This is a genomic window from Halalkalibacter krulwichiae, from assembly GCF_002109385.1.
In the GTDB taxonomy this organism is placed as follows: domain Bacteria; phylum Bacillota; class Bacilli; order Bacillales; family Bacillaceae_D; genus Halalkalibacter; species Halalkalibacter krulwichiae.
Genome location: NZ_CP020814.1, coordinates 3,402,567 through 3,460,237 on the forward strand (window position 1 = coordinate 3,402,567; position 57,671 = coordinate 3,460,237).

Here is a 57,671-nt window from a genome sequence, read left to right on the forward strand (position 1 = left end):
AGGCGTGACATCGTTTACATAAGAAAATTGTCCGATATTTTTGTATTTTTGGTAGCGCTGTTCAATTAGCTCCTCTTCTGTTAATTCAGAAAGTGAAACAATTGACTGTTGTAATACTGAATCGATATATTCTGATTGTTGTGCAACATCACGGTGAGCTCCACCTTTTACTTCATGAACAATCTCATCAATGACTCCTAACTCTTTTAAATCAGGAGCTGTAATTTTCATCGTTTCAGCTGCTCTTTGGGCTTGAGATGCATCCTTCCACAATAAAGCTGCCGCCCCTCAGGTGATATAACGGAATAAGTTGAGTTCTCTAACATATGGATATGGTTGCCTACTCCTAATGCTAAAGCTCCTCCACTACCGCCTTCACCGATTACAATGCAAACAACAGGTACAGTTAAACCAGCCATTTCTAAAAGATTTTTAGCAATAGCCTCACTTTGACCACGTTCTTCTGCAGCTTTTCCAGGGTATGCACCTTTAGTATCGATAAAACAAATAATAGGTCTGGAGAATTTCTCTGCTTGTTTCATTAAACGTAACGCTTTACGATAGCCTTCTGGATGAGGCATACCAAAGTTACGTCGAATGTTTTCTTTTGTATCTTTTCCACGCTGATGCCCGATTACTGTTACAGGACGCCCTTTGTATTTAGCAATTCCACCAACTATCGCTTCATCATCTCCATAATAGCGATCACCATGCATTTCTAGAAAATCAGTAAATAAATGCTCGATATAATCGAGAGTTGTTGGACGCTCATTATGTCTAGCGATTTGAACACGTTCCCATGGTTGAAGGTTGCCATAAATGTCTTTCTCTAGTTGTTGTAAGCGCTTCTCAAGCTTCATAATTTCGTCTGTTAAATCAATTTCTTTTTCCTCAGTAAACGTACGAAGCTCCGAGATTTTCGTTTTCAATTCTAAAATTGGCTTTTCAAACCCTAATTCGCTTGCCATTTCCTACTACACCTCCTCTATGAAGAATGGATATCTAATATTTTCGTTAACGTCTCTTTCATCTCAAGACGTGATAACACCTGGTCTAATTGACCGTGTTTCAATAAAAATTCAGCTGTCTGAAAGTCTTCCGGTAAGTCTTGACGAATGGTTTGTTCAATAATTCGTCGACCAGCAAAACCAATTAGTGCTTTTGGTTCTGCGAAGTTATAATCACCGAGAGAGGCAAAACTAGCTGAAACCCCCCCGTAGTCGGATGGGTCATAATTGAAATGAATAAACCGCCTTGTCGATTCAGCTTTTGAAGAGCGGCACTTGTTTTAGCCATTTGCATCAAACTTAAAACACCTTCTTGCATTCTTGCGCCACCAGAAGCAGAAAATAAAATAAAAGGCAAATGCATTTCAATGGCATATTCTACAGCTCTTGTAATCTTCTCGCCTACTACTGAACCCATACTTCCCATTCGGAATCGTGAATCCATTACAGCGATTACTGCACCAAATCCATTAATTGTCCCTTTTCCTGTTACAATCGCTTCGTTTAAATTGGTCTTTTCTCTATCCGCTTCCAACTTTTCTTCATAAGTAGGAAAGTTAAGCGGATTTTGACTAATCATCTCTTTATCAAATTCTACAAAAGAGTTCGCATCAAATAAGCTCTGAATACGCTCGGGAGCCGTCATTCGAAAATGGTGTCCACACGAGTCACAAACTTGTAAGTTCTTTTGCAATTCCTTTGTATACATTATTGTCCGACAAGAAGGACATTTGGTCATTAACCCTTCAGGAACCTCTTGTTTTGCTCTTTCTGAAGGAATCGTTGCATAGCGCTTCTTCTTTTTCAAAAAATCCTTAAGCATATTCCCACCTCACTCGCTTAAGCTTAATTATTTCAATTTATGGCTAGCATAATAAAAATAGTACAAGCTAAAATCGACTATTCTCTAAATGTAATGTCATAGCTGCAACAGCCTGTGTACGGTCACGCTTTTTCAACGCTTGATAAATTTCTTCATGTTCACTTAAAGAAGCTGACATTCTTCCTGCTCTTTGGAGCGATCGCTCAATCGCAACTTTATTGTATTCTACAAGTGATACCCATAGATTTAATAAGAGCTGGTTCTCGCAAGCTTTTACGATCGTCTTATGAAACAGATAATCTTCCTCAACCGGCAAATCACCATGTGACCATTCTTCTTTCGCTCTTTCTAACAGGTGCTGAAGCTCTTCAATCGATTCATCTGAAACTCGGTCACAAGCTAACTTTAATGCCTCAAGCTCTACTATTCGTCTTGTTTCAGTTAAATCCTTCCTAGCACCTTCATCTTTTAATAAAAATGATAAAAGAATCTCCACTAGCCGATAGCTTCCAAACGGCTTAATAAAGGTTCCCTCTCCACGACGTGTTTCAATTAAATCAAGTAATTCCAAAGCACGTAACGCTTCACGGACAGAAGAGCGACCGACATCTAGACGGTCGCTCAATTCTCTTTCCGAAGGTAATTTATCTCCGCTTGTTAGCTGATCTTCATTAATAATATTGTTAATTTGCTTAATTACTTCAAGATAGACTTTCGGTTGTACTGATGACATCAGCCACCCTCACCTCAGTTACAATAGTTCTAATAACATAACAGCTTAACAAGAATGTGAAATTACTTATCGTCCCCAATAATTGCCAGTTGACGCGTTTTTTCTGCAATCTTTTCTGGATCTACCTTTTTACGAGCAACTCCAGTCTCCATTGCTGTCTTTGCCACTGCAGCAGCTACAGCCGGAGCTACACGAGGATCAAACGGAGCTGGTATAACATAATCAGCCGTCAATTCTTTATCCGTCACCAAATCTGCGATCGCATGTACAGCAGCCACTTTCATTTCTTCGTTAATGTGTGTCGCTCTTACATCTAAAGCTCCACGGAAGATTCCAGGGAACGCCAAAACGTTATTAACTTGGTTTGGAAAATCTGAACGTCCTGTCCCAATGACTTTAGCACCTGCAGCCTTTGCTTCTTCAGGCATAACTTCAGGCACCGGATTAGCCATCGCAAAAATGATTGGATCTGGGTTCATGCTTTCAATCATTTCTTTTGTTAGAGCTCCGGCAACTGATACTCCAATAAAAACATCCGCGCCTTTAATTACGTCAGCTAAGTTACCTTCAAGTTGATCACGATTAGAGAATTTAGCAACTTCTGCCTTCATATCATTCATTCCATAAGTACGACCTTCAAAGATTGCACCTTTTGAATCGCACATAATGGCGTCTCTTACACCCATGCGCTGCATTAATTTAAGAATGGCAATCCCAGCTGAACCGGCTCCATTTGCAACCACTTTAATTTCAGACATCTTTTTGCCCGTTAACTTTAAAGCATTTATTAAACCAGCAAGTGTCACAATGGCTGTACCATGCTGATCATCATGAAACACAGGAATATTTGTTTCTTTCTTCAAACGCTCTTCAATCTCAAAGCAAGCAGGTGCTGCTATATCCTCAAGATTCACACCACCAAAAGTCGGTTCAAGCAGTTTAACAGTCTCAACCATTTGATCTACATCTGTTGTTTTTAAGCAAATTGGAAACGCATCAACACCAGCAAATGATTTAAATAATACAGCCTTACCTTCCATTACAGGTAAAGAAGCCTCGGGACCAATGTTTCCAAGTCCAAGTACGGCTGTACCATTACTAACAACCGCTACCATATTGCCTTTCATTGTATATTCATAGACTGTTTCAATGTCTTCAAAAATTTCTTTACAAGGCTCTGCTACTCCAGGAGAATACGCTAGACTTAAATCCTTTGCATTACGAACAGCGACCTTTGCTTTAGACTCAAGTTTCCCTTGATTAATACGATGCATATGTAAAGCTTCTTCCCTAGTTGTTGCCACAACGACACTCTCCTTTATAGATATCTATAATTGTTCTGCTTCCCACTGGTCTGACCACTTCTAAAACAATCTTTATTATATAGAAAATTCCTTCATAAGCCAAGAGTAAATTAATATAAACTCATTTGGGCAGTGGCTCCGTTCGGCGCGCCGAGTTTGATCCAAAAGGTAAAAACCAACCTTTTGGGCACCGGCTTCTCTCGCTGCACGTTTCTCTGAGAAAACCACTCAGAGAAACTTAAAACCTTGCAGCGGCTCCGCTCGGTGCGCCGAGTTTGATCCAAAAGGTAAAAACCAACCTTTTGGATCAAACTCTTAATATTACATTCTCATCACCTAATAGGTTTTTCATACCTGTTAGAAATGATGGGGTTGGGTTTATCTTGTATTCTTGTGGGAGGTGTTTCGTTTGTTTCGTTCTTTCATAATACAGAATGACTGGGGTTGGTCCAGTATGAGTCATTAAATAATGCTTTACCTTTTCAAGCACATCTAGTTTTTCTTGTTCTGGAACGATACGTAAGTAAAGGGTCTGTCGTTCTTTTTTTCCTGCGAGGCTACTTACTGGACCTGCTTTCTCGACAATAAATTGCGTTTTTTCTTTCGATTGATCAAAGCGTCCTTCAAATAATAGAAGCTCGCCTTCTTCAAAGGTTGATGACACCTGCTTCCACACACGTGGAAATAAGACTAACTCACATTCTCCGGATTCATCAGAGAGCGTACCAAAAGCCATTCCATCGCCCTTTTTTGTCTTTATTTTCTTAACTTGAATGATTAAGCCAGCTATTCTTGAAGAACTGGTTGTAGTCAGTGCGTTTTGAATGGTTTTACGCCCTACCTTTTCTAGCTGCGCTTTCCACATCTCTATTGGATGTCCGGATAAATAAAAACCGAGCGCTTCTTTTTCAAAATCCAGCTTTTCTTGAATTTGTAGTGGCTCAACTTCTCTATAACTTGGCGGCTGTATGTCTAACGTAAATAAGCCTTCTGTTTCATCTTGAAAGGAATTGACTTCTTGCGCAAAACCGATTGCTTCTTCTACTGCATAAAGCATTGTCGCACGATCTACCCCGAATTCATCCATTGCTCCAGCCTTTATTAAGTTCTCGATCGCCTTTTTGTTAACCACTTTTGAATTGATTCGTACAACAAAACGAAACAAATCATTAAAAGCCTCTTTTTTATTTTCTTCAACAATCAAACGTGCTGCTGGTAAACCAACATGTGAGATTGGTAATAGACCAAAACGAATAGAATTCTCTTCAATGGCAAAAAGAATATCACTTTTTGATACCGATGGACCTAATACCTCATATCCAGCATCCTTACATTCCTGCAAATGATGAGCAAGCTTATCATGTTGATTCCAAACGGAAGATAACAAAGCAGTATAAAAAGCAAGTGGATAATTCACTTTTAAGTAAGCCAGATAATAACTGATCATACTGTACGCTACAGCATGACTGCGGTTGAATCCATAATCAGCAAATCTTTCAATTAACTCATATATTTCTTCCGCAATGGAAGTCGAATATCCTTTTTCTTTTGCTCCTTTTATAAAAGCTGCACGTTGTTGGTCTAATTCGTCTTTCTTTTTCTTGCTAATTGCTCGACGAAGCAAGTCTGCTTCCGCTAAAGAAAACCCTGCCATTACAGAAGCTATTTCCATAATTTGTTCTTGGTAAATAAGCACACCATACGTTCGGCTTAAAATCGGCTCTAAATCAGGATGGACAAATGAAACTTGGCGTATACCATGTTTCCCACTTACATAGTCTGGAATGTATTTCATCGGACCAGGACGGTACAGTGCGTTCACAGCTACAATATCTTCAAATTCTGTTGGTCTTAGTTGCTTAAGAGCTTGTCGCATCCCAGCTGATTCAAGTTGAAATACACCTGTTGTCTCTCCTTTAGCCAATAATTGAAAGGTCTTTTCATCATCAAAAGGAATCGTTGTGACATCCAGTTTCTTAGCTGTTTGTTTTTCAATTAGAGTCGTGATTGTTTCAAGAAGTGTTAAGTTACGTAACCCAAGAAAGTCAAATTTCAATAGGCCTAGTTTTTCAACAATGTCCATAGTTGCTTGAGTTAATGAAATTTGTGCATGTCCTGCTTGCAATGCCATAACTTGCGTTAATGGATCTCTGCTTATAACTACTCCTGCCGCATGGGTGGAGGCATGCCGGGGCAACCCTTCCAATTCCTTTGCAATTTGCCATAAATGTTTAAGTTCCTCAGATTGATCGATCATTTCTTTTAGAGCATCATTTTCATAGATTGCTCTCGTTAAGGACATACCAGGAGAAGCAGGTATTTGTTTGACTAATTGTTCAATAACGTAACTGTCTGTCCCAAGAACTTTCCCAACATCTCGAATGACAGCTCTTGCTGCAAGAGTGCCGAAAGTGATAATTTGTGCAACATTGCCCTTTCCATACTTATTTTGTACATAAGCAATAACTTCATCTCGGCGGTGGTCAGGGAAATCAATATCAATATCAGGCATTGAAATTCGTTCATGGTTGAGAAAACGTTCAAATAATAAATCATATTGAATCGGATCAACATTTGTAATCTGTAAGACATAGGCAACGAGAGATCCTGCAGCCGACCCTCTCCCGGGACCCGTTAATATATTTTGTTCTCTTGCATAGGTCATAAAATCCCATACAATCAAAAAATAATCACTGAAGCCCATACGTTCTATAACAGCCAATTCTTTATCTAATCTTGCCCTTAATGGATCTGTTATGGATTTATAGCGTAACTTTAAACCTTTTAAACAGAGTTCTCGCAAAAATTCATTAGAACTCTTTCCTTGATTATTCGGATAAACCGGAAGTTTTGGTTTATCCAATTCAAGGTGAACAGAACATAAGTTAGCAAGGGTTTGTGTCATACTCAAAGCTTCTTTTTGACCGTTAAATAATTGTTCCATTTCCGTTGGACTCAGCATATAAAAAGACTTTTCTTTTCCAGTGAGCAATCTTTCCTCTGCTTTTACTCCGTCACGAATGGCTCGAATAACCGCAAAAGCCTTTTGGTCTTCTGGTTTTAGAAAGAAACATGGTTGTGATGCTATTGTCTTCATGCCTGTTTGTTCTGAGAATTTCTTAACCGCTTGTCCCTTCCAAGAATCGCCGTCTGTATCTGGCTGTACTTCAAGAAACCAATCGTCCATTTTTGTTTGCCCACGCCATAATTCCAACCAATCGAACGCTTTTGTAAATTCACCTTCTGCTAAATATCCATCTATTGGACCCTGTTCGACAGGAATAATAATAAGTATATCTTCAAAAAAGCGAATAGCTTCATGACTTGTCAAAAACAATTGCTTTTCCTGTTTATGACCAAGAACAGTAGCCAACTTTAATAGATTTTTAAAACCGTTTTGATTTTTAGCATACAGTCGCAAAGAAGCTAATTCGCTTATTCCTAGGTTTCGATTTCGTTCAATCGTTATTTCAAGTCCAAATATCGGCTTAATCTTATTTTTTTGACAAGCCTCGTAAAACGGAACAGCTCCATACATAACATGCCTATCACATAAAGCGAGAGCGTTGTAACCGAGCTCTTTCGCTCTTGAAACAAGCCTCTCAATTCGATTGGTTGATGATAGAAGACTGTATTCACTGTACACATGATTTAAGACAATCTCCATTTCAACTCTCCTCATCTTTCATCTTTTGTCTCTTTAGTATAGTACATATTAGTGACTAATGAATATGAGAGTGCCTTTTCTCATTTTTTATGTGCATATTTCTCCTAGCCTTGTCCTATATATGTAAGAGACATGTTGCATTTATTTATCTTCCAATAGAAAGGTGGTTTCATATGCTAAGCCGCGAACTATTAGCTACATTAATTGTTGATTTTTTTGTTGCATTCGGTGTAATCATTGGCGGAGCGATCATTGGCGGAATTGGTGCATTTTTAATTGGAAAACCACCATTATCGGTGATTCATGATTTAGCAGGAAGCTTAAAGATATGGGCAATTGTTGCAGCGATTGGTGGAACTTTTGATGCGATTACTAATATTGAACGAGGACTTTTTTATGGGACTCATGATGATATCTTTAAAACTGGTTTTATGATCTTAGCCGCCTTATGTGGTGCTCATTCTGGTACAGTTTTAATCCAATGGCTCGTCGGGGAAACACTATCATCATGAGAATTCCTCCTCTTTATGAACGTCGAACGGTACAACGCTTTTTCGCTGGAATCATACTAGGAATTTTAATTGGCTGGTTCTTTTTTATTTATCAATATGGTCAAGTATATGAAGGATTAATCTTTCGTTTGTCTGAACAAGAGGCTGTCATCGATCAACTTGAAAAGGATATTGAACAATTGCTAAGTGAACAGCGAAAATTAAATGAAGAGAATCAAAAAAAGTTAACGATTCAGGAGATCGAAATTCAATACAGCAATGATCGCAAACTGAGGTTAAATCAACTTACCCTTCTCGATTTAAAACAACAAGCTTTACAAGAATTGCAATACGTAAAGCGAAAAGACATCGAAACCGTTTCTAATATGAAAGATTTAATGATTAGCTCTTTAGAAAACAAAGTATTTTCTGTCGGAGAAAGGCGTTATCAGCTTAAAGTTGAAGAAGTTTACCTCTATACAACATTAACCATACATGTAAAGATTGTTCCCTCAGGTTAAAAACCACAATTTTTCGAACTTTATTCATCAAATATCTATTTTTTTCTAACTTTATTGTATAATAAAGTAAAACCCTCAATAGTTAGGAGGAAACTAATCATGGATGTTACCGGAAAAGAAATGGTGATTAATCGCAAAGAAATGGCTCTAAAAAAAGTCGAAAAGATCAAAAATGGCTTATCGGCTTTTGCTGAATCAGAAGAAGTCATCGAATTCGTTCGGAAAGAGTTAAGAAAAGATGGCGTTGAAGTGCACGAAGATATTACCGAGATTGGCTGTTGGTTTATTCCGGCTAACCAATGAAACTAGGGACTCTTCCTATTTGAGGGAAAGAAGATTTCGTTACACAAAATCTTCTTTCCCTCTTTTAGTTATTTACTTACCGCTACTAACTTTGCTACAACCTCGTCCGCTTCCTCCCATGAATACACGGTTGCCCCCGAAGCCATTGGATGACCTCCGCCATTATGTTCGGCAGCAATCCCATTAATAACAGGACCCTTTGAGCGTAACCTTACTCGTATTTGATCTTGCTCTTCAACAAAAAACACCCATGTTCTTAATCCTTCCACATCTGAAAAGGCATTAACAAGTTGAGACGATTCGTTTGACGTGACAGAAAACTTTTCTAAGTCCTCTCTAGTTAAACGCATCACCCCTACCCCCTCTACAATGGTGAAATTTTGCAAAACATATCCTTGTAAACGCGACATTTTCAAATCTTTCTTATGTAATTTTGTATAGAATTCTGTTTGATTAAAACCTTGTTCTACTAATATAGCTGTCCTTCTATGAGTTCCGGCCGTCGTATTGTTATACAAAAAACGACCTGTATCTCCAACTATGCCAGCATACAGGAGCAATGCAGCGTCTGAACTCAACGTATACCCTTCTTCTTGTCCTTGGATGTAAAACTCTACGATCATTTCACTTGTTGAACTAAATGCTGTATCAACCCAGACAAGATCTCCATAAGGCTCCTCATTCGGATGGTGGTCAATTTTAATTACGTATTTTGCTTGATTGATTCGCTTATCATCTATTCGAGCTGTATTGGCCGTGTCACATACGATAACTAAGGCGTCGTTATACAACTTATCATCAACCTTATCCATCATCCCTAAAAACGCCAGAGATGGCTCGTTCTCCCCTACAGCTAAAATATGTTTATCAGGATAGCGCTCTTTGATCAGCTTCACTAGACCTAATTGAGAACCAAGTGCATCTGGGTCTGGGCGCTCATGCCGATGAACAATAATCGTATCATATTGTCTAATTTGTTCTTGAATTTCTTTTATCATCTTCTCATACTCCTTTTTGTTCACTGATCCTCCACTAGCAAAATCCCTCTAATCGAGATACAATAACGAAAGGGATTAAAAGGAGGATTTATTTGTATGGACAAGTTATTAACAATAATTATTGTTATTTCTGCCGTTTTCTTTATGTATAATAAGTTTAAATCATGGCGTGCGGAAGAATCTTTATTAAAGCGTATCTACCAAACAAAATCATCCTTTGCTCTTGGTTGCTTCTTAACAGCCTTCGCAGCAAATTTAATGATTTTTCCAAGAAGTCAGATTGATTTCGTTGTTGGCATCGTTTTTGCTATTTTGGGTTTAGCTAATATTATTTTCGGTTTTCGGGCTTCCCGCCATTATATCTCACAATTAGATAATTAATCTTAACTTGAGGCAATATCAAAAGGTACACTTCAAACTCTCCATCTAAGTTGCAATGGCTTCACTCGTTACACGCCTGCTATGAGAAATCCACTCCTAGCAGGCTTGAACTACTGGTAACGGCTTCGCTCATTGCAGAGGCAATATCAAAAGGTACACCTTAACCTTTTGATATTGCCACTTTTCATTTTACTCTATTAATTGGGCTACCATTAAGGCTTTGCCGACTATGTTGCCTTCATGGTAGAGTTCGACATCGATCTTCCCATGCTTTCGTCCGATTTCTAATACTTTAGGCAGGATCGTCATAACGCTGTCAATTTGAACAGGTTTAATAAAATAGAGCGTGATATTTTCAACGACTAGATCACCTTTTTTATATTTCCGCATTACTCTACTCCCAACCTCAGTTACCAACGTTGTAATAACCCCATATGAGATCGTTCCAAGTTGATTAGTCATTTGCGGTGTAACTTCACACTCGTATGTCAGTTCGTCACCTGTGACTTCTTGGACACGACTTGTAACAATATCTTCAATCGTTTCTCCGATATGCGGTTGTCGTTGTACCATTTGCAACGCTTTTAGTACATCTTGACGGCTAATGACACCAAGTAACTTTCTCTGGTTATCAATTACAGGAAGCAACTCAATCCCTTCCCAAACCATTACATGCGCAACTGCAGCTACCGATGTACGCTCATTAACCGTGATTGGATTTTTTGTCATTACTTTTTCAATGGGTGTTTGTTTCGTAGCACTTAGTACATCCTTCGCTGCCACCATCCCTTGGATCTTCATGTTAGCATCGATAACTGGATAACGACTATGTCCTGTACGGTCATTTAAATCATGCCACTTTTCAACTGTATTTTGGGTTGTCATATAGAACGTATCTTGTAAAGGTATTAATATATCGTCAACTAATACAATTTCCTTTTTAATTAGTTGGTCATAGATTGCTCGGTTTATCATTGCAGCAACAGTAAACGTATCATAACTTGTTGAGATTATTGGTAGTTGCAGTTCATCTGCTAGAGCAATCACTTCATCACTCGTATTAAATCCCCCTGTAATTAAAACTGCAGCCCCGCCTCAAGCCCAACTTTATGAACTTGGACACGGTTACCAACGATTAATAAGTTTCCTGCTTCTACATAGCGCATCATAGCATCAAGCTTCATTGCTCCGATAACAAAACGGTTTAATGTTTTATATAAACCTTCACGCCCACCTAGAACTTGTCCATCAACAATGTTAACGACCTCTGCATATGTAAGTTTTTCGATGTTTTCCTTTTTCTTCTTTTCTATACGAATTGTCCCTACACGTTCTATCGTACTAACAAGCCCTTGATTCTCCGCTTCCTTGATCGCCCTATAGGCCGTTCCTTCACTCACTGTCAGCGCCTTTGCAATCGAACGAACGGAAATCTTTTCTCCTACTTCTAAATTTGTTATGTATTCTAAAATTTGCTCATGCTTAGTAGCCATGATAGTCACCACACTTTCAAACTGTTTCACCGAATTTTCGAAACTGTACTAATACTTATTATACGTGTGAATGTGGCGACTATCAAGAACTGCATCATTACCCTCTTACTTTTGCTCTTACCTGTCTGTATTTTTTTACCAATACAGCTTCACGTCTCTGCTGATTTTTATGATATAACAGATGTAATCCGTTTCCACTAATGACGAGAACTGCGAGTCCTGTCCACGCCCAAGAAAAGACTTGATCAATCATTGAACCATTAAACGGTAAGTACTCTAGTCCATAAATCAACATCGTCATTGATAAGAGAAAAGAGATAAACAATCTTTGTTTCATAGACATCCCTCCGCAACTAATCCTTATACAGCATATGTAACGAAATAAATAAAAAGAACAAGCCTTGGTTCAAGCAACCTACATTTGTAGGATGAATATAAAAAACCAACCAGTATTCCTAGTTGGTTTTAGTCTTGTAATCTACTTGTCCTTAAACTGATTAAAATTCAATTTCATCCCCTATTGACAAATAAAGACCTTTCTTCCCTGAGAGATTCTCAGTAAACTCTACTGGATCTTGCTCAATGACAGGGAATGTATTGTAATGAATCGGAACAACTTTCTTTGCTTGAAGCCATTCAGCAGCAGTAGATGCATCCTCAGGTCCCATTGTGAAGTTGTCACCAATTGGCAAGAAAGCAAGATCTATTGCATTTCGTTCACCAATTAATTTCATATCGCTAAACAACGCTGTATCTCCGGCATGGAAAATCGTCTTCCCTTCAGCTGAAAATAAGATACCCGCTGGCATACCTGTATAGACGATCTTTTGTTCTTCTTCTACAGTATAGGACGAACCGTGAAATGCTTGTGTTAACTTAACCTTCCCGAAATCAAATTGATGAGCACCGCCAATATGCATTGGATGCGTACGTACACCTTGCCAACTTAAATATGTAGCTAATTCAAATGGTGCGATAACAAGAGCATCGTTTCGTTTCGCTATTGCTACTGTGTCACCTACATGATCATTATGACCATGAGTTAATAGAATTACATCTACTTTTAGTTCCTCTTCCTTTAAATCTGTTTGTCCGTTTCCTGTTAGAAAGGGATCAACAATAATTCGAGTTCCCTCTGTCTCAATTAGAACAACTGAATGTCCATGATAACTAACTTTCATCGTATACACTCCTTTTACAAAATTAACCCTTTACAGTAATTTAAACAACACTTCGAAAAAGTCCTGCTACTATTTTAAAGAAATATGAGTATTATACTGTTCCGGCTCTTTCTCCTCTTCACTTTCTTAATTCTCCATATGATGATACATTAAGAACTAACCTTGCGATTGAAAGGAGTAATTATGTCACAACAACGTATCGAAACGATTCAAAAATGGCTCAAAGACCAAAATGCCGAGTTTGCTTTTATTCAGAGTAAAGCCAATTTATTTTATTTAACTGGATTTCGCTGTGAACCTCACGAACGTTTAATTTCCTTATTTGTATTTCAAGACAAAGAACCTTTTCTTGTTTGTCCAAATATGGAGAAACCACTAATTTCTCAGGCTGGTTGGGCTTATCCCATCATTGGATATAGTGATCACGAAAATCCTTGGGAGCTAATCAATAAGTATCTTTCAACCTATTCATTCGAACAAAATATAGCAGCAATTGAAAAAGAGGCACTCTCTGTGGCTAGACATGAGCAGCTACAAAACCTATTCCCTACTTTCACCTTTGTAAACTGCGAACAAGGGATAATGGAAATGAGATTAATCAAGAATGAAGACGAAATTGCTATCTTACGAGAAGCAGCTAAGCTTGCTGACTTTGGAGTTGAAGTTGGTATAAACGCCGTAAAAAAAGGACGTACAGAAATGGAGATTCTTGCTTTGATCGAGTATGAGTTGAAGAAAAAAGGAATCGCTGAAATGTCGTTCGGGACTTTAGTATTAAGTGGAGAGAATACGGCTAACCCACACGGCCACCCAAATACGAAACAAATCAAAGAAGGTGATTTTGTCTTATTTGATTTAGGGGTTGTGGTAGAAGGATACTGTTCAGACATAACTAGAACTATTATCCTTGGTCAGCCAACCGAACAACAAGAGCAAATTTATTCTACCGTATTAAAAGCCCAGGAAGAAACGTTACATATTTGTAGAGAAGGAACGATCTTAGGTGATTTAGACCGAAAAGCCAGATCGATTATTTCTAACGCTGGTTACGGGGAGTACTTTCCTCACCGGATTGGCCACGGTCTAGGATCTGAAGTTCATGAACTTCCTTCATTAAATGAAACAAATAATGATCGCTTACAAGTAGGGATGACCTTTACGATTGAACCTGGAATCTATTTACCTGGCGTCGGCGGAGTCCGTATTGAAGATGATGTCCTCATTACTAAACAAGGACATGAATGCTTAACAAAGTTTCCAAAGGAGTTGCAAATCATTCATAGTTAAAGGGAAACAACAAGAGGGCGTCTCAAAAGGAAGCAATGTGCTTAGCCATTGCTACTTCTTAAAGTACTTTTGAGACAACCTCCTCTATTTATGATCTTGCCAAACCCATGTAAATAATTTTCCTTCGCCATTCATAAAACGGATATCAATTCGCTCTAGATTAGGGTACTGTGACTCTTTTAATCGTTTTACATAATTGGTAACGTCTTCTTGTTCATCTAATTTTAAAATATCAAGTACTTGTTCCATCTTTTTCTTTGCTTCTTTACCTTTTACCACATGATTGCCGTGTTCAAATTCATACTGACTTGGACTATCAAATTCCCATTGATATTCGATTCCTTTTTCAACTACTGTAATTCGTATCGAAAAAAGACTCATCAATTCTGTACCAGCAGCACTGACTGGTCCTGCAAAAACTCCGAACAATAAAAATGCAACAACTGATAACGAATACCATCTATTCATGTACATCACCTCAGTTTTAACATGTACAGAAAATGGTAATTTATTCATCCTAGTTTCTTATCGATAGCGATTAATGACATCCACCCCACCTGTTACTTCTAATACCGTCCCGGTTACCATATCTGCATTTTCTTCACATAGAAAGAGAATAGCTCTAGCGATATCTTCCCCTGTTCCACTCCTACCTATTGGCGTCTCACTATCATGATTCAATCTTGCTTCTTTGATCGTCGCTTCCTTCATTTCTCCCAAAATATTACCAGGACAAACCATATTAGCCGTTATTCCATATTCGGCTTCCTCTATTGAAACCGTCTTCATCAAAGAAACAAGTCCAACTTTAGCTGCAGCATAAGCAGAACGATAGATCCAACCCGGAGCACTATTTGCCCCTTGAAAGCCATATGTAACAATTCTACCAAATCGCTGTTTACGCATAATGGGAACTATTTTTCTTAACAAGTGATACACTGCGCTTAAATTTCCTTCTATCATGCTATACCATTCGTCTAGTTCATAGTCGACTAACTTCTTCCTCTCAAACACATAAGGACCCGCATTATTTATTAATAAATCGATTCTATTGTAACGGTCCATTGCTTCCTCAACTGCGCAATTAATATCTTCCTTTTTTGTTACATCCGCTTGTACAAAATGCAACTTGTGAGCATACTGTTTCCAGCGATTTCGCAATTGCTTCACTGCTTCCTCATCACTACGAAAGGTGACTGTTACGGAATAACCATTCGCTAATAGAGCTTCTGTTACTTGCACCCCAAGTCCCTTTGTACCTGCTGTAATGAACGCATGCCGCATCAAAACTTCCCCTCACCTTTAACCTCTCTTAGATCATACTATGTTTTAAGGGGAAAAGTAAAAAGGATCGCTTGAATGAAAGAGCAAAAGCTCCCCAAGGTAAAAACCATCCTTGGGGAGCTTTTGCTCTATTTTTTCATTTTGTCATATTGGTGTGCCATTTCGTCTTGGTGGCGTTGTTCGTCATGGGTGCCATGACTGTATGAATCCATCACTTGCTGATGTACAGTCATTTCCCCTTCTACGTCATACGTTGCGTTTGTTAATTTATGTTCCTTCATCTCGTTGTGCCCCCTTCTAAGTATTAACTACCTTAGTTAGTATTGGCACAACTTTGTTTATTATGTGATGAAAGATCTATTTTTGAACTGCTGCATGTAAGCACTGTTCAGCTTTCGTTAATGCGATTTTTACTTGTTCGAACCCTGTACCTCCAGCACTATTTCGACGGGCGACAACAGTTTTTGGTAGTAAGACTTCATAAATGTTTTCTTCAAACAGCTCGCTCGCTTCTTGATAGTCTGAAAAAGGTAGATCTAGTAAGAAAACTCCTTTTTGAATGGCTACAAGGACAAGCTTTCCTACTACTTCATGCGCCTGACGGAAAGGCATTCCTTTTGTCGCTAAATAGTCTGCTAATTCAGTAGCATTTGAAAAGTCTTGGTGTACAGCTTTTTCCATCTTATCTGTGTTAACAGTCATTGTTTCAATCATACCCGCAAAGATGTTCAATGAACCTTTTACCGTCTCGACCGTATCGAACATGCCTTCTTTGTCTTCTTGCATATCTTTATTGTAGGCAAGTGGTAATCCTTTTAACGTCGTTAATAACGAGAATAAGTTCCCATAAACTCGTCCTGTTTTCCCACGAATAAGCTCAGCCATATCTGGGTTTTTCTTTTGTGGCATGATGCTTGAACCTGTTGCAAACGAATCATCCATCTCAATAAATTGAAATTCTTGAGTCGACCAAAGAATCAATTCTTCACACAAACGAGATAAATGCATCATCAAGACAGAAGACGCACTTAAAAATTCCACAATAAAATCACGGTCACTTACCGCATCAAGGCTGTTATGATAAATATCGTCAAAGCCTAAAAGTTCTGCAGCATAAGCACGATCAATTGGAAACGTCGTCCCTGCCAAAGCTCCTGCACCTAATGGTGAAATGTTTAATCGTTTCATACTATCTTCTAGACGGCCATAATCACGCTCCAGCATCCAGAAATAAGCAAGCAAATGATGAGCAAATGAAACTGGTTGAGCGCGCTGAAGATGAGTATATCCAGGAATCAATGTTTCAACATGATTCGTAGCCTGGTTATACAATGCTTCTTGCAGCTTTTTCACAGCAACCATGATTTCTTTTGTATTATTACGTAAATAAAGGTGCATGTCTGTTGCTACTTGGTCATTACGACTACGTCCAGTATGAAGCTTTCCTCCAACTGGCCCAATCTCGTCAATAAGCATTTTTTCAAGGTTCAAATGAATATCTTCTTCTGAAACAGAGAATTCAAGCTCACCTTTTTTTGCCTTTTCACGAAGAATAGTTAAGCCAGCTTTAATTTGCTCGACTTCATCTGCTGGAAGAATACCGCATTTCCCGAGCATAGATACATGCGCAAGGCTTCCTTCGATATCTTCGTCGACAAGAGCTTGGTCAAAGCCGATCGATGCACCGAATGCATCGACCCACTCTTCCGCTGTTTTAGTAAAACGTCCACCCCAGAGCTTAGACACTATTGTGTAACCTCCTTCTTCTCTTTGCTCACCATGCTGTTTACTTTCGTTGATAATCCCCAAAGTGAGATAAAGCCAACTGCTGCACTGTGATCAAATTCATCATCCGTTGAATACGTAGCAAGTTTTTCATTGTATAGAGAGTAAGGCGATTTACGTCCTTCTACAATCGCGTGACCTTTAAATAATTTCACACGTACAACTCCCGTTACTGTCTTTTGCGTTTCCGTTAAAAAGGCTTGAAGTGCTTTTGTAATTGGCGAGAACCATAGACCATCGTAAATAACTTCAGACAGCTTCTTAGAAATCACAGGTTTAAAGTGTGCCACTTCTTTCGTCAATGTGATATCTTCTAATTCCTTATGAGCTTTAATTAAAGTCATCGCTCCTGGACACTCATATACTTCACGAGACTTAATCCCAACAAGACGGTTTTCAACATGATCAATTCTTCCAACTCCATGCTTACCAGCAACTTGGTTTAGCTCTAGAATTAATTGATCAAGTTGATAAGATTTACCGTTTAGAGTAACAGGAACACCTTGCTCAAACCCAATTTCAATAATTTCAGCTTCATCTGGCGTATTCTCAATTGCTGCCGTTAATTCATATGCACCTTCTGGAGGAGTCGCCCATGGATCTTCTAGAATTCCACATTCGTTTGCACGTCCCCATAAGTTTTGGTCAACTGAATAAGGATTATCCAAATCAACTGGAATTGGGATATTATTGGCTTTTGCATATTCAATCTCTTCGTCACGTGACCAACCCCATTCACGAACTGGAGCTAGCACTTTCAAATTAGGATTTAAAGCTTGAATAGATACTTCAAAGCGCACTTGGTCATTTCCCTTACCTGTACAACCATGTGCAACTGCAACCGCTCCTGTTTCTTCAGCAATCTCCACAAGTTTCTTTGAAATTAGTGGACGAGATAATGCTGATACTAGTGGGTATTTTTCTTCATACATAGTATGTGCTTGCAATGTAGGAAGAACAAAGTCCTCAGCAAATTCTTTTTTTGCATCGATTGAGTAAGATTCAATCGCACCTACATCTAATGCTTTCTGTTTAACAAAATCCAAATCTTTTCCTTCGCCAACATCTAAACCTACAGCAATGACATCATAACCTTTATCTGCTAACCATTTAATTGCAACTGATGTATCTAACCCGCCTGAATATGCTAAAACTACTTTCTCTTTACTCATCTCTCATAACCTCCACTGAATATTAATACTCTAAATATTATTTTTATACATAGTTATTCAAAAAAATGAGTGCTTCTTATCTCTGCACCGTTTTGCATAAAACCAAATACAATTCTTATTAATATTCATAACTTTAACAGGGGTGCTTCGTTTTGGCAAGTAGTTTTTTGTGTTTTTTTTATAGTTTTTATTTTCATTTCCTTAAACTTTCGTTATGATCAACATTGAGGTGACTAGTATGAGTGTAGAATATATTTTTGATTCACGTCTGGGACTGTCGATACCAAAAGTAGAAGGTACATGGAGCGACTTAAGCATAGATATTCAACAGCAAGTATTAGCAAAATGGGAGGCGATTAGAGGAACTATCCCCGACCGAATTAAAGAAATAGAAAAAGAAATTGAAATCATTCACGAACAGTTAACAGAAGAGGAAGACTTTGAACGATCCTGTGAACTTAACTTAGAAATGGCTGAACTCGCATCAACAATTAATGAATTATGGATTTGGTTTCGGGTATCGCCTACAGTGACATAGTAAGCTACACACCATTTAGGCGTGCCTGTTTTACATTATTAATAAACGCGCTACAAATAAAAAAAGATTGGCGATATCACCAATCTTGCAAAATCAGATTTTTTATTATCTTAAAAAAATGTGGCAATTGCTTCGAAGGCATCTAAAAAAGGTGAAAACCACCCTTTTTTATTTATCTTAAAAAACATGGCAATCGCTCCGCTGATTGCTTCGAAGGCATCTAAAAAAGGTGAAAACCACCCTTTTTTAGATGCCTTCTTCTATTAATCGTCTTTTTTGGTAGAAGTGTTGGCCTATTTCTATTACTTGTTGGGAGAAGCGGTAATTTAAACCTGCTGAAACGGCCATTCCGACAAGTGGAACACCTTGGATAAGCTTTTTCCTTAGCATCGTAATGACGAAACTTTTTACTAACTGATTCGTTAATTGTTCTAAGCTGCTCTCTTGTAAAATGGCATCATCGCCTTCGTAAAAGATGTGCTCACGCTCTTGTCTTTCGACTTCTTCTAGAAGCTTATCCCATTCTTCTGCTTGATAGGCTTTCGGAAGTGTAGCGACATAGAATAGTTTTAGTAAATTCACCATCTCGATTGGTCGTCTAACATCATACCCGTACACTAAAGCTAAGTGTTGCAAAGAGCGCAATTGAATAATTGCAAGCGCAGGTAAATCTGCGAGCAATAAAAACATTCCTCCCATTCCAGTCAGTCCACCTTGTCCTAATGCTAGCAAACGTTGTTTTGCCATTAATTGCTCAGCAATATAGTCAAGTTGTTCTAAAGGTAATGCTTGTAATTGTTCAATGGTTGTAATACTAGAATCGAACAACCTTGCATGGGCAATGACTCTTTTTTTTGTTTCTTCATGAGAGCGGCTATGTTGCAGCCAAGCCTGTAAATGGATCAAACACGAATCCATCTTTTCTAGCCATTTTTGTTTTTGTTTTTGGCTTAGTTGTTCATAAAGACGTTCATTCCATTTATTATACGTACCACCAAGATCTGTTGCATCATAATGAAAGAAAGTCTCTTCCCATTCTTTTATTTCATTCCAACGTTGACTCATTTAGATCCCTCTTTACCTGTATACATTTTCCTCTTGAACATTGGTGAATAAGTCCATTCATCTTTTGCCCGTTCTTGAATCATTTCAAATGCATGAAGCATCGTATTCATTTGCTTAATGTGTTGGAAAAAGATTGCCTCTGCTGTCTTAGGTGAAACCGTACTTCCGTATCCTTGACTTACTTCACCAAACTGACTTGCGATGCAATGCTTTACACTCATTAATTCTTCATTGTGACTAGGAATTCCTGCTTCCCTTGCTGCATCATGAATGATTTCAAGTCCAAGAACAATGTGTCCCATTAAATGACCAGATGTTGAATAATCTGGTGCAACCGGCTCAGTGAAAAGTTCTGTTTTTCCTAAGTCATGCAAAAGGCATGCTGACATAATGATGTCACGGTTTACTTGCGGATAAAGTGGTAAAAGTTGTAAGGCAGCTCTACTTACATGAACGATATGGTCTAATAATCCTGCATAATACGGGTGATGATAATTTTTAGAGGCTGGGATCGTTGTTAAACGTTCCCGTAACAATTTCTGACTGAATACGTTTTTGATAATAGATCTTAGCGTTTCCGAATGGACTTCCTCCATCATTAAACGCAACTCATGCCAAAGTTCTTCTCGATTGACACCGTCTTTTGAAATTAACTGTGAAACATTAATAGCATCATCATCTGTCGCTAGACGCATTCGATTTATATTTAGTTGAACTTGGCCACGATATGTAATAACTGTTCCTTCGATCTTCACAATTGATTTCCGAATGAACAATCGCTTCTGATCATCAGTAATGTCCCATAAACGAGCTAATATAACATGTAAATTTTTTTCGATTGTAAAATTGGCATACTCACTCCCGTTAGATGCCTGTTTAATTTCTCTTTCTTTAATTAGAAAAAAATCTGTAATCGTATCTCTCTCTTGCCAACTCGCCATGTGCATCCCCCCTATTCGCTTATGTTCAGTCTATGCGACATAGAAAGTTTTCAGTCTAATGATAGCTTTTATAAATAGAAAATGTAAAGTGATGAACTGTTTCCTGTTTCTATATAAGAGAATCCCTCCTATTGTATGATAGGAGGGATCAAATTTTCTACTTATTTCGAAAGTCTTACTGTATCACGAGCAATCATTACTTCTTCATTCGTTGGGATAATGATAACTTTTACCGGTGAATGAGGATAGTTAATGAATGCTTCTTTTCCACGTACTTTATTTAGAGAAGGATCCCAATAAACGCCCATGAACTCAAGGCCTTTAAGTACACGCTCACGAATAACATCACTATTTTCGCCGATTCCAGCCGTGAAGATAATCGCATCAACTCCACTCATACGAGCAGCATACGAACCAATGTATTTATGAATACGAGAAGTGAATACTTCCAAAGCAAGCTCAGCACGTTCGTTTCCACTTTCCGCTTCACTTTCAATATCACGAAGGTCGCTTGAGAATCCTGATACACCTAACAACCCACTACGCTTATTCAATGTGTCTAATACTTCATATGCATCTTGGCCTGTTTTCTCCATAATATATGGAATTAATGCCGGATCAATGTTACCAGAACGAGTTCCCATCGTTACCCCTGCTAATGGCGTAAAGCCCATAGACGTATCGATTGATTTACCACCTTCAATCGCTGCAATACTTGCCCCATTTCCTAAGTGACAAGAAAGGAGACGTAATTGTTCGATTGGACGACCTAATAACTCTGCCGCACGCTCTGAAACATATTTATGAGAAGTACCGTGGAAACCATATTTACGAATACCAAATTTCTCATAATATTCATAAGGTAGACTATATAGGAAAGACGATTCTGGCATTGATTGGTGAAAAGCTGTATCGAACACTGCTACTGCAGGTACATTCGGTAATACTTCTCTAAAGGCTTTAATTCCAACCACGTTTGCAGGATTATGCAAAGGCGCAAGCTCAGATACTTCTTCAATTCCTGATAATACTTCATCGGTAATAAGTACGGAGTCATTAAACTTTTCTCCTCCGTGAACGACACGATGACCAATTCCTTCGATTTCTTCTAAAGATTGAATAATCCCGAGTCCTGTAAGCTTATCAAGTAATGTTTTAACTGCAAACGCATGATCAGGAATGTCCAATGTTTCTTTATTCTTTTCGCCATCTACCTCGATTGTGAAAATGCCATCTCCCAAGCCAATACGCTCAACAAGGCCTTTTGTTACAACCGTCTCTTCTGGCATATTTAATAGTTGAAATTTTAATGATGAACTTCCTGCATTAATTGCAATGATTTTTGCCATTCTTCAAACACAGCTCCTTTTTTCTTCTAGCTCTATACCATTATGTCCTCTTTCATTTAAGCACCAGTAAACAACCATTTCAAGTTTATTCGCCATTTTTCGCCCATATTCATTATTTTCAGAATTGAAAACGGTTCAATTTACAGATGAAATAGCATAAAAAAAGTCTGACTTTTTAACAGTCAAACTCTTTTTATTTTTCTTATAGTATGCCTAGTTCTGTCTCGAACCATTTATTAATTTGCCTAATCATGTCGCTAAGCGATTCTTTTTTTGAAAAGGAAGGTAATTCTGCTAATAGAGCCTGTTTAGGCATGATTGCACCTTCCCCTTCTTCTGAATCATAAAGATACTCTTACCAGCTTGCTCTGTTTTAAACATTGTTTTTGGAAGTTGTAAAAGCCCTAAAATATTCGCTTCTTCTTTTATATACGTGTGAAGTTTCTCAGCTTGATCACTTTGGAATAAAAAGTTAGGAACAATAAAAAACAAGAATCCTCCTGCTTTTGTTTTCTTGATAGCCTGTTCAATCATTAAATGATGAATATATGCATGACCGTCTTCTGCCTTAAGCTGATACTCATGAGCAACCTCATCTTTTGGATAAAATCCGACTGGTACATCTGTAACAACAAGATCAACCTCTGGAAAAGCGATCGGTTCAATACTATCTTGATGGAATAACTGTAACTCGTGCTTTTGTAAATTAGCATTCACATATGCTAACTTCACCAACGTTTCATCAACTTCAAAGCCAATTGCTTGAATAGGAGTTAAGGAATGATTCAACAAAGCCGATATTAGATTTCCTGAGCCAACAGCTAGATCTAACAAGGTCACTTGTTCTTTTTGTTTCCCTACTACTTTATTCACTAAATAACTCATAAACAAACTTACAGCATCTGGAGTCATGGAATGGTGTGGTTGAACAACCCCCTTCATTCCTTTTAAAACAACTAGTTGTAAAGACTTTCTAATTTCTTCTTGGGTAAAGTCCTCTATATTTACCTTATCTAATTCAGAAAGTAAATGATTTTTTTGATCGAGCGTTAAAGGTTGACATACTTCTCCTCTAAATAGGTTTTCACCAGCTTCAGCCAATCCTTCTAAATAAGTAATATTCCAATGCTTTTCTAAATAAAGAGCAGCCTCATCAAAATATGTATATAAAATTTCAGTATTTGTCGAATGTACCGTCACTTCTAACCTCTCCTTTCCTATCTACAATATGTTAGCATAACATTTCATGCTAAGCTCGTTCAATCTGCAATAACTATGAACCATTAACATGTTAGTTTCACCGATTTTCCTTTTTTTATTCATTTAAAAAAACTTGTGGCCCTATACTAGTCGATGAGACAGTATAGGGCCACAATCTTTTAATTTAATGTTATTTTGCTGCTTTAGCTGCTTCAATCGCTGCTTCATAGTTCGGATGATTCGTTGCTTCTGAAACGTACTCTGCGTACGTAACAACATCGTTAGAATCAATAACAAAAACAGCACGTGCTAATAATCGTAATTCTTTAATCGCTACCCCAAACGCTTCACCAAATGAAAGATCGCGATGATCTGATAACGTTTGAACATTTTCTATTCCAGCAGCAGCGCACCAACGTTTTTGAGCAAACGGAAGATCGACACTTACAGTCAGTATTTCTGTGTTTGGTACATTCGCCGCTTCTTCATTGAAGCGGCGTGTTTGTTGGTCACAAACTCCTGTATCAATAGAAGGAACAACACTGATTAGGCGAACCTTTCCTTTTGTATTTTCTAATGTTACCTCAGATAAATCATTTGCTAAAACCGTGAAGTTAGGTGCTTTTTCTCCCACTTTCACTTCTGAGCCTAGTAAAGTTACTGGATTGTTTTTGAATGTAATTGAAGCCATATCAATTCCTCCTAATTTTTTTATATGTACAGTCTTATCTTACATGTTTTTCTAAAAAGATGCTAAGAAAAACTGTCAGAATAAAAAGATTCCACAAAAATAAGGCTGTCTTCAAAAGTCAATTACCCTCTTGAGACAACCTTGAAACAATAAGAGAGACGAATGCTTCCTTGTACTCTCTAATCAGCCTTTATTAAAGTGGTGGCTGATTATTTGTTGTTGTATTAGTTGTGGCTGTTGTTGTTGTTGATTGTGTCCCATTGTTCCCAACCATTTGTTGGATCTTTTCAACAACTTGTGGAGCGAAATCAAGTAATTTTTCGTATAGGTGTGTATTACTATCTAAGTGAACCATTTTAACACCTTCACTATTTACAACGAGGAAGGCAATAGGAGTAATGGAAACTCCACCCCACTACCACCACCAAATGGGTGTTTATGCTCTTCTCCATGACGTTGTTCAATTACAAATTCACTTCCTCCAGCTGCGAAACCAAACCCTACTTTGGAAACAGGCATAATCACGCTTCCATCTGGAGTTTCAACAGGGTCGCCAACGATAGTGTTTACATCGACCATTTCCTTTAAATTTTCCATTGCTGTTTTCATTAATCCTTGAATTGGATGGTCTGTCATGATCGCTTCCTCCTTGAATTACATATTTTTTTCAACCGAAGAACTAGGTCTAGTCATCTCCGGTCTTCGTCTCCAATGCTTAAGTAACATTAGACCTGCAACGATAGCATGCCCCATTCTAAAAGAAAACATGCAAGATAAATATGTATGAGAGACTACTGCTTGAAAATGGGGGTTAATCGTTAACTTAGGCATCAACCTCATTCTCATATGGTTGCCAATTAATCCGATAATACTCCCTTTTAATGTCCAAATAACTCCTGTTAATTGAGCCGTATGAGCAGCATTCCCAACTCCAATATCGGTGTGCCAAGTGAGTTCATTAACATTCATTTTTCGTAAGAAACGTCTTATTATTTTGTGCAAACCAACTACGTGCTTTAAGAAATCCCTAAGCCACCTTAAATCCTCAATGATAAGCTCTGGCGTAATCGGAATTTTTTTCTTTGATTCCATTCCGGCAATCTCCTGCTCCTCTTCTACGACAACAGAAGCTGTGTCATCGTCAACCTTTATGACGGGAGCTGAAAAGGTATACACTCTCATTTTCCAAATAGACACTTTAATTTCCAATAAGTCATCATCTTGATAATGGCGATACTTTAGATCAATATTAATTTTCATGATCGCAATGAACACAAAAAGTACGAACACACTCACAATAATTATTGTCCAAACCATACATTTCTCCCTTTGCACAAATCGATGGTAATTAGTTTCTCCATTTCTAAATGAAATAAACCTGCCGATTTTGGCAGGTTTATTTCATCTATTCATTTCGATCGATAATGACGTACGTATCTGATATGACATCATGCAGTCCTTGTTTTTTCTCTGTAAAAGCAACCATTGCATAAATGGCATAAAGAAAGAAAAGGCTTTGATGCAAGAAACGCCCTACTCCCTCACGGAAAATGAGCTGCGTCCACTTTAACTCTTGCCGGTCTTTAGAAATCACCCGAACTCCCATCACCATTTTGCCGATTGTTTGACCAAAATTTTTGGTCATAATCGCAAAATAAAGAAAGAAAATAACAGCCCATAAAATGGTCTCAAAACTATATGGTCCTATAGCAAGTATTCCACTAATATCTGTTATACGTATAAAAGGAGATACAATCAGCATATTGAACGAGAATACTGTTATTAGGTCTAATAAGAATGCCCAAAATCGCATCCAAAAACCAGCGTACTGATAATGATCTGTGGTTGTTTCTTCTATAGGAGGCTCAGACTTTGGGACTTCGATTGAAGCTGAGCTTATCCGATTTCGATTTCTCAGTCTGTTATTCACAACTCGTTTTCTCTGCTCCATCACTCGGCTCACTGACGTCCCTCCTTAATCTGTATAAATATATTTCAAAGTTGGTGATCGATCTGTTGATAGAATTCTTTCTAACGTTGCCAATTCATGGTCACCTTGAGTCAATTTCTGCATTGACATTGAGAGAAATTGCGGGAATCCTACATGAGGCTCATATTTAATGACATTATACTCTCCAACAAGATCTCTCATCATTGAAATAGTATCGTCTAAACTACCAAGATCATCTACTAAATTCAATTCAAACGCCTGATTCCCGGTGTAAATACGACCATCAGCGATTGCTCGGACCTCATTTTCAGTCATATTTCGCCCTTCTGCAATGATTCGTACAAACTCGTCATAAGATTCGTCTATAATTGATTGAAGAATATCACGATCTTCATCTGTCATTTCTCTCATCGCAGACATGATATCTTTGTATGGACCACTTTTAATGGTATTTACTTTGACACCATAATTTTCAGCCAACTCGGCCACATTTATCGATTCCATGATGACACCGATCGAGCCTGTGATTGTTTGCGGACTGGCAACAATCTTGTCTGCTGGTGCCGCTATGTAATAACCACCGGAAGCGGCCATATTCCCCATTGAAACATATATCGGTTTATCATATTCAACTTGAGCCTGAACAATCTTCTCATGAATTTCAGCACTCTCAACGACTCCGCCACCTGGGGTATTTACTCGAATGATAATCCCTTCTACACTAGGATCTTTAGCAGCATGTTCAATTTGAGAGAGAAACATCTGATGTCTATAACCTACTGCCTGAAACAATCCTCCGTCTCCAACATCTTGAATGACCCCACTAAGTTCTAATACCACAATCGAACCACCCAGTTCTTCTCCTGCTTCAATGACTTGTTCCGTCCATTCATGACCACTTGTATCTAATAAAGCATTTGCATTGGACATCACCCCTGATGTCATCACATTAACTCCCAGTGAAATAAAGAATATCATCGCAACTGCAATTAATGCTAACCAACGTTTCCGACTCATGCCTCACCCTCCAAAATAGTTTCTGGTTGTTTTTCCCAATCATTGGTTATGATAACATAGAATAAGTTCGTTGGACATTTAAATGAAAGGGTGTTTTTGCAAAGTGTCAAAAAGGAAAAATCTTTATCTTTTTTACAAACGCACAATTGAAATGGAAGAGCTCATTCAACCACTTAAAGAAATCGCAGAACAAAATGAATTTACCTTAGTTACTGATGTTGAGAAAGCAAATATCATTGCTAGCATCGGAGGAGATAATGCGTTCTTACAGGCAACGAGAAAAACAAATTTTAATGAGGATTGTTTATATGTTGGTGTAAATACAGATTCAATGGGGTTTTATACCGATTTTAGTATGGAAAACATCGAGCAAATGGTGTTAGCCATGAAAAATGAAGAAGTTGAGGTTAGACGTTATCCCCTTTTAAAAGTAACCGTTGATAATGAAATGCCCTTTTACTGCTTGAATGAGTGTTCCATCCGGTCAAATGTAATTAAAACCTTTGTCATTGATGTCATGATTGATGATTTTCATTTTGAAACATTTCGTGGCGACGGGATGATTGTTTCCACTCCGACAGGGAGCACAGCATATAATTTGTCTGTGAATGGTGCCGTTGTTGATCCTGCGCTACCATCTATACAAGTTAGTGAAATTGCTTCGTTAAACAACAATGAATACCGCACTCTGGGAACGTCATTCCTTTTGAGTCCCGAGCGAAAATTAACACTAAATGTTGTCCAGGATGGAAATGATCACCCTATAATCGGAGTAGATAATGAAGCTTTAAGTATCCGTCATGCTAAAGAAATCAATCTCTCTTTAGCTGAAAAACAAATCAAAGTACTGAAACTAAAAAATAACAGTTACTGGCAAAAGGTTCAGAAGAAATTTTTATAACTACTTAAAGAAGAGATTGGACCTCTGTGTTGCTTCTTGTCCAATCTCTTCTTTTTTCCTGTTAATAAACCATCTCTTCATTCCCTTAATTTTTTTTCATTTCATGTCTATACATAATTGTGTCATCAACAACTGTCATCTTTATATTTGTTGTAAGGATATCATCAGGTTCAATAGCAAATAAATTTTGATCAAGAATGGTAAAATCTGCTTGAAAACCAGGAGCTATTTTTCCTCTCTCCTTTTCTTTCTCAATTGCATATGCACTTCCTGTGGTAAACAATTGAACGGCCTCATAAGGAGTTAGCTTTTGCTCTGGTAAATAGCCTTCATGTTCCTCTCCTACTCGCTTTCTCGTAATGGCTGCATGGATTCCAAGGAGTGGATCAACTGGCTCTATTGGGGCATCAGATCCTCCTGCGCAGTGTAAGCCCGAATCGAGCAATGTTTTCCAAGCAAAAGCATAAGGTAGCCGCTCTTCACCTAGCCGTTCCATAACCCAAGGAAAGTCGGAAGCTACAAATCTTGGTTGCAAATCTAAAATGACAGGGAGCTTCTTCATTCGATTGATTAATGACTCATCTGCTACTTGTAGATGAATTAATCGATCTCTTCCTTTTTCAACTGGGTATGTCTCAAGCGCTGTTAATGCCATATCAAGAGCACCGTCTCCGATCGTATGTATGGCAACAGCTCTATTTTTACGTCGTGCCTCCTTTACAATTTGATGCAAACTTTCTTCTGTATGTATCGCTACACCTGATGTTGAAGGATCATCGGTATAAGGAGTCTTTAATAAAGCTGTGCGTCCACCTAATGCTCCATCTGCAAATATTTTCACGGCACCTAATTCAATAAAAGGTGTAATTTCCTTATTGCTATAGCCTTCTTCTTCCATCTCTCTTACCGCTTCATGATGCACCAATAAGTGCGCTCGAAATTTTCTTTTATTACCATCTATTACTTTCTTATATTGATTAAATGTCTGTTTAAATCCCCCATAATAATGTAAATCTTCTGTATGGCCCCCAACTAAGCCTACTTTGTAAAGATCATCAATGGCAACAGTTAACGCACGCCGGACGTACTCATCAGTTGCACTAGGCATGACTCTTTTCACCAAATCACATGCAGCGTCTAACAAATATCCTGTTGGCTCACCATGATAATCACGGACTATGATTCCCCCTCTGGATCTTTTGTTTCCTTCGTTATTCCAGCTAACGCTAATGCTTTGCTATTAACGAGAGCTGCGTGGCGACAAACCCTTGTTAAAAACATTGGTTTATCTTCACAAATCTCATCTAATTCATCACGATGGAAAATTTTACGGTCTATGAAGTTATTTTCATTCCATCCGTCTCCGATCAGCCAGTCCATGACATCTAACACTGTTTCCTTTTCAACTAACATTCTTTTCATTTCTTCAGCTGACTTGGCTATTGATAAATCTAAACGAATGAGTTTTTCACCATGCCCCACTATATGTAGGTGACTATCAACAAAACCAGGATAGACAAATAATCCATTTAAGTCATGTCTTATATTGATATCATTTCTGTATTTATCCAATAAGTGTTGTTTATCTCCTGCTTCTCTTACAATTCCTTTCTCAACGTATACAGCCTCAAACGTTTCACCTTCAGCTTCCATTGAGAAAAAGGTTCCATTATACCAAAGGGTACCCATACACCATCCTCCTCGTTATACAACTTACAACCATCTTGCCAAATCCAAGTTAAACATGCAACGGTATTGGACAATTGAAAAAAAAGAAGAAGGGTGCCAGAGCACCCTTCTTACAGCCATTATATTGTGTTATTGTTGAAAACCACCCATTTGTTGTTCAGCCATTTGTACTAAACGCTTAGTGATTTCTCCACCAACAGAACCGTTAGCACGAGAAGTTGCGTCAGGACCAAGTTGAACACCAAACTCAGAAGCGATCTCATACTTCATTTGATCTAGTGCTTGTTGTACACCAGGAACAAGAAGTTGATTTGAATTGTTGCTATTGTTGTTTGCCATGTTTATCACCTCCTTCTGTACTCATAGAATGAGTTTTAGGAGAGAAAAACATGCACAAAGATTACTGGTAATTATTGAGAATCGTAGAATGTAACCCTTTTTCCAGTGGAAACTCTAAAAAAGGTCTTCAACCTCATTATTGATGCGCTTCGTATTCGTTAGAAGTAGCTTTTCAGTTCTTGCGACTGCATCATCAACATATTTATCAATTTCAATATACTGTTCATATTTATTTGTCTGTTCTCTTTTAGGCCTCGTTTTTGAATCTGGTGGTAAGAAAATCGTACAGCAATCTTCAAAAGGCAAAATAGACGTTTCAAAAGTACCAATTTTCTGAGCAATATCGATTACTTCCAACTTATCCATTGTAACTAATGGTCGGATGATTGGCAAATTGGTCACTTCATTAATCGTATTCATACTGTGCAAAGTTTGACTGGCAACCTGCCCTAAGCTTTCCCCAGTACCTAACGCCAAAATGCCGCGCTCATTTGCAATCCTCTCGCTTATTCTTAACATCATTCTTCTCATTACTGTCATCTGCAAATTACTCGGGATTTCAGAATGAATATGCTTTTGAACTTCTGTAAAAGGAACCAAATGCAACACAACGCTATTTCCGTATTTTGTCAGAGATTGTGCTAAGTCAATCACCTTTTGCTTTGCACGTTCATTAGTATAAGGTGGACTATGAAAATGAACAGCTTCAATTTTGGCGCCGCGCTTTAAAGTTAAGTACCCTGCAACTGGACTGTCAATTCCACCTGAAAGCAATAATAGCACTTTCCCACTTGTTCCAACAGGCAATCCACCAGGTCCATCATAAGAAGCCGATGTAATATACGTTGCAGTTTCTCTTACTTCCACATGAATATTGACGTCTGGATTATGAACATCAACAGTAATACCTTCTGTATTCGTTAGGACATATCCACCTATTTCACGATTTAATTGCATCGTATCAAGCGGGAAAGGCTTATACGCTCTTTTCGCTGTAATTTTAAACGTACGTACATTTGCACGATCTTGTAATACGGTTAATGCACCTTTTTGCATCGCTTGTAAATCATTTTCTACCTTAAAGGCTAAACTAAACGAGTGAATTCCAAAAATATGCTTAAGCTTCTCAACAACCGGTTCATGATTTTGCCCATTCAATTCAATCACAATTCGGCCATACGTTCGCTTCAACTTTAAATTTGGAATTGATTTAACACTCATTTTAATATTTTCCAGCAAATGTTTTTCAAAAACAGAGCGATTTTTGCCTTTTAATGCAAGCTCTCCAAATCTTACTAATATATGATCATAGATCATGATTTAACGACCTCCAATAGTTCAGGAATAATTACTTCAAGTTCAGTAAGGAGCTGATTTACTTCAGCTGCTGTTGTGTCAAAAGAAAAGCTTACCCTTATACCTGAAATCGCTCGCTCATCCGAAAGCCCCATTGCAGATAATACACGACTAGGAGCCGATAACTTTGAGGAACAAGCAGATTTCGTAGATACATAGATCCCTTTAGATGATAAAGATTGAACGACTACTTCTGGTTTTGCCCCTGGTATCGAGAAATTTACAATGTGAGGAGCGACTTGATCAGCCGGACTATTTATTACAATGCCGTCAATAGCATTTAATTTTCTTATAAATGTTTCTCTTAGTTTATATAATTGTTCATGCTCATTCTCTTGATTCTTCGCCATCCTTAGCGCTTTAGCCATGCTTACAATTCCAGCAGTATTTTCTGTTCCTGCTCGAAGACCATTTTCTTGTGAGCCTCCCTCAAATAACGGAGCAAGCTTAATGCCTTCTCTCACAAATAAAAAGCCAGTTCCTTTCATACCATGGAACTTATGAGCTGAAAATGTAGAAAAATCTATACGTGCCTTACGCAGATTTAATGGAACTTTAGAAATACCTTGCACATGATCAACATGAAAATAAATACGAGGATAGCGCTCCAACATTTCCCCAATTTTCTCTATTGGCTGAATCGCACCCGTTTCATTATTTACATGAATAATTGATAGTAATGTTGTATCCGGACGAATTGCTGCCTCAACTTGAGCAACTTCTACTCTTCCTTCTTGGTCTACAGGTAAGTATGTTACTTCATAGCCATCCTGCTCAAGCTGCGCAAAAGCTTCCATTACAGATGGATGTTCAACTACAGTTGTTATTAGGTGTTTCCCCCGCTTTTGTTTGGCTTTTGCCGCACCTTTTATCGCCAAATTATTTCCTTCTGTTCCTCCAGAAGTAAAAATAATCTCAACTGGCTTAACATCAAGAAGTTCTGCAATCCGGTTTCTCGATTCTGTAATTAACCCCTCTGCTTTCATACCAAGCGTGTGAAGAGATGATGGATTCCCAAAAAAATTCGATGCAACAGCCGTATAAGCATCAACTACTTCTTTATATGGTTTCGTTGTTGCACTATTATCTAAATAAATCATCCTAACCCTCTCCCCCATTCGAACTTACGCATCAATATATGTTAGCATAAAATAGCTAAATAACAAGATTAACTGTTGAAATTGCCAGCGATTCACTAACGATAACTTTATCTATTCTAGCCAAAAAAAAGAGAGCTCCATTCACGGAACTCCCTTGATTATACAGCAACATAGCCTTTGACAATATCGAGAACATCTGGTTCATATGGTTCAATTACTTTCACTGCACATTCAATTGCTTCTTCATATTCATACTGTCTAAAAAGCAACTCAGCTTCAATCAATCCTGCTGAAACAGAATCAGATTTGCTTCGAAAACGATTTCCGTATTGAATCACATTCTCTGCTACCTTCGCCTGTTCAATCGTCTGTAAGATTAATTCATTGTTCTTTGAAACTAATTCTTCCGCTTCCTCAACAAGAACATTCATCCTACCTAACTCTAACGGAAGTTGTTCAAGATGATTGGTAGCATCAATTAACTTTTCTTCCGCTTCCGATAATTGATCTATCGCCCTTTGCGGTAGCCCAGGTATATTGCTTTTCTTTAAAGCACGATTGATTTCAACCATCGTCCCTCGAAGTTTTAATAACGTTTCTTTTGCTTTTCTTTCATCTTCTCTTAACTCATAAAGTGTAGCTTTTTCTACCTCGATTGATTGGTCAAGCTTTTCAAGTTCATCTTGCCATTCATCTACTAGTTCTCTAATCGATGTATACGTTTGTTTTTGATTATCAGCTAGATTAATGATCACATAAAGGTCATTCATTAAATCAACAACATTCTCTTTCATGTCCTTTTGAGCTTCGATCTGTTCTTTAGACACAAAATAACTCTGTTGTACCTCAAACATCTCCGTCTCTAGCAAATCGACTTTTTCTTTTATTGCCTCTACTTGTTCACTTAGTTGCTCAATCTTGTTTTCAACATATCCCTTCGATTCAACCTCATAATCTAACGTGTCATAAAGTTGTTCAATTTGATTAGATAGTTCGGTTAGCTTATCTTCTGCCCCTTCATACTTTAGGTGCTTAAGATCCTCTTTTACTTTTTCAAGTTCTCCTGCGATATGTTCTAATCTTGATTCCAATGAGAATGCCTCTAATTGATAACCCGCTTCTTCCATTTCCGCAATTCCACCTTGTAATTCTGTTAACTCGGCTGGAATTTTCGTATCAACTTGTACAAGTAATTTCGGGTAACGATCTACTAAATCATTTAAATTATCAACAAACGATTGTGCTTCTACAAGGTGTTGTCTGGCTAAAAGGTAACTGCCATCTTCTGTTGCGGTATCAAAAGCTGTTAATAACTCATTAACCTTATCTAATTTCTCGTCGATGGTTGGAAGTCCAGCACCTAATGACCCTCTTTTCTTTGTTATCAAAGTTGAAAGATCTTTATAGGCCGTACGAACACTATCAATTTCCGTTCGATTTTGTTCTTCGCTTTCAACAAGTTGGTGTACATCCTTTAACAACTCTTTAATTTGTTCTTCGATTCCATTCAGGCGTTGTTCTGTTACACCAATGAGTTGCTTTGCTTTTGTGAATCGATTCTTAGCAGCAAGGTCTTCGATATCAAATAAACGTTCTTCAATATCAGGTAATATCCCACCGACAATGTCGTCCCATTCATTCCGCCAAGTTTCAAACTTTTCCTCTGTTTGCCCTGACATATGTAGTTTTTTTACTTTTCCTATTTCTTCTGGGATATCACGATTTAAAATTCCATTTTTCCATTCCTCGAGGCGGTCAACCTCTTTGTAAATCCGCTTACGCAAAACGGAACTAATTATTATAAAAATAACGGCAACCGCTATAATTGAATAAATCAAATACATGAGAGGACTCCCTTCTTTTTGCTCGTATAAAATTGTTGTGAGGTCCTATGACTAATTTATTTATGAGCTATTTCTTGTTGTTTCGGCAAAAGAAACAAAAAACCTCTTTTTTTGACAAATTTATTTATGATTTTTACGAATTCGCTAAATAATATGATACCATGAAAATACTTGTTTGTATGCTTTTTTTCATGGTTTTTAATTGCTTGCAACTGTGACTTTTTCCTCGGATAACATCGTTTCAATTCTGATCATACTTTTGATTTTTTAAGGAGTGAATATTCATTGATGATTCATGATGGACATGTCCATACGCCCTTTTGCCCACATGGCAGTAAAGACTCTTTTATAAAGTACTGTGAAACGGCCATTTCACATAAGTTAACAGGTATTACATTCGCAGAACATGCTCCTTTGCCTCGTTCTTTTGTCGATCCCACCCCGTTGCAGGACAGTGGAATGTCTTGGGATGACTTATATACATATTTAAAAGAAGTACGCGCTCTAAAAAAAGAATACAAAGGTCACTTGAACATATATGTTGGATTAGAAGTTGATTACATTGAGGGGTTTGAGAAGGAGACGACCGATTTCTTGAATGAAATTGGTCCTTCACTTGATGATAGTATTTTATCAGTCCATTTTCTAAAGTTAGGAACAGAGTATGTATGTATTGATTATAGTCCAGATGTCTTCCATTACGCCTGTAACCAGCTAGGCTCAACTGAAGCAGTATACGAGCTTTATTATCAAACAGTATTAAAATCCGTTAAAAGTAATTTAGGTCATTATAAACCTAATAGAATCGGACATATGACATTGGTCCGAAAGTTCCAGAAAAAATTTCCCATTGATCGGTCTTTTCAAACTGAAACGTCTTCAATCTTAGCTGAAATCAAGAAAAAAGGATATGAGCTCGACTACAATGGCGCTGGTTACATCAAACCACTTTGTAGAGAACCTTATCCTTATGACAGTATTATTGAAGAAACAATCAAACGTAACATTCCTCTCGTTTATGGTTCAGATGCTCATCAAGCGTCTAGCTTATTGAATGGTTATACAGAGCTTCACCCAAAATCAATCCTAGCTAAACCTAACCCATTACGAGATTGATCTAGGCATTAGATAGGCTGGGCTTGAACGATATTCCTCTATACAAAGCCAACGTTCAACCCAGCTTTCGATATGCCTCATATACTTTTCAATGAAATATGGTTCAGTCGTTGTGATTTGATAGAGTTCACTTAAATAGTGAGGAGACAAATAAGGCATCATCATCATTGTTCTTATATGAACAACTACAAGATCAATTGGCTGCTTCCGAAACTCTCCTCTTCTCATCCCACTTCGAACTAGTTCTTCAAGGTCGTGTTTTTCTTTCCTTAAATACGTAGACATTAACTCACGGACAAGCATGGAATCGAAAGTCATTTCACGATGAACCATTCTTGCGACAAAATGCTGTGATTTTTGATACTCAAGAAGAGATCTGGTCATTTGGAGCAACTGATCCTTAACCGAATTATGCGTTCGTTCCAATTCTGTCTTAATGACTTGGAGGTATCCTTCTAAAAACTGGATCATTAACTCCTCATATAAACCTTTTTTCCCTCCAAAATAATAAGAGACTAGGGCAACATTCACATTGGCTTTTTGAGCAATATCTCTTACAGAAGTCCCATCATAACCTTGCGTATAGAAAAGTCGAACAGCAGCATCTATGATCAAATCTTTTTTTGTTTCCTTCATGAGTTCGTCCCCTTTATTCCTCTTGCTATATTCGTTTCGTGTTATATAGCCATTTTCCTCTATGAATCGCTCGACAATCGTCCTCTAAATTTAGACAATTTTCTTGAATCATCAAGAAATTAACTGCCTTTCTTTCATTTCATTTGTACGATGATCGGGGTTTAGGTAAAATAGAGGCTATCTTTAATCAGTCTATCTAAGTTTCTGATTTAATTACTCATCATGGAAGGACGTTTTTTTATGTTTCAAACCAAATTATATAAAGGTACTTTAGAAGAAAGATATCAGACTGTTACAAAGCAACTTGATGCCTTGTTATCAGGAGAAGAGGATTTAATAGCTAATTTAGCCAATACCAGTGCTCTGTTATCGCAATTTCTAGAAGATATCAACTGGGTTGGCTTCTATTTGTTAAAAGAACAAGGATTACTATTAGGTCCCTTTCAAGGTCTGCCTGCTTGTGTTCGCATTCCGGTCGGAAAAGGAGTCTGTGGTACAGCGATTGTAAAACAACAAACGATGCTCGTCGAAGATGTCCATCAATTCCCAGGCCACATCGCTTGTGACGCTGCCTCTCGCTCAGAAATTGTTATACCCGTAAGACGTGACGGAGAAATCATTGCGATTTTAGATATTGATAGTCCATCACTAGCACGCTTTACGGTTGAAGACCAAAAACATCTAGAAGCGTTTGTTACTGTCCTTGAAAAGCATATTTAATTACTAGCTAAAAAGTAGCAATGTATAAAAACAAAGATTACAGCTTACACCATTGACTTCCATTTAAAAAATGAATATAATATTCTTTGTGTGAAATAAGACAGCCAAGGTAAACGTACATGAACACTCATTTTGTTCCTCGTGCGGCTGCATATCGAGGTGCATCGTGTAACTTCTAGCTGTCGAAGCGAAGGTGCATGAAAGCAAAATGAATCTAGTATGAGATTGCCAAGCGGTTGTTATTTTGCAACATCAAAATAACAAGGAGGAGTCAAATTATGGCTCGTTATACAGGTCCATCTTGGAAATTATCTCGTCGTTTAGGAATCTCTCTAAGCGGTACGGGTAAAGAGTTAGCAAAACGTCCGTATGCTCCAGGGCAACACGGTCCAAACCAACGTAAGAAACTTTCTGAATATGGTTTACAACTTCAAGAAAAGCAAAAGCTTCGTCACATGTACGGAGTAAATGAGCGTCAATTCCGCCGCATTTTCGATGATGCTGGTAAAATGGCTGGAATTCACGGTGAGAACTTCATGATTCTTCTTGAGTCTCGTCTTGATAACCTAGTTTACCGTATGGGACTTGCTCGCACTCGTCGTGCAGCTCGTCAATTAGTAAACCACGGTCACATTCTTGTTGATGGAGGACGTGTAGATATTCCTTCATACCGTGTGAAACCAGGACAAACAATCAGCCTTCGTGAAAAATCACGTAACCTTGATGTTGTTAAGGAATCTTTAGAAGCAAACGATTTCGTTCCTGCTTATGTAACTTTCGATGCTGATAGCTTACAAGGAACTTACACTCGTCTTCCGGAGCGTTCTGAACTTCCTGCTGAAATCACAGAAGCTCTTATCGTTGAGTTCTACTCTCGTTAAGTTTAAGGAATCTGCTATAGTCAATGACTATAGCAGATTATTTTGTTTCATTACAAAAAAGGTTGGCCATATGCCAACCTTTTTATCTTACTTTTTAATTTTCATAAATTTACGCTTGCCGACTTGAAGAACGAGGTCATCTTCAATTTCCACTTGTAATTGGACATCTTCAACCTTTTCTTCATTGATCTTTACCCCACCGTTTTGAATCATTCTTCTCGCTTCACCTTTTGAGCTTTGCATCTTCAATTCGACTAGTAAGTCTACAATCCAAATTGGCGACTCTCCCGTCCACTGAACTTCAGGAATATCTGTTGGTAAGGCTCTTTTTTGGAAGACGGTTTGAAAATAAGCTTTTGCTTCGTTTGCAGCTTCTTCGCCATGATACATCTCAACGAATTTCGCTCCAAGGTTCATTTTCGCATCTCGCGGATGAACACTACCTTCTTTTAGATCAGTTTCAAGCTTATCGATTTCCTCCATCGGAAGATCAGTTGCTAGCTTATAATATTTAATCATTAATTCATCCGGAATCGACATTGATTTCCCAAAGATTTCATTAGGTGCTTCATCAATTCCAATGTAATTGTTTAAAGACTTTGACATCTTTCTTTCTCCATCAAGTCCTTCGATTAAAGGCAATGTTAGTGCGACTTGCTTCTCTTGTCCATAAGCTTCTTGTAAGGTTCTACCCATTAGCAAATTAAACTTCTGATCTGTCCCACCAATTTCAATATCTGTTTCAAGAGCAACAGAATCGTAGCCTTGCATTAAAGGATAGAAAAATTCATGAACGGAAATTGGTTGGCCAGATTTATAACGCTTTTCAAAATCATCACGCTCTAACATCCGGGCAACCGTCATATTTGCTGCCAACTTTACGACATCCTCGAATTGAAGGGGTTTTAACCACTCAGAATTATAGTAGATGGTTACTTTATCCATGTCTAAAATTTTGCCATATTGCTCAACATACGTTGCCGCATTTTGTTTCACTTCTTCATCCGTTAATTGCTTTCGTGTCTCTGACTTACCCGTCGGATCTCCAATACGTCCTGTAAAATCACCAATAAGCATTTGTACTTCGTGACCTAATTCCTGAAATTGGCGCAATTTATGAAGCGGGACTGTATGCCCGATATGTACGTCTGGTGCAGAAGGGTCCATTCCTAATTTTATCTTTAATGGTTTACCTGTCACAACGGATTTCTCAATTTTTTTACGAAACTCGTCTTCCGGAACAATCTCAACTACTCCTCTTTTAAGATGAGCAAGTTGCCTTTCGACCTCTTTTTGTTGAGCTTCTGTTAATGTAAATTCCTTTTCCATCATCTAACCTCCAAAGTGTAATAAATCTAAAAACAAAAAGACCCCTCCCTAAAAAAGGGACGAGGTCTCGCGTTACCACCCTTGTTGAAGAAATAAAACTTTCTCCCACTTCATTATATAACGGTATTCCCGTTCTTTGCTTATCACAAAGAAAAGCTCCTGATTGTAATTCACCCAAGCCTATATACCAATTCACACCAACCATTGGCTCTCTTAAACAGGGAAGCTCGGACTACTTCGATCATTCTTCGCTTAGTATTCAGTTACAATGCTTCTTTTTTACCATATTGTTCAACTATTGTCAATTGCTTAGAACCCTTACCTTCAACTTTCTTCATATGGTATAATCTCTTAAGTATAGGAGGTCTCTATGAATATGAAAGAATCATCCATAATAAAGAAAGTAAAAATGCTCTCACGAAAAATTCATGAATTGAAAATCTTTCGACGAATCGGCATTACATATCAAGTATTCTGGAACTTATTTCTTATAGGATTAGTTGTCGGATCAATGTCCCTATTCTTTTTAGGTGGAACAGCTGCAGGCTACTTCGCCTCTTTAGTAAAAGATGAACCACTACGGACTGCCGAAGAAATGAGAGATCGAATCTATGATTATGCAGAAACAAGTCAAGTTTTCTTTGATAACGACGTACTATTAGGAGAATTACCTACAGACGTTGAGAGACATCAAGTTTCATTAGACGACGTCTCTGACCACTTAAAAAATGCAATTATCGCAACAGAGGATGAATACTTCTATGAGCATGATGGCATTGTGCCAAAAGCAATCATGCGAGCTACTTTTCAGGAATTCGCCAATTCCTCTTTACAGACAGGTGGAAGTACATTAACACAGCAATTAATAAAAAATCAAATTCTTACAAGTGAAGTTTCATTTGATCGAAAAGCTACTGAAATTTTGCTAGCGATGCGACTCGAACATTTTCTTGAGAAAGATGAAATATTGGAAGCTTATTTAAATATTGTACCGTTTGGCCGCAATTCTTCCGGGCGACAAATTGCCGGTGCTCAAGCTGCTTCAAGAGGAATCTTCGGAGTCAATGCGAGTGAGCTTTCGATCCCACAAGCTGCCTACATTGCAGGATTGCCACAAAGTCCATTCGGCTACACTCCTTTCTTACAAAACGGGGCAATTAAAGAAAACTTAGACCCCGGGATTAACCGAATGAGAACCGTTCTTTCTAGAATGTATGATGGTGGCTATATTACAGAAGAGGAGTACGAAGACGCATTAGCTTATGATGTGAGTGAGCATTTTGCTGATCCTGTCACTGCTCCAATTGAAAAGTATCCTTATTTGACAAATGAAGTTTTACGTAGGGCTGTCAATGTCTTAGCAGACCAAACGATAAAAGAAAACTATGAAAACTTTAACGAATTAGATAGAGAAGAACAAACGCGCCTACGAAATCGCGCTCGTGATGAAGCTGAAGCGAATTTACGAAATAATGGTTATCGAATTCATACGACTATTGATAAAGATGTTTATTTAGCGATGCAAGATGCTGTCCAAAATGATCATTTGTTCGGACCAGTTAAACAGCATACGAACGCTAATGGTGAAATTGTGCAGCAACAGGAAGAAGTCGGTGCAATTCTTATAGAAAATCATACTGGTGCGATTAAAGGATTTGTCGCAGGAAGAGATGAAGTACTTGGAAATGAGTTTAACCGAGCAACACAGGCGAAACGACAAAACGGCTCAACCATGAAGCCTCTTCTCGCTTACGCTCCTGCTATGGAAATAGGTGCCATTCAACCAGGTATTGTCGTCCCTGACACTCCCGCAACCTATCGAGGCACAAGTACACCAATCCGAAATTTTGATCGAAATCACTTAGGACTGCTTTCTGCTCGTGAATCTCTTGCACGATCTAGAAATGTTCCTGCTGTTCGCGCCTATAATATGGTGCCTCATGAACAAGCACGTCAAACGCTATTAGATTACGGATTTGAAATTCCTGCTGATGCTCCATATGAATCTTCACCTTTAGGGGCCATCGATGTAACTGTTGAACAAAATACGAATGCCTATGCAACATTTGCGAATGGTGGCAAATTTGTAGAGTCTTATATGATCGAAAAGATTGAAACTGCAAGTGGAGAACTTGTTTATGAACATGAACCAGTTGAAAGAGAAATTTTCTCCCCACAAACAGCTTATTTAACAATTGATATTATGAGAGACGTTCTCCGTGGAGTCGGAACAGCGAGCTCGCTACCAGGAAGACTTTCGTTCTCTTCTGATTGGGCAGGAAAAACAGGTACATCAAGTGACGTAAAAGATTCTTGGTTTGTAGCAACAAATCCAAATGTTTCTCTAGGAGTTTGGATTGGATATGATCATCAAGAACATAGAATTGAACAAACCGTTGGCGGCTTACGCTACGGAGCTAGAACTCAACAAATTTGGGCGAACATTGCGAATGCCGCTTATCATCAAAATGCAGAATTAATGGGTACTGGTAAACGGTTTGAAAGACCAGATGGAATCGTCTCTCGTTCGATTTGCAGCTTAACAGGCTTACTTGCTTCAAAAATGTGTCAAGACGCCGGCTTAGTAAAGACAGATCTGTTCAATGCTAAATTTGTTCCTACAAAAACCGATGACAGCCTTGAAAGCGGGCGTTATGTGACAATTAACGGAACCAATTACAAAGCTTTAGCTGATACACCGTCTGAGTTCACTGAAACTGGCTTTACTATTTCAGCAAACATTGCAAACTTAACAGATATCTCTAGTTACTTACCTGATAACATGAAAAACATCATCCCGGATAAGGACGCACCAAACAATGGCAAAACACCCGGAAAACTAGGCAATATTTCACTAAGTGGTGACACTCTATCTTGGTCGAAGCATTCAGATTCGGATATTGTCGGCTATCGGATTTACCGCGCTTCCAATGGTAGTACAGACTTCAAACTTCACAACCACGTTCGAGGAAATGATACAACAAGCTTTACAGTGAACGGAAAATCCTATTCGTATTATGTAACAGCGGTAGACTCGGCTGGTAGAGAATCATCTGCTTCTTCAGTCGCTGAAGGTACAAATTATAAATCCGAGCCTGAAGACGATTCTAAAGAAGAAACAGAAGAAGAACCTGAAGATGATTCTGAAGAAGATTCTGAAGAAGAAATTGAAGAGGAACCTGAAGACGATTCTGAAGAAGAAGAATCTAACAGTAATAGTGATGAGTAATACGCGAAAAGAACTTGGAATTAATCCAAGTTCTTTTCTTTGTTTTTTTAAGGTGAGACTGTTTTCTTTAACAGGGTTATCGGAACGTCAAGGCAAATAGCTTATAATACAAAGAAGCAGGATGAAAACCGTTGATTTACATCCTGCTCTTTGCAGTTTTATAGTAGAACAGAACATAGGTTATATGGTTATTATTTCCAAACCGAACAGTCCGTCTGTTCTATTATAAAAATTAATCTTCCATTGTCGATAAATCACCAGTTGGTAGATCAAGTTCCCAAGCTTTTAATACACGTCTCATAATCTTACCACTACGTGTTTTCGGAAGCTTTTCTCTAAATTCAATTTCTCTTGGTGCTGCATGTGCTGCTAATCCTTTCTTAACGAAGTTACGGATGTCTTCTTTTAATTCATCAGTTACTTCATAACCCTCACGTAAAGCAACAAATGCTTTAATGATTTCTCCTCTTACCGGATCAGGCTTACCAATTACACCAGCTTCTGCAACAGCTGGATGCTCTACTAATTTACTTTCTACTTCAAATGGACCTACTCGCTCACCAGATGTCATGATTACATCATCAATTCTTCCTTGGAACCAAAAGTATCCATCTTCATCCATATATGCAGAGTCTCCAGATACGTACCAGCCATCGATTTCGAAATAGCTATTATACTTTTCTTCGTTATTCCAAACCGCACGCATCATAGAAGGCCAGCCTTTTTGAATTGCTAGATTCCCCATTCTATTTGGCGGTAACTCATTTCCTTTATCATCAATAATAGCCGCTTTAATGCCAGGTAATGGCTTACCCATAGAACCAGGGCGAACTTCCATAGAAGGATAGTTACAAATGACTTGTGCACCTGTTTCTGTCATCCACCATGTATCATGAATACGTAAATCAAACACTTTCACTCCCCAGCGAACAACTTCTGGATTTAGCGGCTCTCCTACACTCAACATATGGCGCAGGTTAGATAAATCGTATTTCTTCACTAATTCATCACCGGCACTCATTAACATCCTAAATGCTGTTGGTGCACTATACCATACCGTTACTTTATACTTCTCTAATGTTTCATACCAATCTTGTGGGCTGAATCTTCCACCACGGATAACATTAGATACACCTACTAACCAAGGTCCAAAAATTCCATAAGAAGTACCCGTTACCCAACCCGGATCAGCTGTACACCAATAAATATCATCCTCTTTTAAATCTAGTACCCACTTAGCAGATTGGTAATGTTGAAGCATTGCATTGTGAACGTGAAGAACGCCTTTTGGTTTTCCTGTTGATCCAGAAGTATAGTGTAAGATTAGTCCATCTTCACGATCAACCCACTCAATTTCAAGTTGATCACTTGCAGCATTTAAACGAGTTAAGAAGTTGTAATAAGATCCATTCTCTTCATATTGTTCATCAACGATAAATACCGATTCAAGGTTTGGTAAATCACCTACCGGAACTCGTTCTAATAGAGCTGGCGTTGTAATAAGTACTTTTGCCGCACTATCCTCTAAACGATCCCGTACTGCCCCTTCCATGAAAGCCTCAAACAAAGGTCCGACGATGGCACCTAGTTTAATAGCTCCTAAAACCGAGAAGTAAAGTTCAGGTGAACGTGGCATAAAGATAAAAACACGATCTCCTTTTACAACCCCTGCTTCTTTTAAAACATTTGCAGCTTTATTAGAATACGTTTTCATATCATGGAACGTATATTCTTCAACACGATTTGCATCACTATAATATAAAGCAACTTTATCTTTCTTATCGCCTTCAGCATGACGATCAATTGCCTCATAAGCTAGATTAACTTTACCAGTTTCTCCCCAAGAAAATTCAGACTCTACTGATTTCCAATCAAATGATTGAACAGCTTCCTCATAGTTTGGTAAGTTATGATTTCCCTTTACAGGTGAAAGCGCTTGCAGTTTCATAGTAGATCTTCCTCCTTTTATGTATTTACAATATATAGTATAATACATACAGAATATTATATCAATTTGAAAATTTAAAAAAGGTATCTTTTGGAAAATATTTTTTTATTAAATTTAATGACAAAGTGATGAAGATACGGTTAGTCTTCTTTTATTCATGTATAATAAATTCAGAAAATGGCTGGCTTAAAGGTGGTAGTATATACATGATTCATCAAAAAACTTATTATTCTATGACTATTCCTTTTCAAGATCGATCGCTTATATTGGAAGGGCCACTATCTGGAGAAGCGATAGAGAGCTTCGAATTTCATAGTGGATTAGTCGCGTTTCGCCCCCCTGAAAAACAAAAGATAGCATTAATTGGTATTGCTGATTTACCAGAAGGACGAATTAACGTTGTGCGCGATGGAAATACGATCGTTGGCTATGTTACTTTTGTCTACCCAGACCCAATGGAACGATGGTCTGAAGGAAAAGTAGAGAACTTAATAGAGCTTGGCGCGATCGAAATTGCTAAAGAATACCGTGGCGCTCAAGTCGGGAAAAATTTATTACGGCTGTCATTTATGGATGATGCCATGGAAGATTATATCATTATTACAACGGAGTATTATTGGCATTGGGATTTAACAGGTAGTGGGTTAGATGTTTGGGGATACAGAAAAATGATGGAAAAAATGATGAATGCTGGTGGACTGGAATGGTATGCGACAGATGACCCCGAGATTTGTTCACACCCTGCAAACTGTTTAATGGCACGCATCGGAAAAAGAGTCAATACAGATTCCATCCTTCGTTTTGACCAATTACGTTTTCAAAATCGCTTCATGTATTAAATTAAAGGTGGTGCTGCAATTATGATCATTGAATATATTATGAAGAGAAATGTCATTACAATAAAGGATACTGCGACGATTAAAGAGGCGATGCAACTTTTGGAACTTCACCAAATACGTCACATTCCTATCACTAATGAAAGGAATCGTTTAGTAGGAATTGTTTCAGATAGTGATATTAGAGATGCCAGCCCTTCTATTTTCCACTTTACGGATCATTTAGAAGATTTTTTGAAACCGATTTCTACAATCATGAAAAGAAATGTCATAACTGCACATCCGCTAGATTTCGTTGAAGAAGTTTCAACATTATTTTATGAACATCACATTGGCTGCTTACCGATTTTAGACGATGATGAGCTTGTTGGGATTGTCACAGAAACAGATATGTTACATACACTTGTTGAGTTAATGGGCGCACATCAACCTAGCTCACACATTGAGGTAAAGGTAGAAAACATTACTGGGAAGCTAGCTGATATCGCTGCGATATTTAAAGAATTAAATGTTAGCATTATAAGTGTTCTAGTATATCCTTATCATGACCCTTCCTATAAAATACTCGTATTTCGCGTACAAACGATCGATCCGCGTCGAATCATTAAAGTGATTGAAGCAAATGGTTATAACGTCTTATGGCCAAGTGAGCCAGGCTTATGATAAAAAGAGATGCATCATTCGTTTTTTCAACTGAACAGTTAGCCTATAAATTTAATGACGATCACCCTTTTAACCATTTGCGGCTTCAGCTTACTTTCGAATTATTAAAAGAATTAAAAGCACTTGATGATAATATTATCATACCTCCAAGAATGGCAACCGATGAAGAAATTGCCTTAATTCATGATGAGGCCTACATAGAAGCTGTTAAATCAGCTGGCAGAGGAGAACTAAATGAAGCAACTGCTGTAAATTATGGCTTAGGTACTGATGATACACCTATCTTTGCTAATATGCATGAAGCTTCTGCCCTGCTTGTTGGTGGTACCTTAACAGCTGTAGATGAAGTAATGCAAGGAAGATCCAACCATGCCTTACATCTTGGCGGTGGACTGCATCATGGGTTCAAAGGAAAGGCTTCTGGTTTCTGTATATACAACGATAGCTCAATTGCGATTGAATATATGAAGAAGCATTACGGTGCACGTGTGCTTTACGTTGATACGGATGCTCATCATGGGGATGGCGTTCAATGGGCATTTTATGATGACCCCGACGTTTGTACTCTTAGTATTCACGAAACAGGCCGTTATCTTTTTCCGGGAACTGGTCAAGTCCATGAAAAGGGGTCTGGAAGAGGTTATGGCTTTTCTATCAATGTACCTGTCGATGCATTTACCGAAGACCACTCTTTTATCGAAGTATATGAAACCGCTTTAAGGGAAGTAGTTTCATTTTTTAAGCCCGATGTGATCATAACCCAAAATGGAGCAGATGCTCATCATTTTGATCCACTTACACATTTATGCTCAACAATTGAGACATACAAAGCTATTCCAAAACTCGCTCATCAATTAGCACATGAATATTGTGATGGACGCTGGATTGCGGTTGGTGGCGGAGGCTATGACATATGGCGAGTGGTGCCAAGGGCGTGGTCTTTAGTTTGGCTAACGATGACTGGTCAACAAGACCAATTACCAAGAAGACTTCCTGATAACTGGCTGCGTAAATGGAGTCGTCAAGCTGAAGAAGAACTTCCTTTGTTTTGGGATGACCAAAATATCGTCCCAACGATCCCACGTAAACAAGAAATAACGGAAAAGAATTTTAAAACACTCGAAAAAGCTCTTTACCATATCCGTACGGAACAAAGACGATAACGTGTAGTTCACGTTATCGTCAGATTCTCATCAGCTTTACTTCTCTTTACATATTTTCCAAAATTGTTGAAACGAGCAGATGTGATTGCTCACTTGCTAATTGCGTAAATTCTGCGAAATTCACTGAAGCTTTCCCATTCGCCTTATCAGACATTGAACGAATGATAACAAATGGAATTTTATTCATTGCAGCTACTTGTGCCACCGCAGCACCTTCCATCTCAACGCAAGCAGCTTCAAACTCCTCTCTTAATGATTGTACATAGTCAGCATTGGCAATAAATTGATCACCACTAACTATCCTGCCTCGAACAATATGACGACTTGTGCTTTGCTTGGCTGCAGATACTGCAAGTTCAACCAATTCTGAATTAGCTAGGAAGTCTGAACTCCCTTCAAAATAAGGGATTTGTCCTTTTTTAAATCCTAGTGCTGTCACGTCAAGGTCATGTTGCATCGCACTAGTAGAAATGACAAGGTCACCTACATCTAAACTTTCATCTACAGCTCCTGCAACACCTGTAAATAGTAAATGTGTAATAGCAAATCGATCTACTAATAGTTGTGTTGTTAAAGCTGCATTAACCTTCCCTACGCCACACTTACATAAGATGATTTCCTTTTCTTTTAACCGCCCTTCATAAAACTCAACTGTTGCAAACTCGTATGTATTTGTCACGACCATTTCAGCTTTCATACGTTCTATTTCTTCGTTCATTGCACCAATAACACCAATTTTCATTTTCCTCACTCCTCCATGTAAGTATACAACATCTTCTCATCAATTAGAAAATGACAAACAAAAACTCAAGGGGTCTCCTTGAGTTCATAAGCTTCGTCATCATCGTATTCTGGATCAGATATAACAATGACAACTCGACGGTTTGTTTGTAAATTTGCTACCGAAGTATTCGGTACTGCTGGCCTTGTATCTCCATAACCTGTCGCAATAAATCGATTAGGCTCTAAGTCATGATTGTCAATTAAAAAACGAATGACACTACTTGCTCGAGCACCTGATAATTCCCAATTTGATGGATATCGGTAAGTTGAAATCGGTCTGCCATCAGTATGTCCTTCTACTTTAACAATATTAGGAATCGCCTCAAGGAGCGTACCCACTTTTGCTAAAAAGGGTTCAGCGCTAGCTAGGAGCTCTGCTTCTGCCGTTTCAAAAAGCGTACGTTCTTGTAGAACTAACACCACTCCTCTCTCATCTCGAGAGGCTGATATTAACTCTGTGAGATCATGATCTTCTAAAAAGTCCTCCACCTCTTGCAGTAGTTCATCCATATCTAAATTCGATTCAGATTGAGAGTCAATCGGATCTTTCCGACCTTCTTCCTTGATTTCTTCTGCCGGATTTTCAAAATCAATGATAGAAGGCATATGGTCAAACGTTTGCCTATGGTTAAAAGAGTCCGCAATCGCTCTAAACTTTTGTGCATCTACGACCGACATAGAAAAAAGCAAGATAAAAAAAACTAAAATGAGGGTCATCATATCCGAGAAAGTTACCATCCATTTTGGTGCTCCTTTTTCTTGAGGACGGCTTCTACGCTTCATATGCTTCACCCATAGTCTCATCAATAATTTTATCATTATTGCTCAAGAATGCACTTAGCTTCTCTTGAAGCACTTTCGGATTTTGTCCTGATTGAACACCAATAACTCCTTCAATTATGATCTGTTTGACAAACACTTCCTCATCCGTTTTGTTTGCCAACTTTGATGCCATGGGAGTAAAAACAAGATTAGCAAGTACCGTTCCATATAGAGTAGTTAAAAGAGCAACAGCCATGTTAGGTCCCAGCGTAGCTGGATCATTTAAATTTTGTAACATAAGAATTAATCCAACCAATGTCCCAATCATTCCCCAAGCTGGAGCATATTCTGCAGCTTTTTCAAGGATTGCTCGTCCTTTTCGATGTCTCTCTTCCATAGCAACAACTTCAGCCATCATAATATCCTTTATCACATCCGGCTCAATTCCATCTACAGCTAAAAGGATTCCTTTTTTAATAAAAGGGTCTTCTACTTCATCTAAACCAGCCTCTAACGCCAATAATCCTTCTCTTCTCGCTTTCCCAGAAAGATCGACAAAAGTATCTATTAATATCCTTAAATCATGGTCTTGATCACGGAAAGATTCTCTTAATACCTTTGGAAGGATTTTCAGCTCCGTAAATGAAAAGTTAATAATCAATCCAGCTATCAAGCCACCTCCTACAATTAATACCGAAGCAAGCTGAATAAAGAAAATAAGTCCAGAAGCTCCAGCATTCGAGAAAACAGCCAATAACAACACACTGATCCCAACAATAATTCCTATCGGTGTGGTAATATCAAATTTTTTCATAATCCTCTCCCTGGGGTGGCTTTAGCTGGTTAAGTATTAAAAGCTGTGCTCACCCTCTATGATTTCGTTGATTGTCTAAATTCAATTCTATGAGGGAGTACAACAATATGGTCAGTTACTTCTTCTTTATTCATAAGCTTAGTTAATAGACGCATCGAAACAGCACCAATATCATACATAGGTTGTACAACGGTAGAGAGTGTTGGACGCACCATAGTTGCAAGACGTGTGTTATCAAAACCTACTACTTCAAAGTCATTAGGGATTGAATAGCCTTCATCCTGTGCACCATGTATAACACCTAGAGCCATTTCATCAGTTGATGCAAAAATAGCTGTTGGCTTCTCGTCTAACTCTAAAAACGTATTCATAGCTTCGATACCAGAGTCATAAGTATAATCACCAATTGCTATTAAGTCTTCGTTAAAAGTAATGCCCGCATTGTCAAGTGCTTCCCTATACCCTAAGAACTTTAAGTAGCCGTTAACAGGATCATCTAAAGTTCCAGATAGCATTCCAATCCGTGAATGTCCTTTCTCAATTAGATGAGTAATCGCATCATAAACAGCTTGTTTATAGTCGATATTCACTGAAGGGATTTCATTATTTGTATCTAGAGTAGCCGCTAATACAATTGGAACTGGCGAACGTTTAAACTGTTCCACGTGTTCTTCCGTAATTTGGCCTCCCATAAATACAATTCCATCCACCTGCTTTTCTAGAAGTGTATTAATAAGATGGATTTCCTTATCTTGATTTTGGTCAGAGTTACAAAGAATAATATTATATTTGTACATCGTAGCAATATCCTCAATTCCACGTGCAAGTTCTGCAAAGAAGATGCTCGAAATATCAGGAATGATTACTCCAACCGTTGTTGTTTTCTTACTTGCCAATCCACGTGCAACAGCATTTGGTCGATAACCTAAACGCTCAATCGCATCCAATACTTTTTTTCTTGTTGCTGGCTTAACATTTGGGTTTCCGTTTACCACACGGGAAACGGTCGCCATCGATACGCCTGCTTCTCTTGCTACATCATAAATAGTTGTGTTCACAATGATCCTCCTCTATGTCATTAAACAATTTCGTAATTATTAATGTATAGTTATCATACGATACTATGAAGAGGTCCGCAATGTTCTACACTATATATATCGACACCCTTCGCTATTTTTTCATAGTTATTTCAATTCTTTTTCAAAAAAATACATAGAAAATCAAAAAAAGAGATGAAAAGAATCTTTTGATCCTCTTCACTCTCTTTATTGTCTCAGTATTCAGATTACAATCTTACCCTTTATATAAACCAGAAGCTAAAAGCTCATCCACAAATTTATTAAATTGTGGAATATCCATTTGTTGTGCAGAATCAGATAGAGCAACAGCTGGATCAGGATGTACCTCAGCCATTACTGCATCCGCACCAATCGCTAACGCTGCTTTTGCAGTTGGTAATAGAAGATCACGACGTCCAGTAGAATGCGTCACATCAACTAAAACCGGTAAATGAGTTTCTTGTTTTAAAATTGGTACAGCTGAAATATCTAATGTGTTTCTTGTTGCTGTTTCGTAAGTGCGAATACCGCGCTCACATAACATTAAATCATTATTACCACTTGCTACAACGTACTCTGCAGCATGGATGAATTCAGAAATCGTCGCTGAAAGACCGCGTTTTAATAGAACTGGTTTATTTACATTACCAGCAGCTTTTAACAATTCAAAGTTCTGCATGTTACGTGCACCAATTTGAATCACATCAACGTAGTCAATTGCTTTTTCAATATCTGCAGGGTTAACAATTTCACTGATGACTACCATATCAAGTTCATCTGCTACACGCTTTAAAATTTCCAACCCTTCTACTCCAAGACCTTGGAAGTCATATGGAGAAGTACGAGGTTTGAATGCTCCACCACGTAATAAGCGGATTCCACGCTCTTTTAAGGCCTTTGCAACCGTTAGTACTTGCTCATAGCTTTCAACCGCACATGGTCCCATTACTAAACGTTGAGCACCATCACCCATCATAACACCTTTTAGATCAACAACAGTATTGTCAGGATGCTTTTTACGTGAAACAAGCAACGCTTTGCTATTATCCTCTTCTTGAAGTTCTAAGCTTGCTTTAAAAATTTGCTTGAATAAATGTTGTAAAGTTGATGTTTCGAATGGTCCCTTATTATGTGCTGCAATATGATCAAGCATGCTACGCTCACGTACAGGATCAAATCGATTAACACCTGAAGTGCTTTTTACTTTCCCAATTTCTTGTACAAGGCGAGCACGCTCATTGATTACTTCAAGAAGCTTAAGATTCACCTCGTCTAATTCTGTTCTCAACAAATCTAATTTTTCATTACTCACTATTCTCCACTCCCTTTTTATCTATTGCTTCTTCGTTACATGTATTATAAATCATAATTAACAGAATGTCACGAATTTTTTCTTTAATACTTAAAAGCTTTTAAGCTTTTATGCATCAATGCGTTAATATAAAAAAGAGAAAAACATTTATGTATTAACCTTTTCTGTAAAAGTGACTTTTGTATGGATAATCACTACAAACCGTTTTTTTGAACATAAATAAACAAATCGTTAAGAATCATCCTTCCACATCGATAATTAATAGAAAAAAGGCATCTCATAAGGTCTGGTTTTGACCTTTTGAGACGCCCCTGTGATTCGGACTTTGAGACAGCCCTTCACTCTTTTTATCCAACTGGCTTTTCTTCTTCAACTCTCGCTTGGATTTCATCAACTTCATTTTTAACAGTCTCTACAATTTCTTCTCCTGCTTCTTGAACATCACCAGCAAGATCTCCAACAATGTCTTCAGCAGATGCCTTTGCCTCCTCAGCTTCAGCTTTTAAATTAGATGTAGCACCTTTTACTTTTTCCACAACTTGATTCGATTGATCAGAAACTACTTTTGCGATTGAAGAAGATTTCTCTTTAGCATAAGTCGCCCACTCATTCCCCTTTTCGTAGGCTGTTGTCGTGAACTGATTTGTTTTTTCTTTTGCCGCTTGCGCTTGCTCAGTAATGTCACTGCGCAGCTCTTTTCCTGATTTAGGAGCTAAAAATAAAGCAGCTGAAGCCCCAACAATTCCACCAATTAACGATCCAATTAAAAAATCTTTTGTGTTCATTTCACTCATTACTTTTCTCCTCCTTGTGTTTCACTTTGTTTTTGTTTCTGTTTAAATTTTGCATATAAATCAATAGCAACATTCCCCCATTGTACAGCTTTAGCAATTTGATCTGATTGCTTAACAACTTGAGTTGAAACTGTATTGGAAACATGCTTAATTGATTGATTAACTTGTCCTACTGAATCACCTAGCTCTTTAACAGAAGAAAAGACCGTATTTAGCGATTCCGATTTCTCTTGAATATCATCGGCTAATCGATTGGTGCGGTGTAATAATTCTTCGGTCTCTCTCGTTATGCCATTTACTTGTTTTTCCAATCCTGCCATCGTATTAGCAACATGTTCTAGCGTTCGATTTGCTGATTTTAATGTTCGAACTAGATATATAACTAACACCGCAAATGCAATTGCAGCAACTAGAGCGCTTATGTAAAGTAATATTTCCATTGTATAGCCTTCACCCCTTGTGAAAGTAGCTTTCTCTATCAAACGAAATACCCATTCTAAATCGTTTTCAAACATCATATATAAATAATTCGCTGAAATCTTTTTATTTCCTCCTTCTTTTCACAATTACTGTTATGTTAACTTTATATCGTATACAATAGAAAAAGTCAGAATAAGGAGGAAATCAAAATGAGAGACCCTAGAATACAAACATTAGCCAAAAACTTAATAAACTATTCAGTTGAATTACAAAAAGGAGAAAAAGTCTTAATTGAGAATTTCGGATTACAACGTGAATTAGTTACGGCTCTCGTGCAAGAAACGTATAAAGCAGGAGGGTATCCATTTGTACTATTAAAAGATCATCAAGTTGATCGTTCACTTTTAATGGGAGCACAAGAAGAACAACTAGACATGATGGCTTCTTTTGAAGCGAATGTCATGAGTGAGATGGATGCGTACATTGGTTTACGTGCCGGTGATAACATCTCTGAACTTTCTGATGTCCCAAGTGATAAAATGGCTCTTCACGGCAAGACAGTTGGCAATAAAGTCCACCGGGAAATTCGAGTGCCTAAAACAAAGTGGGTTGTATTACGCTATCCTACTTCATCAATGGCCCAACTAGCAAATACAAGCACAGAGGCTTTTGAAGATTTCTACTTTAATGTTTGCAATCTTGACTATAGCAAAATGGATCAAGCGATGGATGCTTTAGTTTCCCTTATGGATCGCACTGATAAAGTTCAATTGAATGGGCCTGGAACCGATATAACTTTTTCTATTAAAAACATCGCAGCAATCAAATGTGCCGGTAAAAGAAATATTCCTGATGGAGAAGTATACACGGCTCCTGTTCGAGATTCAATTAATGGTACGATTACATACAATACACCATCTCCTTATCAAGGGTTCACTTTTGAAAATATTTCCTTTACTTTTAAGAATGGTAAAATTATTGAAGCAACAGCTAACGATACTGAAAGAATTAATAACATTCTTAATTCAGACGAAGGCGCTCGTTACATCGGGGAGTTTGCGATCGGAGTGAATCCATACATCCAACATCCAATGAAGGATATTTTGTTTGATGAGAAGATTGATGGGAGCTTTCATTTTACTCCTGGTCAATGCTACGAAGAAGCTTCAAACAACAATCATTCTAGTATTCACTGGGATATTGTTATGATTCAACGCCCTGAATATGGAGGCGGAGAAATCTATTTTGACGATGTTCTCATTCGTAAAGATGGAAGATTTGTCCTACCAGAATTGGAAGCCCTAAACCCTGAAAACTTAAAATAACAAACAAAAGGATGACTCTCAAGTCGAGTCATCCTTTTTTTACATTAATTTATCTTCATATGCTTTTTGAAACTTTTGAATATCCCCAGCTCCCATAAAAAGCAAGACGCTATTTTGATGATCTGTTAAAACATCAATTGAGTCCTCAGTAATCAATTTTGCATCAGGAACCAAGTCGATCAAGTCATTAATCGTCAATGTACCGGCTTGTTCCCTTGCTGAGCCAAAGATATCACATAAATAGACAAAGTCAGCTTTGCTTAACGCCTCTGCAAATTCATGTAGAAATGTCTTGGTCCTTGTAAACGTGTGTGGTTGGAAAATAGCAACTACACTTTTCGCAGGGTACTTTTGTTTTGACGCCTCAATTGTCGCAGAAATTTCAGTCGGATGATGTGCATAGTCATCGATTAAGATTTGATCGCCTACTACTTTTTCACTAAAGCGACGCTTAACGCCTTTAAATGTTTTTAAATGTTTCTCGACAACATCTGCTGAAACATTTTCATAATGACATAGGGCAATAACAGCCAAGGCATTCAGAACATTATGGTTTCCATATCCTGGAATTGTAAAAGTGCCATAAAGACTGTTTCGTACATATACATCAAATTTCGTACCTTCTGACGTTGTTTGTACATTACGAGCTTGAAAATCATTATCTTGATTAAAGCCATAATACACAACAGGAACATTAGCATGAATACCTTGCAAATGCTCATCATCACCACAGGCAACAATTGCCTTTTTTACTTGCATAGCCATATCTTGAAAAGCAGAGAATACATCTTTTACATCTTTAAAATAATCAGGATGATCAAAATCAATATTCGTCATAATACAATAATCAGGTTTATAATTGAGGAAGTGACGACGGTATTCGCATGCTTCAAACGCAAAATACTTTGAGTCTTCTTCTCCCTTTCCTGTTCCATCGCCGATCAAATAAGAAGTTGGAAAAGCAGAGCCGAGCACATGTGCAAGTAAACCTGTGGTCGACGTTTTACCATGCGAACCAGTTACAGCTATACTTGTAAATCGTTGAATAAATTCCCCTAAAAACGTTGGGTATTTCTTCACATCAAGCCCTAACTCATTTGCTCTTTGGACTTCCTCATGATCATCACCATAAGCGGCTGAAACGACGATTTGCTGATCAGCTTGAATGTTATTTCGTTCGAAAGGATAAAGGGCAATCCCTTTTTGTTCTAACGGTCTTTGAGTAAAAAATTGCTTTTCGACATCAGACCCTTGTACATTCATATTCATGTCATGTAATACTTGAGCTAATGCGCTCATTCCTGACCCTTTTATCCCAATGAAATGATAATTTGTCATAGTTGGACCTCCAAAAATTCACATCGTTTGTTTGCGTCCAATGAAGTTCTTCGTCAACGTTCATTGACCCATTATATCAGAAAACGACGCTCTCACCAATTTAAGCTATTCCTTGTTTCCACCATAGTAGTATATGTCATAACAAGAATAAAAGACCCACTAAAAGCCAGTAAGTCTTTTAAGTTCTATCTTACTAATCGAGCTATTTCATGATTCACTTTCTTTATTCAACAGTTTGCAGTCTAGGATTATCTCGGAAGAACCGTCCAGCTTTTGCTTCATGTTCACCATTTAAAAGGACATTATCTCCCGTGAAGCCAATGTTTAATTTAAGCAGGCTATTTCCTACTCCATAAATATCAACCGGAACTCCAGCTTCTTCATATTCATTAATCCTCTCAGCATTAAATCCACCTGTCGCTACAATCTTTACATGTTGAAATCCTTCTTTGTCTAGGGCTTTACGAAGAGCAAATAACAATGTAGGGTTTGCTCCTCGTGGATCAAAGGATCCCATCACTTCTGGATTTCTACAAAAGAATTGATCAACCATCGTTCTTGACGTGTCTATTCTAACACCTTTTAGTTCGTCCCCAAATTGCCTTGCCACTTTTAAAGCATCAGTGATGACATCATTATTATAATCAACAAGTGCCATTAATTCATCTTCCGGGAAGGTTGCTTGATACGCTCTCGTTGCCTCTACAATGTCTCCTCTAAACAGTTGAATTAATGCATGAGGCATCGTCCCCATCCCTTGCTTACCCCACCACTCATTCATCGCATGGGTTGCTTGTGCTTTAGATCCACCGATAAAAGCTGCATACCCATCACCAGCTTGTTGGGTAAAGTGATCATCGCGATCTCCCATAAAGATGATTGGTTTTTGTATACCTGAATGCCGAGCTGCTTTAGCAACATTATAAACATTTGTCGCTACTGATGTCCGACGTGCAAATATCCCATCAATAAGACCTTCTAAGTAACCAAAGTCTTCATATCTACCAGTAATTGTTAATACCGTTTCAAACGGCTTAATTTTATCTCCATCCTCTAATGAGCGGATCTCTAACTCATCTACATTCTTTGCAAAGGTGCGAATTAACGCGATTACTTCATCGGTTCCGCATAAAACCGCATGCTCTTTTTGAAAGAATTGCATCGTTACGATATTGTTAGGACGATGGTTCTTAACAATCTCTCTTGTCTTTAAAAAATAAACCGCAGAGAACCATCCTTCCTTGACACGTTCATCAAACTTAAAAGTCTCGTTAGTTAAACGTTTTATCTCTCCATTTAATTTGCGTGTAATTTCTTTCATTCTATTAAACTCCCTTGTCTCCTACCCTATACGTCTTAAGAATTGGTAAAGTTTATTATCCTATCCATCATATAAGACTCTCCATATTAAGACAAGGCTAAAATTAGACATTATCCTTCTTGGTAATGCAAGATTTCTTCGAGTTCAATTACATCTACTAGTACATGTCGCGGTTTGCTTCCCATCGCTTCTGACACAATTCCACGCTCTTCCATTAGGTCTATTAATCTAGCTGCACGGTTATATCCTACTCTAAACTTCCTCTGCAAACTAGATGCTGAAGCAGACCCTTGCTCGATCACAAAATAACAAGCTTCTTCAAAATGTTCATCATCTACTTCTTCTGTAACGTGCTTTAATTGCTCTGATTCAAATAAGTAAGCTGGTTCTCTTTGCTTTTTAACATGAGCGACTACATCTTCAATCTCTTGATCAGAAACAAATGTGCCTTGTACTCGAACCGGCTTCGGTGAACCATTTTCATGAAATAGCATATCCCCTCGGCCTAATAAACGCTCCGCTCCTCCCATATCAAGAATCGTTCTCGAATCCGTTTGAGAAGATACAGAAAACGCAATTCTTGTTGGAATATTAGCCTTAATCAAACCAGTAATGACGTCAACCGAAGGCCTTTGAGTAGCAAGCAATAAGTGAATGCCACAAGCTCTAGCTTTTTGAGCAATTCGACAAATAGAATCTTCAACTTCTGAAGGAGATACCATCATTAAATCAGCTAATTCATCAATGACAACTAAAATGTACGGTAAAGCAGGTTTTTCTGGTGTATCCGAATAAATTTCATTGTATCTACC

51 protein-coding genes, 5 pseudogenes and 1 other annotated feature (2 of these 57 cut by a window edge) are annotated in these 57,671 nt (G+C 38.1%); of the genes and pseudogenes, 15 read left to right on the forward strand and 41 right to left on the reverse strand.

Going from position 1 to position 57,671, the window contains the following annotated elements:
- The 5 genes and pseudogenes from accA to dnaE form a co-directional block, all read right to left on the reverse strand.
- Positions 1-968 (reverse strand): annotated as a pseudogene (accA, locus tag BkAM31D_RS17150) (acetyl-CoA carboxylase carboxyl transferase subunit alpha) (it extends 15 nt beyond the left edge of the window).
- Positions 969-985: 17 nt separating this feature from the next.
- Positions 986-1,830: pseudogene (accD, locus tag BkAM31D_RS17155) on the reverse strand (acetyl-CoA carboxylase, carboxyltransferase subunit beta).
- 67 nt (positions 1,831-1,897) lie between these two features.
- On the reverse strand, positions 1,898-2,563 hold the full coding sequence (locus tag BkAM31D_RS17160) for a FadR/GntR family transcriptional regulator (RefSeq protein WP_066153443.1): 666 nt from the start codon (positions 2,561-2,563) through the stop codon (positions 1,898-1,900).
- Between the two features lie 62 nt (positions 2,564-2,625).
- Positions 2,626-3,837 carry an NADP-dependent malic enzyme gene (gene ystJ, locus BkAM31D_RS17165; protein WP_066153634.1) on the reverse strand — a complete coding sequence of 404 codons (1,212 nt, stop codon included), beginning with the start codon at positions 3,835-3,837 and terminating at the stop codon, positions 2,626-2,628.
- Between the two features lie 337 nt (positions 3,838-4,174).
- The gene (dnaE, locus tag BkAM31D_RS17170) at positions 4,175-7,534 is read right to left on the reverse strand and encodes a DNA polymerase III subunit alpha (protein ID WP_066153446.1); all 3,360 of its coding nucleotides are present in this window, start codon (positions 7,532-7,534) and stop codon (positions 4,175-4,177) included.
- A gap of 173 nt (positions 7,535-7,707) precedes the next feature.
- Here dnaE and ytrH point away from each other — a divergent pair, with 173 nt between their 5' ends.
- The 3 genes from ytrH to BkAM31D_RS17185 all read left to right on the forward strand — a co-directional run bounded on the left by ytrH (position 7,708) and on the right by BkAM31D_RS17185 (position 8,849).
- On the forward strand, positions 7,708-8,046 hold the full coding sequence (gene ytrH / locus BkAM31D_RS17175; protein WP_066153449.1) for a sporulation membrane protein YtrH: 339 nt from the start codon (positions 7,708-7,710) through the stop codon (positions 8,044-8,046).
- Positions 8,043-8,546, forward strand: a complete 504-nt coding sequence (ytrI, locus tag BkAM31D_RS17180) for a sporulation membrane protein YtrI (protein WP_066153452.1) — start codon at positions 8,043-8,045, stop codon at positions 8,544-8,546. The genes ytrH and ytrI overlap by 4 nt, the downstream gene beginning before the upstream one ends.
- 99 nt (positions 8,547-8,645) lie before the next feature.
- A complete protein-coding gene (locus BkAM31D_RS17185; protein WP_066153455.1) occupies positions 8,646-8,849 on the forward strand; it encodes a YtzJ family protein in 204 nt (67 codons plus the stop codon).
- Between the two features lie 68 nt (positions 8,850-8,917).
- Here BkAM31D_RS17185 and BkAM31D_RS17190 read toward each other — a convergent pair whose 3' ends face one another.
- On the reverse strand, positions 8,918-9,847 hold the full coding sequence (locus tag BkAM31D_RS17190; RefSeq protein WP_066153460.1) for a DHH family phosphoesterase: 930 nt from the start codon (positions 9,845-9,847) through the stop codon (positions 8,918-8,920).
- Positions 9,848-9,943: 96 nt separating this feature from the next.
- Between BkAM31D_RS17190 and BkAM31D_RS17195 the strand changes: the two genes are divergently transcribed.
- Positions 9,944-10,228 (forward strand): YtpI family protein, encoded by a 285-nt coding sequence (locus tag BkAM31D_RS17195; RefSeq protein WP_066153463.1) that lies wholly within the window; start codon positions 9,944-9,946, stop codon positions 10,226-10,228.
- Between the two features lie 189 nt (positions 10,229-10,417).
- Here BkAM31D_RS17195 and BkAM31D_RS17200 read toward each other — a convergent pair.
- The 3 genes and pseudogenes from BkAM31D_RS17200 to BkAM31D_RS17210 form a co-directional block, all read right to left on the reverse strand.
- A pseudogene (locus tag BkAM31D_RS17200) lies at positions 10,418-11,721 on the reverse strand (DRTGG domain-containing protein).
- Between the two features lie 97 nt (positions 11,722-11,818).
- Positions 11,819-12,058 (reverse strand): hypothetical protein, encoded by a 240-nt coding sequence (locus BkAM31D_RS17205; protein WP_066153469.1) that lies wholly within the window; start codon positions 12,056-12,058, stop codon positions 11,819-11,821.
- 160 nt (positions 12,059-12,218) lie between these two features.
- Positions 12,219-12,902 carry a metal-dependent hydrolase gene (locus BkAM31D_RS17210; RefSeq protein WP_066153472.1) on the reverse strand — a complete coding sequence of 228 codons (684 nt, stop codon included), beginning with the start codon at positions 12,900-12,902 and terminating at the stop codon, positions 12,219-12,221.
- 183 nt (positions 12,903-13,085) lie between these two features.
- Here BkAM31D_RS17210 and BkAM31D_RS17215 point away from each other — a divergent pair, with 183 nt between their 5' ends.
- Positions 13,086-14,189 carry a M24 family metallopeptidase gene (locus BkAM31D_RS17215; RefSeq protein WP_066153476.1) on the forward strand — a complete coding sequence of 368 codons (1,104 nt, stop codon included), beginning with the start codon at positions 13,086-13,088 and terminating at the stop codon, positions 14,187-14,189.
- Positions 14,190-14,273: 84 nt separating this feature from the next.
- Here the strand turns inward: BkAM31D_RS17215 and BkAM31D_RS17220 are convergent, their stop codons facing one another.
- The 5 genes from BkAM31D_RS17220 to BkAM31D_RS17235 form a co-directional block, all read right to left on the reverse strand.
- On the reverse strand, positions 14,274-14,657 hold the full coding sequence (locus BkAM31D_RS17220) for a hypothetical protein (protein WP_066153478.1): 384 nt from the start codon (positions 14,655-14,657) through the stop codon (positions 14,274-14,276).
- A gap of 57 nt (positions 14,658-14,714) precedes the next feature.
- Positions 14,715-15,473: an SDR family oxidoreductase gene (locus BkAM31D_RS17225; protein ID WP_066153480.1), complete on the reverse strand. Its 759-nt coding sequence runs from the start codon at positions 15,471-15,473 to the stop codon at positions 14,715-14,717.
- A 128-nt stretch (positions 15,474-15,601) separates the two neighbouring features.
- A complete protein-coding gene (locus tag BkAM31D_RS23670; RefSeq protein ID WP_157076793.1) occupies positions 15,602-15,754 on the reverse strand; it encodes a hypothetical protein in 153 nt (50 codons plus the stop codon).
- 76 nt (positions 15,755-15,830) lie between these two features.
- A complete protein-coding gene (gene argH / locus BkAM31D_RS17230) occupies positions 15,831-17,219 on the reverse strand; it encodes an argininosuccinate lyase (RefSeq protein ID WP_066153483.1) in 1,389 nt (462 codons plus the stop codon).
- On the reverse strand, positions 17,219-18,430 hold the full coding sequence (locus tag BkAM31D_RS17235) for an argininosuccinate synthase (RefSeq protein WP_066153486.1): 1,212 nt from the start codon (positions 18,428-18,430) through the stop codon (positions 17,219-17,221). The genes argH and BkAM31D_RS17235 overlap by 1 nt, the downstream gene beginning before the upstream one ends.
- A 238-nt stretch (positions 18,431-18,668) precedes the next feature.
- Between BkAM31D_RS17235 and BkAM31D_RS17240 the strand changes: the two genes are divergently transcribed.
- Positions 18,669-18,968, forward strand: a complete 300-nt coding sequence (locus BkAM31D_RS17240; RefSeq protein ID WP_066153488.1) for a hypothetical protein — start codon at positions 18,669-18,671, stop codon at positions 18,966-18,968.
- A gap of 246 nt (positions 18,969-19,214) precedes the next feature.
- Here the strand turns inward: BkAM31D_RS17240 and BkAM31D_RS17245 are convergent, their stop codons facing one another.
- The 9 genes and pseudogenes from BkAM31D_RS17245 to sppA all read right to left on the reverse strand — a co-directional run bounded on the left by BkAM31D_RS17245 (position 19,215) and on the right by sppA (position 27,182).
- Positions 19,215-20,033, reverse strand: a complete 819-nt coding sequence (locus tag BkAM31D_RS17245; protein ID WP_066153491.1) for an EcsC family protein — start codon at positions 20,031-20,033, stop codon at positions 19,215-19,217.
- Entirely contained in the window at positions 20,030-20,974 is a 945-nt protein-coding gene (locus BkAM31D_RS17250; RefSeq protein ID WP_066153494.1) for a 3'-5' exoribonuclease YhaM family protein, read from the reverse strand. The genes BkAM31D_RS17245 and BkAM31D_RS17250 overlap by 4 nt, the downstream gene beginning before the upstream one ends.
- Before the next feature lie 161 nt (positions 20,975-21,135).
- On the reverse strand, positions 21,136-22,323 hold the full coding sequence (locus BkAM31D_RS17255; RefSeq protein WP_066153497.1) for an acetate kinase: 1,188 nt from the start codon (positions 22,321-22,323) through the stop codon (positions 21,136-21,138).
- Positions 22,324-22,617: 294 nt separating this feature from the next.
- Positions 22,618-23,523, reverse strand: coding sequence for a class I SAM-dependent methyltransferase (locus BkAM31D_RS17260; RefSeq protein WP_306807401.1), 906 nt, complete (start codon positions 23,521-23,523; stop codon positions 22,618-22,620).
- Positions 23,524-23,713: 190 nt separating this feature from the next.
- Positions 23,714-24,214 (reverse strand): thiol peroxidase, encoded by a 501-nt coding sequence (gene tpx, locus BkAM31D_RS17265; RefSeq protein ID WP_066153506.1) that lies wholly within the window; start codon positions 24,212-24,214, stop codon positions 23,714-23,716.
- A 193-nt stretch (positions 24,215-24,407) separates the two neighbouring features.
- Positions 24,408-24,850 (reverse strand): annotated as a pseudogene (ytfJ, locus tag BkAM31D_RS17270) (GerW family sporulation protein).
- Between the two features lie 18 nt (positions 24,851-24,868).
- Positions 24,869-25,531, reverse strand: a complete 663-nt coding sequence (locus BkAM31D_RS17275) for a DUF2953 domain-containing protein (RefSeq protein ID WP_066153511.1) — start codon at positions 25,529-25,531, stop codon at positions 24,869-24,871.
- 88 nt (positions 25,532-25,619) lie between these two features.
- Positions 25,620-26,177, reverse strand: coding sequence for an RDD family protein (locus tag BkAM31D_RS17280; protein ID WP_235820386.1), 558 nt, complete (start codon positions 26,175-26,177; stop codon positions 25,620-25,622).
- Between the two features lie 12 nt (positions 26,178-26,189).
- Positions 26,190-27,182 carry a signal peptide peptidase SppA gene (gene sppA / locus BkAM31D_RS17285; protein ID WP_066153514.1) on the reverse strand — a complete coding sequence of 331 codons (993 nt, stop codon included), beginning with the start codon at positions 27,180-27,182 and terminating at the stop codon, positions 26,190-26,192.
- An 82-nt stretch (positions 27,183-27,264) separates the two neighbouring features.
- Between sppA and BkAM31D_RS17290 the strand changes: the two genes are divergently transcribed.
- Positions 27,265-28,083 (forward strand): NAD kinase, encoded by an 819-nt coding sequence (locus tag BkAM31D_RS17290; RefSeq protein ID WP_174521904.1) that lies wholly within the window; start codon positions 27,265-27,267, stop codon positions 28,081-28,083.
- An 85-nt stretch (positions 28,084-28,168) separates the two neighbouring features.
- Here BkAM31D_RS17290 and BkAM31D_RS17295 read toward each other — a convergent pair.
- The 5 genes and pseudogenes from BkAM31D_RS17295 to ezrA all read right to left on the reverse strand — a co-directional run bounded on the left by BkAM31D_RS17295 (position 28,169) and on the right by ezrA (position 34,411).
- Positions 28,169-29,772 (reverse strand): annotated as a pseudogene (locus BkAM31D_RS17295) (amidohydrolase).
- Positions 29,773-29,901: 129 nt separating this feature from the next.
- Positions 29,902-30,111, reverse strand: a complete 210-nt coding sequence (locus BkAM31D_RS17300) for an alpha/beta-type small acid-soluble spore protein (RefSeq protein ID WP_066153522.1) — start codon at positions 30,109-30,111, stop codon at positions 29,902-29,904.
- Between the two features lie 114 nt (positions 30,112-30,225).
- Positions 30,226-31,431: a tRNA uracil 4-sulfurtransferase ThiI gene (gene thiI / locus BkAM31D_RS17305; protein WP_066153530.1), complete on the reverse strand. Its 1,206-nt coding sequence runs from the start codon at positions 31,429-31,431 to the stop codon at positions 30,226-30,228.
- Positions 31,425-32,567, reverse strand: coding sequence for a cysteine desulfurase family protein (locus BkAM31D_RS17310; protein WP_066153534.1), 1,143 nt, complete (start codon positions 32,565-32,567; stop codon positions 31,425-31,427). The genes thiI and BkAM31D_RS17310 overlap by 7 nt, the downstream gene beginning before the upstream one ends.
- 158 nt (positions 32,568-32,725) lie before the next feature.
- The gene (gene ezrA, locus BkAM31D_RS17315; protein WP_066153536.1) at positions 32,726-34,411 is read right to left on the reverse strand and encodes a septation ring formation regulator EzrA; all 1,686 of its coding nucleotides are present in this window, start codon (positions 34,409-34,411) and stop codon (positions 32,726-32,728) included.
- Positions 34,412-34,699: 288 nt separating this feature from the next.
- Between ezrA and hisJ the strand changes: the two genes are divergently transcribed.
- On the forward strand, positions 34,700-35,527 hold the full coding sequence (hisJ, locus tag BkAM31D_RS17320) for a histidinol-phosphatase HisJ (protein ID WP_066153640.1): 828 nt from the start codon (positions 34,700-34,702) through the stop codon (positions 35,525-35,527).
- On the opposite strand, the gene refZ is transcribed toward hisJ, so the two are convergent.
- On the reverse strand, positions 35,516-36,163 hold the full coding sequence (gene refZ / locus BkAM31D_RS17325; protein ID WP_066153540.1) for a forespore capture DNA-binding protein RefZ: 648 nt from the start codon (positions 36,161-36,163) through the stop codon (positions 35,516-35,518). The genes hisJ and refZ overlap by 12 nt on opposite strands.
- A gap of 240 nt (positions 36,164-36,403) precedes the next feature.
- Between refZ and msrC the strand changes: the two genes are divergently transcribed.
- Complete coding sequence (gene msrC / locus BkAM31D_RS17330; protein ID WP_066153543.1) at positions 36,404-36,883, forward strand: free L-methionine (R)-S-oxide reductase MsrC; 480 nt, start codon at positions 36,404-36,406, stop codon at positions 36,881-36,883.
- A gap of 278 nt (positions 36,884-37,161) precedes the next feature.
- Complete coding sequence (gene rpsD, locus BkAM31D_RS17335) at positions 37,162-37,764, forward strand: 30S ribosomal protein S4 (protein ID WP_066153546.1); 603 nt, start codon at positions 37,162-37,164, stop codon at positions 37,762-37,764.
- A gap of 87 nt (positions 37,765-37,851) precedes the next feature.
- Here the strand turns inward: rpsD and tyrS are convergent, their stop codons facing one another.
- The gene (gene tyrS, locus BkAM31D_RS17340) at positions 37,852-39,093 is read right to left on the reverse strand and encodes a tyrosine--tRNA ligase (RefSeq protein WP_066153549.1); all 1,242 of its coding nucleotides are present in this window, start codon (positions 39,091-39,093) and stop codon (positions 37,852-37,854) included.
- Between the two features lie 52 nt (positions 39,094-39,145).
- Positions 39,146-39,351: a binding site (T-box leader), on the reverse strand.
- Positions 39,352-39,463: 112 nt separating this feature from the next.
- Between tyrS and BkAM31D_RS17345 the strand changes: the two genes are divergently transcribed.
- Positions 39,464-42,322, forward strand: a complete 2,859-nt coding sequence (locus BkAM31D_RS17345) for a transglycosylase domain-containing protein (protein WP_066153552.1) — start codon at positions 39,464-39,466, stop codon at positions 42,320-42,322.
- Positions 42,323-42,554: 232 nt separating this feature from the next.
- Here the strand turns inward: BkAM31D_RS17345 and acsA are convergent, their stop codons facing one another.
- Positions 42,555-44,270, reverse strand: coding sequence for an acetate--CoA ligase (gene acsA, locus BkAM31D_RS17350; protein WP_066153555.1), 1,716 nt, complete (start codon positions 44,268-44,270; stop codon positions 42,555-42,557).
- A gap of 206 nt (positions 44,271-44,476) precedes the next feature.
- On the opposite strand from acsA, the gene BkAM31D_RS17355 reads away from it, so the two are divergent.
- The 3 genes from BkAM31D_RS17355 to BkAM31D_RS17365 are packed head-to-tail and all read left to right on the forward strand — an operon-like array spanning position 44,477 to position 46,932.
- Entirely contained in the window at positions 44,477-45,109 is a 633-nt protein-coding gene (locus tag BkAM31D_RS17355) for a GNAT family N-acetyltransferase (protein ID WP_066153558.1), read from the forward strand.
- A 21-nt stretch (positions 45,110-45,130) separates the two neighbouring features.
- Positions 45,131-45,769: an acetoin utilization AcuB family protein gene (locus tag BkAM31D_RS17360; RefSeq protein WP_066153561.1), complete on the forward strand. Its 639-nt coding sequence runs from the start codon at positions 45,131-45,133 to the stop codon at positions 45,767-45,769.
- Positions 45,766-46,932: an acetoin utilization protein AcuC gene (locus BkAM31D_RS17365; protein WP_157076795.1), complete on the forward strand. Its 1,167-nt coding sequence runs from the start codon at positions 45,766-45,768 to the stop codon at positions 46,930-46,932. The genes BkAM31D_RS17360 and BkAM31D_RS17365 overlap by 4 nt, the downstream gene beginning before the upstream one ends.
- Positions 46,933-46,978: 46 nt before the next feature.
- Here BkAM31D_RS17365 and BkAM31D_RS17370 read toward each other — a convergent pair whose 3' ends face one another.
- The 7 genes from BkAM31D_RS17370 to BkAM31D_RS17400 form a co-directional block, all read right to left on the reverse strand.
- Positions 46,979-47,674, reverse strand: a complete 696-nt coding sequence (locus BkAM31D_RS17370; protein WP_066153564.1) for a 5'-methylthioadenosine/adenosylhomocysteine nucleosidase — start codon at positions 47,672-47,674, stop codon at positions 46,979-46,981.
- Between the two features lie 65 nt (positions 47,675-47,739).
- A complete protein-coding gene (gene motS, locus BkAM31D_RS17375) occupies positions 47,740-48,498 on the reverse strand; it encodes a flagellar motor protein MotS (RefSeq protein WP_066153567.1) in 759 nt (252 codons plus the stop codon).
- A complete protein-coding gene (gene motP, locus BkAM31D_RS17380) occupies positions 48,488-49,291 on the reverse strand; it encodes a flagellar motor protein MotP (RefSeq protein ID WP_066153570.1) in 804 nt (267 codons plus the stop codon). The genes motS and motP overlap by 11 nt, the downstream gene beginning before the upstream one ends.
- A gap of 56 nt (positions 49,292-49,347) precedes the next feature.
- Positions 49,348-50,349: a catabolite control protein A gene (gene ccpA / locus BkAM31D_RS17385; RefSeq protein WP_066153573.1), complete on the reverse strand. Its 1,002-nt coding sequence runs from the start codon at positions 50,347-50,349 to the stop codon at positions 49,348-49,350.
- Between the two features lie 235 nt (positions 50,350-50,584).
- Entirely contained in the window at positions 50,585-51,661 is a 1,077-nt protein-coding gene (locus tag BkAM31D_RS17390) for a bifunctional 3-deoxy-7-phosphoheptulonate synthase/chorismate mutase (protein WP_066153576.1), read from the reverse strand.
- A gap of 347 nt (positions 51,662-52,008) precedes the next feature.
- Positions 52,009-52,455: a YtxH domain-containing protein gene (locus BkAM31D_RS17395; protein ID WP_066153579.1), complete on the reverse strand. Its 447-nt coding sequence runs from the start codon at positions 52,453-52,455 to the stop codon at positions 52,009-52,011.
- Entirely contained in the window at positions 52,455-52,895 is a 441-nt protein-coding gene (locus BkAM31D_RS17400; protein ID WP_066153582.1) for a DUF948 domain-containing protein, read from the reverse strand. The genes BkAM31D_RS17395 and BkAM31D_RS17400 overlap by 1 nt, the downstream gene beginning before the upstream one ends.
- A gap of 189 nt (positions 52,896-53,084) precedes the next feature.
- Between BkAM31D_RS17400 and BkAM31D_RS17405 the strand changes: the two genes are divergently transcribed.
- Entirely contained in the window at positions 53,085-54,200 is a 1,116-nt protein-coding gene (locus tag BkAM31D_RS17405) for an aminopeptidase (protein WP_066153585.1), read from the forward strand.
- A 39-nt stretch (positions 54,201-54,239) separates the two neighbouring features.
- On the opposite strand, the gene murC is transcribed toward BkAM31D_RS17405, so the two are convergent.
- From murC to BkAM31D_RS17420, 3 genes are all read right to left on the reverse strand, one after another.
- Entirely contained in the window at positions 54,240-55,538 is a 1,299-nt protein-coding gene (gene murC / locus BkAM31D_RS17410; protein WP_066153588.1) for a UDP-N-acetylmuramate--L-alanine ligase, read from the reverse strand.
- Between the two features lie 223 nt (positions 55,539-55,761).
- On the reverse strand, positions 55,762-56,859 hold the full coding sequence (locus BkAM31D_RS17415; RefSeq protein ID WP_066153591.1) for a nicotinate phosphoribosyltransferase: 1,098 nt from the start codon (positions 56,857-56,859) through the stop codon (positions 55,762-55,764).
- Between the two features lie 110 nt (positions 56,860-56,969).
- On the reverse strand, positions 56,970-57,671 hold the end of the coding sequence (locus tag BkAM31D_RS17420) for a DNA translocase FtsK (protein WP_066153594.1). Its footprint extends 1,920 nt past the window's final position; the window shows 702 of its 2,622 coding nt (coding positions 1,921-2,622); the start codon falls outside the window, past its right edge — the gene reads right to left on this strand; it ends in the stop codon at positions 56,970-56,972.

What these genes read in the sequence shown, in the direction of transcription:
- BkAM31D_RS17160 (WP_066153443.1), bottom strand. Translation starts at nt 2,563, where the DNA reads ATGTCATCAGTACAACCGAAAGTCTATCTTGAAGTAATTAAGCAAATT.
- ystJ (WP_066153634.1), bottom strand. Translation starts at nt 3,837, where the DNA reads ATGCATCGTATTAATCAAGGGAAACTTGAGTCTAAAGCAAAGGTCGCT.
- dnaE (WP_066153446.1), bottom strand. Translation starts at nt 7,534, where the DNA reads ATGGAGATTGTCTTAAATCATGTGTACAGTGAATACAGTCTTCTATCA.
- ytrH (WP_066153449.1), top strand. Translation starts at nt 7,708, where the DNA reads ATGCTAAGCCGCGAACTATTAGCTACATTAATTGTTGATTTTTTTGTT.
- ytrI (WP_066153452.1), top strand. Translation starts at nt 8,043, where the DNA reads ATGAGAATTCCTCCTCTTTATGAACGTCGAACGGTACAACGCTTTTTC.
- BkAM31D_RS17185 (WP_066153455.1), top strand. Translation starts at nt 8,646, where the DNA reads ATGGATGTTACCGGAAAAGAAATGGTGATTAATCGCAAAGAAATGGCT.
- BkAM31D_RS17190 (WP_066153460.1), bottom strand. Translation starts at nt 9,847, where the DNA reads ATGATAAAAGAAATTCAAGAACAAATTAGACAATATGATACGATTATT.
- BkAM31D_RS17195 (WP_066153463.1), top strand. Translation starts at nt 9,944, where the DNA reads ATGGACAAGTTATTAACAATAATTATTGTTATTTCTGCCGTTTTCTTT.
- BkAM31D_RS17205 (WP_066153469.1), bottom strand. Translation starts at nt 12,058, where the DNA reads ATGAAACAAAGATTGTTTATCTCTTTTCTCTTATCAATGACGATGTTG.
- BkAM31D_RS17210 (WP_066153472.1), bottom strand. Translation starts at nt 12,902, where the DNA reads ATGAAAGTTAGTTATCATGGACATTCAGTTGTTCTAATTGAGACAGAG.
- BkAM31D_RS17215 (WP_066153476.1), top strand. Translation starts at nt 13,086, where the DNA reads ATGTCACAACAACGTATCGAAACGATTCAAAAATGGCTCAAAGACCAA.
- BkAM31D_RS17220 (WP_066153478.1), bottom strand. Translation starts at nt 14,657, where the DNA reads ATGAATAGATGGTATTCGTTATCAGTTGTTGCATTTTTATTGTTCGGA.
- BkAM31D_RS17225 (WP_066153480.1), bottom strand. Translation starts at nt 15,473, where the DNA reads ATGCGGCATGCGTTCATTACAGCAGGTACAAAGGGACTTGGGGTGCAA.
- BkAM31D_RS23670 (WP_157076793.1), bottom strand. Translation starts at nt 15,754, where the DNA reads ATGAAGGAACATAAATTAACAAACGCAACGTATGACGTAGAAGGGGAA.
- BkAM31D_RS17235 (WP_066153486.1), bottom strand. Translation starts at nt 18,430, where the DNA reads ATGAGTAAAGAGAAAGTAGTTTTAGCATATTCAGGCGGGTTAGATACA.
- BkAM31D_RS17240 (WP_066153488.1), top strand. Translation starts at nt 18,669, where the DNA reads ATGAGTGTAGAATATATTTTTGATTCACGTCTGGGACTGTCGATACCA.
- BkAM31D_RS17245 (WP_066153491.1), bottom strand. Translation starts at nt 20,033, where the DNA reads ATGAGTCAACGTTGGAATGAAATAAAAGAATGGGAAGAGACTTTCTTT.
- BkAM31D_RS17250 (WP_066153494.1), bottom strand. Translation starts at nt 20,974, where the DNA reads ATGGCGAGTTGGCAAGAGAGAGATACGATTACAGATTTTTTTCTAATT.
- BkAM31D_RS17255 (WP_066153497.1), bottom strand. Translation starts at nt 22,323, where the DNA reads ATGGCAAAAATCATTGCAATTAATGCAGGAAGTTCATCATTAAAATTT.
- tpx (WP_066153506.1), bottom strand. Translation starts at nt 24,214, where the DNA reads ATGGCTTCAATTACATTCAAAAACAATCCAGTAACTTTACTAGGCTCA.
- BkAM31D_RS17275 (WP_066153511.1), bottom strand. Translation starts at nt 25,531, where the DNA reads ATGGTTTGGACAATAATTATTGTGAGTGTGTTCGTACTTTTTGTGTTC.
- sppA (WP_066153514.1), bottom strand. Translation starts at nt 27,182, where the DNA reads ATGAGTCGGAAACGTTGGTTAGCATTAATTGCAGTTGCGATGATATTC.
- BkAM31D_RS17290 (WP_174521904.1), top strand. Translation starts at nt 27,265, where the DNA reads ATGAAAGGGTGTTTTTGCAAAGTGTCAAAAAGGAAAAATCTTTATCTT.
- BkAM31D_RS17300 (WP_066153522.1), bottom strand. Translation starts at nt 30,111, where the DNA reads ATGGCAAACAACAATAGCAACAATTCAAATCAACTTCTTGTTCCTGGT.
- BkAM31D_RS17310 (WP_066153534.1), bottom strand. Translation starts at nt 32,567, where the DNA reads ATGATTTATTTAGATAATAGTGCAACAACGAAACCATATAAAGAAGTA.
- ezrA (WP_066153536.1), bottom strand. Translation starts at nt 34,411, where the DNA reads ATGTATTTGATTTATTCAATTATAGCGGTTGCCGTTATTTTTATAATA.
- hisJ (WP_066153640.1), top strand. Translation starts at nt 34,700, where the DNA reads ATGATTCATGATGGACATGTCCATACGCCCTTTTGCCCACATGGCAGT.
- refZ (WP_066153540.1), bottom strand. Translation starts at nt 36,163, where the DNA reads ATGAAGGAAACAAAAAAAGATTTGATCATAGATGCTGCTGTTCGACTT.
- msrC (WP_066153543.1), top strand. Translation starts at nt 36,404, where the DNA reads ATGTTTCAAACCAAATTATATAAAGGTACTTTAGAAGAAAGATATCAG.
- rpsD (WP_066153546.1), top strand. Translation starts at nt 37,162, where the DNA reads ATGGCTCGTTATACAGGTCCATCTTGGAAATTATCTCGTCGTTTAGGA.
- tyrS (WP_066153549.1), bottom strand. Translation starts at nt 39,093, where the DNA reads ATGGAAAAGGAATTTACATTAACAGAAGCTCAACAAAAAGAGGTCGAA.
- BkAM31D_RS17345 (WP_066153552.1), top strand. Translation starts at nt 39,464, where the DNA reads ATGAATATGAAAGAATCATCCATAATAAAGAAAGTAAAAATGCTCTCA.
- acsA (WP_066153555.1), bottom strand. Translation starts at nt 44,270, where the DNA reads ATGAAACTGCAAGCGCTTTCACCTGTAAAGGGAAATCATAACTTACCA.
- BkAM31D_RS17355 (WP_066153558.1), top strand. Translation starts at nt 44,477, where the DNA reads ATGATTCATCAAAAAACTTATTATTCTATGACTATTCCTTTTCAAGAT.
- BkAM31D_RS17360 (WP_066153561.1), top strand. Translation starts at nt 45,131, where the DNA reads ATGATCATTGAATATATTATGAAGAGAAATGTCATTACAATAAAGGAT.
- BkAM31D_RS17365 (WP_157076795.1), top strand. Translation starts at nt 45,766, where the DNA reads ATGATAAAAAGAGATGCATCATTCGTTTTTTCAACTGAACAGTTAGCC.
- BkAM31D_RS17370 (WP_066153564.1), bottom strand. Translation starts at nt 47,674, where the DNA reads ATGAAAATTGGTGTTATTGGTGCAATGAACGAAGAAATAGAACGTATG.
- motS (WP_066153567.1), bottom strand. Translation starts at nt 48,498, where the DNA reads ATGAAGCGTAGAAGCCGTCCTCAAGAAAAAGGAGCACCAAAATGGATG.
- motP (WP_066153570.1), bottom strand. Translation starts at nt 49,291, where the DNA reads ATGAAAAAATTTGATATTACCACACCGATAGGAATTATTGTTGGGATC.
- BkAM31D_RS17395 (WP_066153579.1), bottom strand. Translation starts at nt 52,455, where the DNA reads ATGAGTGAAATGAACACAAAAGATTTTTTAATTGGATCGTTAATTGGT.
- BkAM31D_RS17400 (WP_066153582.1), bottom strand. Translation starts at nt 52,895, where the DNA reads ATGGAAATATTACTTTACATAAGCGCTCTAGTTGCTGCAATTGCATTT.
- BkAM31D_RS17405 (WP_066153585.1), top strand. Translation starts at nt 53,085, where the DNA reads ATGAGAGACCCTAGAATACAAACATTAGCCAAAAACTTAATAAACTAT.
- murC (WP_066153588.1), bottom strand. Translation starts at nt 55,538, where the DNA reads ATGACAAATTATCATTTCATTGGGATAAAAGGGTCAGGAATGAGCGCA.
- BkAM31D_RS17415 (WP_066153591.1), bottom strand. Translation starts at nt 56,859, where the DNA reads ATGAAAGAAATTACACGCAAATTAAATGGAGAGATAAAACGTTTAACT.